General features: G+C 41.1%; 65 protein-coding genes and 5 pseudogenes (2 of these 70 cut by a window edge). 50 read left to right on the plus strand and 20 right to left on the minus strand.

Annotated elements, in window-relative coordinates; all coding sequences use genetic code 11:
- From hflX to MY7_RS19895, 5 genes and pseudogenes are all read left to right on the plus strand, one after another.
- Positions 1-526, plus strand: the final stretch of a protein-coding gene (gene hflX / locus MY7_RS07630; RefSeq protein ID WP_029325919.1) for a GTPase HflX. 737 nt of this gene lie to the left of the window's left edge; only the last 526 of its 1,263 coding nucleotides appear in the window; its start codon lies beyond the left edge, outside the window; the stop codon is at positions 524-526.
- A 16-nt stretch (positions 527-542) separates the two neighbouring features.
- On the plus strand, positions 543-1,808 hold the full coding sequence (locus MY7_RS07635; RefSeq protein ID WP_007410367.1) for a methionine gamma-lyase family protein: 1,266 nt from the start codon (positions 543-545) through the stop codon (positions 1,806-1,808).
- 109 nt (positions 1,809-1,917) lie between these two features.
- Positions 1,918-2,322 carry a transcriptional repressor GlnR gene (glnR, locus tag MY7_RS07640; RefSeq protein ID WP_007611631.1) on the plus strand — a complete coding sequence of 135 codons (405 nt, stop codon included), beginning with the start codon at positions 1,918-1,920 and terminating at the stop codon, positions 2,320-2,322.
- Between the two features lie 57 nt (positions 2,323-2,379).
- Complete coding sequence (glnA, locus tag MY7_RS07645; RefSeq protein ID WP_007410365.1) at positions 2,380-3,714, plus strand: type I glutamate--ammonia ligase; 1,335 nt, start codon at positions 2,380-2,382, stop codon at positions 3,712-3,714.
- A gap of 291 nt (positions 3,715-4,005) precedes the next feature.
- Positions 4,006-4,124 (plus strand): annotated as a pseudogene (locus MY7_RS19895) (DNA polymerase); the annotation flags it as partial.
- A 148-nt stretch (positions 4,125-4,272) separates the two neighbouring features.
- On the opposite strand, the gene MY7_RS07650 reads toward MY7_RS19895, so the two are convergent.
- Together MY7_RS07650 and MY7_RS20145 are read right to left on the minus strand one after the other, a co-directional pair.
- Positions 4,273-4,821 (minus strand): hypothetical protein, encoded by a 549-nt coding sequence (locus MY7_RS07650; RefSeq protein WP_007611645.1) that lies wholly within the window; start codon positions 4,819-4,821, stop codon positions 4,273-4,275.
- A 101-nt stretch (positions 4,822-4,922) separates the two neighbouring features.
- A pseudogene (locus MY7_RS20145) lies at positions 4,923-5,169 on the minus strand (transglycosylase); the annotation flags it as partial.
- Between the two features lie 200 nt (positions 5,170-5,369).
- Here MY7_RS20145 and MY7_RS07655 point away from each other — a divergent pair.
- Positions 5,370-6,044, plus strand: coding sequence for a hypothetical protein (locus tag MY7_RS07655; protein ID WP_007611647.1), 675 nt, complete (start codon positions 5,370-5,372; stop codon positions 6,042-6,044).
- A gap of 346 nt (positions 6,045-6,390) precedes the next feature.
- Here the strand turns inward: MY7_RS07655 and MY7_RS19140 are convergent.
- Positions 6,391-6,901, minus strand: a pseudogene (locus MY7_RS19140) (tyrosine-type recombinase/integrase); the annotation flags it as partial.
- Between the two features lie 464 nt (positions 6,902-7,365).
- Here MY7_RS19140 and MY7_RS07670 point away from each other — a divergent pair.
- The gene (locus MY7_RS07670; RefSeq protein WP_007611656.1) at positions 7,366-8,757 is read left to right on the plus strand and encodes an MFS transporter; all 1,392 of its coding nucleotides are present in this window, start codon (positions 7,366-7,368) and stop codon (positions 8,755-8,757) included.
- A gap of 42 nt (positions 8,758-8,799) precedes the next feature.
- Positions 8,800-10,401 carry a xylan 1,4-beta-xylosidase gene (xynB, locus tag MY7_RS07675; RefSeq protein WP_029325922.1) on the plus strand — a complete coding sequence of 534 codons (1,602 nt, stop codon included), beginning with the start codon at positions 8,800-8,802 and terminating at the stop codon, positions 10,399-10,401.
- 143 nt (positions 10,402-10,544) lie between these two features.
- Here xynB and xylR read toward each other — a convergent pair whose 3' ends face one another.
- A complete protein-coding gene (gene xylR, locus MY7_RS07680) occupies positions 10,545-11,699 on the minus strand; it encodes a transcriptional repressor XylR (protein ID WP_029325923.1) in 1,155 nt (384 codons plus the stop codon).
- 263 nt (positions 11,700-11,962) lie between these two features.
- Between xylR and xylA the strand changes: the two genes are divergently transcribed.
- The 3 genes from xylA (at position 11,963) to ppsA (ending at position 17,707) form a co-directional block, all read left to right on the plus strand.
- Positions 11,963-13,300 (plus strand): xylose isomerase, encoded by a 1,338-nt coding sequence (gene xylA, locus MY7_RS07685; RefSeq protein ID WP_007611662.1) that lies wholly within the window; start codon positions 11,963-11,965, stop codon positions 13,298-13,300.
- A 135-nt stretch (positions 13,301-13,435) separates the two neighbouring features.
- Positions 13,436-14,935, plus strand: a complete 1,500-nt coding sequence (gene xylB, locus MY7_RS07690) for a xylulokinase (protein WP_007611663.1) — start codon at positions 13,436-13,438, stop codon at positions 14,933-14,935.
- Between the two features lie 174 nt (positions 14,936-15,109).
- Positions 15,110-17,707 (plus strand): phosphoenolpyruvate synthase, encoded by a 2,598-nt coding sequence (gene ppsA / locus MY7_RS07695; protein WP_029325924.1) that lies wholly within the window; start codon positions 15,110-15,112, stop codon positions 17,705-17,707.
- 536 nt (positions 17,708-18,243) lie between these two features.
- On the opposite strand, the gene MY7_RS19145 is transcribed toward ppsA, so the two are convergent.
- Together MY7_RS19145 and MY7_RS07705 are read right to left on the minus strand one after the other, a co-directional pair.
- Positions 18,244-18,342: a YjcZ family sporulation protein gene (locus tag MY7_RS19145; RefSeq protein ID WP_003154037.1), complete on the minus strand. Its 99-nt coding sequence runs from the start codon at positions 18,340-18,342 to the stop codon at positions 18,244-18,246.
- Positions 18,343-18,855: 513 nt separating this feature from the next.
- Positions 18,856-19,278 carry a hypothetical protein gene (locus MY7_RS07705; protein WP_007611669.1) on the minus strand — a complete coding sequence of 141 codons (423 nt, stop codon included), beginning with the start codon at positions 19,276-19,278 and terminating at the stop codon, positions 18,856-18,858.
- Positions 19,279-19,630: 352 nt separating this feature from the next.
- On the opposite strand from MY7_RS07705, the gene MY7_RS07710 reads away from it, so the two are divergent.
- The 3 genes and pseudogenes from MY7_RS07710 (at position 19,631) to MY7_RS07720 (ending at position 21,901) form a co-directional block, all read left to right on the plus strand.
- Positions 19,631-19,816 carry a hypothetical protein gene (locus MY7_RS07710; protein WP_007611670.1) on the plus strand — a complete coding sequence of 62 codons (186 nt, stop codon included), beginning with the start codon at positions 19,631-19,633 and terminating at the stop codon, positions 19,814-19,816.
- Positions 19,817-20,422: 606 nt separating this feature from the next.
- Positions 20,423-21,336, plus strand: a pseudogene (locus tag MY7_RS07715) (helix-turn-helix transcriptional regulator).
- Between the two features lie 64 nt (positions 21,337-21,400).
- Positions 21,401-21,901, plus strand: coding sequence for a DinB family protein (locus tag MY7_RS07720; protein WP_007611671.1), 501 nt, complete (start codon positions 21,401-21,403; stop codon positions 21,899-21,901).
- A gap of 150 nt (positions 21,902-22,051) precedes the next feature.
- On the opposite strand, the gene adhP is transcribed toward MY7_RS07720, so the two are convergent.
- Positions 22,052-23,068, minus strand: a complete 1,017-nt coding sequence (adhP, locus tag MY7_RS07725) for an alcohol dehydrogenase AdhP (protein WP_029325925.1) — start codon at positions 23,066-23,068, stop codon at positions 22,052-22,054.
- Positions 23,069-23,290: 222 nt separating this feature from the next.
- Between adhP and MY7_RS19900 the strand changes: the two genes are divergently transcribed.
- The 14 genes and pseudogenes from MY7_RS19900 to MY7_RS07785 all read left to right on the plus strand — a co-directional run bounded on the left by MY7_RS19900 (position 23,291) and on the right by MY7_RS07785 (position 32,002).
- Complete coding sequence (locus MY7_RS19900; protein ID WP_228767512.1) at positions 23,291-23,575, plus strand: hypothetical protein; 285 nt, start codon at positions 23,291-23,293, stop codon at positions 23,573-23,575.
- Positions 23,569-23,934 (plus strand): hypothetical protein, encoded by a 366-nt coding sequence (locus tag MY7_RS19905; protein WP_228767513.1) that lies wholly within the window; start codon positions 23,569-23,571, stop codon positions 23,932-23,934. The genes MY7_RS19900 and MY7_RS19905 overlap by 7 nt, the downstream gene beginning before the upstream one ends.
- Before the next feature lie 403 nt (positions 23,935-24,337).
- Positions 24,338-24,460: a hypothetical protein gene (locus MY7_RS20020; RefSeq protein WP_007611676.1), complete on the plus strand. Its 123-nt coding sequence runs from the start codon at positions 24,338-24,340 to the stop codon at positions 24,458-24,460.
- Positions 24,461-24,475: 15 nt separating this feature from the next.
- Complete coding sequence (locus MY7_RS19910) at positions 24,476-24,679, plus strand: hypothetical protein (protein ID WP_029325926.1); 204 nt, start codon at positions 24,476-24,478, stop codon at positions 24,677-24,679.
- Between the two features lie 88 nt (positions 24,680-24,767).
- Positions 24,768-24,911, plus strand: a complete 144-nt coding sequence (locus MY7_RS19540) for a hypothetical protein (protein ID WP_007611678.1) — start codon at positions 24,768-24,770, stop codon at positions 24,909-24,911.
- Between the two features lie 182 nt (positions 24,912-25,093).
- Positions 25,094-25,510 carry a UPF0715 family protein gene (locus tag MY7_RS07740; protein ID WP_007611680.1) on the plus strand — a complete coding sequence of 139 codons (417 nt, stop codon included), beginning with the start codon at positions 25,094-25,096 and terminating at the stop codon, positions 25,508-25,510.
- 36 nt (positions 25,511-25,546) lie between these two features.
- Positions 25,547-26,308, plus strand: a complete 762-nt coding sequence (locus tag MY7_RS07745) for an N-acetyltransferase (RefSeq protein WP_007611682.1) — start codon at positions 25,547-25,549, stop codon at positions 26,306-26,308.
- Between the two features lie 216 nt (positions 26,309-26,524).
- A complete protein-coding gene (locus tag MY7_RS07750) occupies positions 26,525-27,067 on the plus strand; it encodes a GNAT family N-acetyltransferase (protein WP_007611684.1) in 543 nt (180 codons plus the stop codon).
- Positions 27,068-27,288: 221 nt separating this feature from the next.
- A pseudogene (locus MY7_RS19915) lies at positions 27,289-27,598 on the plus strand (hypothetical protein).
- 30 nt (positions 27,599-27,628) lie between these two features.
- Positions 27,629-27,874: a hypothetical protein gene (locus MY7_RS19920; RefSeq protein ID WP_228767514.1), complete on the plus strand. Its 246-nt coding sequence runs from the start codon at positions 27,629-27,631 to the stop codon at positions 27,872-27,874.
- Between the two features lie 330 nt (positions 27,875-28,204).
- A complete protein-coding gene (locus MY7_RS07765; protein ID WP_007611692.1) occupies positions 28,205-28,684 on the plus strand; it encodes a DUF4944 domain-containing protein in 480 nt (159 codons plus the stop codon).
- 571 nt (positions 28,685-29,255) lie between these two features.
- The gene (locus MY7_RS07775) at positions 29,256-29,876 is read left to right on the plus strand and encodes a DUF3885 domain-containing protein (protein WP_007611694.1); all 621 of its coding nucleotides are present in this window, start codon (positions 29,256-29,258) and stop codon (positions 29,874-29,876) included.
- Positions 29,877-30,101: 225 nt separating this feature from the next.
- Positions 30,102-31,175, plus strand: coding sequence for an LLM class flavin-dependent oxidoreductase (locus MY7_RS07780; protein ID WP_007611695.1), 1,074 nt, complete (start codon positions 30,102-30,104; stop codon positions 31,173-31,175).
- A 206-nt stretch (positions 31,176-31,381) separates the two neighbouring features.
- Complete coding sequence (locus MY7_RS07785; RefSeq protein ID WP_003154023.1) at positions 31,382-32,002, plus strand: lytic polysaccharide monooxygenase auxiliary activity family 9 protein; 621 nt, start codon at positions 31,382-31,384, stop codon at positions 32,000-32,002.
- Positions 32,003-32,166: 164 nt separating this feature from the next.
- Here MY7_RS07785 and MY7_RS19150 read toward each other — a convergent pair whose 3' ends face one another.
- The 4 genes from MY7_RS19150 to MY7_RS07805 all read right to left on the minus strand — a co-directional run bounded on the left by MY7_RS19150 (position 32,167) and on the right by MY7_RS07805 (position 36,598).
- The gene (locus tag MY7_RS19150; protein WP_003154022.1) at positions 32,167-32,265 is read right to left on the minus strand and encodes a YjcZ family sporulation protein; all 99 of its coding nucleotides are present in this window, start codon (positions 32,263-32,265) and stop codon (positions 32,167-32,169) included.
- Positions 32,266-33,010: 745 nt separating this feature from the next.
- Complete coding sequence (locus tag MY7_RS07795) at positions 33,011-33,547, minus strand: hypothetical protein (RefSeq protein ID WP_007611706.1); 537 nt, start codon at positions 33,545-33,547, stop codon at positions 33,011-33,013.
- Between the two features lie 285 nt (positions 33,548-33,832).
- A complete protein-coding gene (locus tag MY7_RS07800; RefSeq protein WP_050585490.1) occupies positions 33,833-34,018 on the minus strand; it encodes a hypothetical protein in 186 nt (61 codons plus the stop codon).
- A 162-nt stretch (positions 34,019-34,180) separates the two neighbouring features.
- Positions 34,181-36,598 carry a peptidase G2 autoproteolytic cleavage domain-containing protein gene (locus MY7_RS07805; protein WP_007611709.1) on the minus strand — a complete coding sequence of 806 codons (2,418 nt, stop codon included), beginning with the start codon at positions 36,596-36,598 and terminating at the stop codon, positions 34,181-34,183.
- 379 nt (positions 36,599-36,977) lie between these two features.
- Between MY7_RS07805 and MY7_RS07815 the strand changes: the two genes are divergently transcribed.
- The 4 genes from MY7_RS07815 to MY7_RS07825 all read left to right on the plus strand — a co-directional run bounded on the left by MY7_RS07815 (position 36,978) and on the right by MY7_RS07825 (position 39,712).
- A complete protein-coding gene (locus tag MY7_RS07815) occupies positions 36,978-37,412 on the plus strand; it encodes a dUTP diphosphatase (RefSeq protein ID WP_007611711.1) in 435 nt (144 codons plus the stop codon).
- 403 nt (positions 37,413-37,815) lie between these two features.
- Positions 37,816-38,637, plus strand: a complete 822-nt coding sequence (locus MY7_RS07820) for a poly-gamma-glutamate hydrolase family protein (protein ID WP_007611714.1) — start codon at positions 37,816-37,818, stop codon at positions 38,635-38,637.
- 108 nt (positions 38,638-38,745) lie between these two features.
- Positions 38,746-38,895 carry a hypothetical protein gene (locus MY7_RS19750; protein ID WP_007410334.1) on the plus strand — a complete coding sequence of 50 codons (150 nt, stop codon included), beginning with the start codon at positions 38,746-38,748 and terminating at the stop codon, positions 38,893-38,895.
- On the plus strand, positions 38,882-39,712 hold the full coding sequence (locus MY7_RS07825) for a prohibitin family protein (protein ID WP_007611716.1): 831 nt from the start codon (positions 38,882-38,884) through the stop codon (positions 39,710-39,712). The genes MY7_RS19750 and MY7_RS07825 overlap by 14 nt, the downstream gene beginning before the upstream one ends.
- A gap of 27 nt (positions 39,713-39,739) precedes the next feature.
- On the opposite strand, the gene MY7_RS07830 is transcribed toward MY7_RS07825, so the two are convergent.
- Positions 39,740-40,189, minus strand: a complete 450-nt coding sequence (locus MY7_RS07830; protein WP_003154009.1) for a YndM family protein — start codon at positions 40,187-40,189, stop codon at positions 39,740-39,742.
- Positions 40,190-40,342: 153 nt separating this feature from the next.
- Here MY7_RS07830 and MY7_RS07835 point away from each other — a divergent pair, with 153 nt between their 5' ends.
- On the plus strand, positions 40,343-40,771 hold the full coding sequence (locus tag MY7_RS07835; protein WP_007611718.1) for a hypothetical protein: 429 nt from the start codon (positions 40,343-40,345) through the stop codon (positions 40,769-40,771).
- 338 nt (positions 40,772-41,109) lie between these two features.
- Here MY7_RS07835 and lexA read toward each other — a convergent pair whose 3' ends face one another.
- The gene (gene lexA, locus MY7_RS07840; protein WP_007611720.1) at positions 41,110-41,730 is read right to left on the minus strand and encodes a transcriptional repressor LexA; all 621 of its coding nucleotides are present in this window, start codon (positions 41,728-41,730) and stop codon (positions 41,110-41,112) included.
- Positions 41,731-41,886: 156 nt separating this feature from the next.
- Here lexA and yneA point away from each other — a divergent pair, with 156 nt between their 5' ends.
- The 6 genes from yneA to MY7_RS07870 all read left to right on the plus strand — a co-directional run bounded on the left by yneA (position 41,887) and on the right by MY7_RS07870 (position 46,238).
- The gene (gene yneA, locus MY7_RS07845) at positions 41,887-42,198 is read left to right on the plus strand and encodes a cell division suppressor protein YneA (protein WP_007611722.1); all 312 of its coding nucleotides are present in this window, start codon (positions 41,887-41,889) and stop codon (positions 42,196-42,198) included.
- Between the two features lie 15 nt (positions 42,199-42,213).
- A complete protein-coding gene (locus tag MY7_RS07850) occupies positions 42,214-42,864 on the plus strand; it encodes a YneB family resolvase-like protein (protein WP_007611724.1) in 651 nt (216 codons plus the stop codon).
- A gap of 68 nt (positions 42,865-42,932) precedes the next feature.
- Positions 42,933-43,166: a DUF896 domain-containing protein gene (locus MY7_RS07855; RefSeq protein WP_003153997.1), complete on the plus strand. Its 234-nt coding sequence runs from the start codon at positions 42,933-42,935 to the stop codon at positions 43,164-43,166.
- Between the two features lie 166 nt (positions 43,167-43,332).
- The gene (gene tkt / locus MY7_RS07860; RefSeq protein WP_007611727.1) at positions 43,333-45,336 is read left to right on the plus strand and encodes a transketolase; all 2,004 of its coding nucleotides are present in this window, start codon (positions 43,333-43,335) and stop codon (positions 45,334-45,336) included.
- 151 nt (positions 45,337-45,487) lie between these two features.
- Positions 45,488-45,934, plus strand: a complete 447-nt coding sequence (sirA, locus tag MY7_RS07865) for a sporulation inhibitor of replication protein SirA (RefSeq protein WP_003153995.1) — start codon at positions 45,488-45,490, stop codon at positions 45,932-45,934.
- 85 nt (positions 45,935-46,019) lie between these two features.
- Complete coding sequence (locus MY7_RS07870) at positions 46,020-46,238, plus strand: YneF family protein (protein ID WP_003153994.1); 219 nt, start codon at positions 46,020-46,022, stop codon at positions 46,236-46,238.
- Positions 46,239-46,311: 73 nt separating this feature from the next.
- Here MY7_RS07870 and MY7_RS07875 read toward each other — a convergent pair whose 3' ends face one another.
- Positions 46,312-46,485 carry an aspartyl-phosphate phosphatase Spo0E family protein gene (locus MY7_RS07875; protein ID WP_012117647.1) on the minus strand — a complete coding sequence of 58 codons (174 nt, stop codon included), beginning with the start codon at positions 46,483-46,485 and terminating at the stop codon, positions 46,312-46,314.
- Between the two features lie 201 nt (positions 46,486-46,686).
- Between MY7_RS07875 and MY7_RS07880 the strand changes: the two genes are divergently transcribed.
- The 3 genes from MY7_RS07880 to MY7_RS07890 all read left to right on the plus strand — a co-directional run bounded on the left by MY7_RS07880 (position 46,687) and on the right by MY7_RS07890 (position 48,412).
- Positions 46,687-47,394: a cytochrome c biogenesis protein CcdA gene (locus MY7_RS07880; RefSeq protein WP_088056486.1), complete on the plus strand. Its 708-nt coding sequence runs from the start codon at positions 46,687-46,689 to the stop codon at positions 47,392-47,394.
- 84 nt (positions 47,395-47,478) lie between these two features.
- Entirely contained in the window at positions 47,479-47,841 is a 363-nt protein-coding gene (locus tag MY7_RS07885) for a response regulator (RefSeq protein ID WP_007410327.1), read from the plus strand.
- 79 nt (positions 47,842-47,920) lie between these two features.
- Positions 47,921-48,412 carry a CcdC family protein gene (locus MY7_RS07890; protein WP_007611735.1) on the plus strand — a complete coding sequence of 164 codons (492 nt, stop codon included), beginning with the start codon at positions 47,921-47,923 and terminating at the stop codon, positions 48,410-48,412.
- A 27-nt stretch (positions 48,413-48,439) separates the two neighbouring features.
- Here the strand turns inward: MY7_RS07890 and MY7_RS07895 are convergent, their stop codons facing one another.
- The 4 genes from MY7_RS07895 to sspO all read right to left on the minus strand — a co-directional run bounded on the left by MY7_RS07895 (position 48,440) and on the right by sspO (position 49,892).
- The gene (locus tag MY7_RS07895; protein ID WP_007611736.1) at positions 48,440-48,868 is read right to left on the minus strand and encodes a DUF2621 domain-containing protein; all 429 of its coding nucleotides are present in this window, start codon (positions 48,866-48,868) and stop codon (positions 48,440-48,442) included.
- A 234-nt stretch (positions 48,869-49,102) separates the two neighbouring features.
- Positions 49,103-49,474: an Hsp20/alpha crystallin family protein gene (locus MY7_RS07900; RefSeq protein WP_007611737.1), complete on the minus strand. Its 372-nt coding sequence runs from the start codon at positions 49,472-49,474 to the stop codon at positions 49,103-49,105.
- A gap of 95 nt (positions 49,475-49,569) precedes the next feature.
- Positions 49,570-49,716: a small acid-soluble spore protein P gene (locus MY7_RS07905; RefSeq protein WP_003153984.1), complete on the minus strand. Its 147-nt coding sequence runs from the start codon at positions 49,714-49,716 to the stop codon at positions 49,570-49,572.
- A 29-nt stretch (positions 49,717-49,745) separates the two neighbouring features.
- On the minus strand, positions 49,746-49,892 hold the full coding sequence (sspO, locus tag MY7_RS07910; RefSeq protein ID WP_003153982.1) for an acid-soluble spore protein SspO: 147 nt from the start codon (positions 49,890-49,892) through the stop codon (positions 49,746-49,748).
- Positions 49,893-50,123: 231 nt separating this feature from the next.
- On the opposite strand from sspO, the gene acnA reads away from it, so the two are divergent.
- From acnA to MY7_RS07945, 7 genes are all read left to right on the plus strand, one after another.
- Positions 50,124-52,850, plus strand: coding sequence for an aconitate hydratase AcnA (acnA, locus tag MY7_RS07915; protein WP_007611738.1), 2,727 nt, complete (start codon positions 50,124-50,126; stop codon positions 52,848-52,850).
- Between the two features lie 61 nt (positions 52,851-52,911).
- Positions 52,912-53,421: a TlpA family protein disulfide reductase gene (locus tag MY7_RS07920; protein ID WP_029325930.1), complete on the plus strand. Its 510-nt coding sequence runs from the start codon at positions 52,912-52,914 to the stop codon at positions 53,419-53,421.
- Between the two features lie 78 nt (positions 53,422-53,499).
- Positions 53,500-53,625 carry an FbpB family small basic protein gene (locus tag MY7_RS07925; RefSeq protein WP_012117651.1) on the plus strand — a complete coding sequence of 42 codons (126 nt, stop codon included), beginning with the start codon at positions 53,500-53,502 and terminating at the stop codon, positions 53,623-53,625.
- Positions 53,626-53,688: 63 nt separating this feature from the next.
- Complete coding sequence (locus tag MY7_RS07930) at positions 53,689-53,835, plus strand: acid-soluble spore protein N (RefSeq protein ID WP_003153977.1); 147 nt, start codon at positions 53,689-53,691, stop codon at positions 53,833-53,835.
- 24 nt (positions 53,836-53,859) lie between these two features.
- Positions 53,860-54,102, plus strand: coding sequence for a small acid-soluble spore protein Tlp (gene tlp / locus MY7_RS07935; protein ID WP_007410320.1), 243 nt, complete (start codon positions 53,860-53,862; stop codon positions 54,100-54,102).
- 86 nt (positions 54,103-54,188) lie between these two features.
- Positions 54,189-54,605, plus strand: coding sequence for a YbgC/FadM family acyl-CoA thioesterase (locus MY7_RS07940; protein ID WP_003153973.1), 417 nt, complete (start codon positions 54,189-54,191; stop codon positions 54,603-54,605).
- A 15-nt stretch (positions 54,606-54,620) separates the two neighbouring features.
- A complete protein-coding gene (locus MY7_RS07945; RefSeq protein ID WP_007611759.1) occupies positions 54,621-54,920 on the plus strand; it encodes a hypothetical protein in 300 nt (99 codons plus the stop codon).
- Positions 54,921-54,952: 32 nt separating this feature from the next.
- Here MY7_RS07945 and MY7_RS07950 read toward each other — a convergent pair whose 3' ends face one another.
- Positions 54,953-55,240 (minus strand): HesB/YadR/YfhF family protein, encoded by a 288-nt coding sequence (locus MY7_RS07950; protein ID WP_007611760.1) that lies wholly within the window; start codon positions 55,238-55,240, stop codon positions 54,953-54,955.
- An 88-nt stretch (positions 55,241-55,328) separates the two neighbouring features.
- Positions 55,329-55,910 (minus strand): glycerol-3-phosphate 1-O-acyltransferase PlsY, encoded by a 582-nt coding sequence (plsY, locus tag MY7_RS07955; protein ID WP_007611761.1) that lies wholly within the window; start codon positions 55,908-55,910, stop codon positions 55,329-55,331.
- A gap of 151 nt (positions 55,911-56,061) precedes the next feature.
- Between plsY and MY7_RS07960 the strand changes: the two genes are divergently transcribed.
- Positions 56,062-56,371: the 5' portion of a CoA-binding protein gene (locus MY7_RS07960; RefSeq protein WP_007410316.1), read on the plus strand. The gene runs 98 nt beyond the window's last position; the window shows 310 of its 408 coding nt (coding positions 1-310); it begins with the start codon at positions 56,062-56,064; its stop codon lies beyond the right edge, outside the window.

Consider the following 56,371-nt stretch of genomic DNA (forward strand, 5'->3'; position numbering starts at 1 on the left):
CGGCTACAGCGTCCTTTTGTCTGATACGGTCGGCTTCATTCAGGATCTGCCGACGACGCTGATTGCCGCTTTCCGCTCAACGCTTGAGGAAGTGAAGGAAGCAGACTTGATCATTCATGTCATTGATTCATCCAATGAAGATTATGCCGGACATGAACAGACGGTCCTCGGTCTGTTAAAAGAGCTTGAGGCAGATGATATTCCGGTGCTGACCGCTTATAACAAACGTGATGAGACACTTCCTGACTTCATCCCGACAGCGGGAGAAGGCCACATCATGATCAGCGCCAGAATCGCCGGGGATGAAGCAAAACTAAAAGCGGAAATCGAAGCTTATTTGCGCCGGGAGCTGATGACGCCGTATGAAGTTCATGTGCCTGCCGCCGAAGGCAAATTGATGTCACGCATCAAATCAGAGACCATGATCGACAGCCTTTATTTTAATGAAGAAAATGAACGCTACGAAGTCTCAGGTTATGTACAGGAAGAACAAAGCATACTCGGAGAACTGAAGAAATTCATGTAAGGAAGGTATACACAACATGTTTGACACACTGACCCACGGCGCTCTTTTACAAAAAACCGCCGAAGAAACAGAAGCGGAAATCTCCGCCGTTCATAAAAGAATAGAAGAAATCAGTGAACGGAATGAATGGAGAGTCCTGCAAAGCTACAGAAAACATAAAGTAAGCGATACGCATTTTACGCCTTCAACCGGATACGGTTATGATGATATCGGACGAGATACATTGGAGAAGATCTATGCTGATGTGTTCGGAGGAGAGGCGGGACTCGTGCGGCCGCAAATCATTTCCGGAACGCATGCGATTTCAATCGCGCTCTTCGGTGTGCTGAGACCCGGGGACGAATTGCTTTATATAACAGGCAAGCCTTACGATACACTCGAGGAAATCGTCGGAGTAAGAGGCGGGGAGTATTCAGGCTCGCTGAAGGAATTTCAAATCGGATATAATGCAGTCGATTTAACATCAGAAGGCAGAGTGGACTTTGAAGCGGTCCGGGCTGCAATCCGGCCGAATACAAAAGTGATCGGCATCCAGCGTTCAAAAGGATATGCGAATCGTCCATCTTTCAGAATAAATGAAATTGAAGAGATGATTCGTTTCGTAAAGGAAATCAAAGAAGATGTCATTGTTTTTGTGGACAATTGCTACGGAGAATTTGCAGAAGAGCGGGAACCCTGCCACGTCGGAGCGGATCTTATGGCCGGCTCCCTGATTAAAAACCCGGGCGGCGGCCTTGCTAAAACGGGCGGCTATCTTGTAGGGAAAGCCAAGTGGATTGAGGCCTGCTCTTACCGGATGACCTCCCCGGGAATCGGAAGTGAAGCCGGGGCTTCGCTTTATTCGCTGCAGGAAATGTATCAAGGTTTCTTTCTCGCTCCGCATGTAGTGGCGCAAAGCTTGAAGGGAGCGGTATTTACCGCCCGTTTTCTTGAAAAGCTCGGCTTTACGTCAAACCCTGCTTGGAATGCGCCGAGAACGGATCTGATTCAATCAGTTGAGTTTCAGGACCCTGATAAGATGATCGCTTTTTGCCAGGCGATACAATATGCTTCCCCGATTAATGCGCATGTGACGCCTTATCCGAGCTATATGCCGGGATATGAAGACGATGTCATTATGGCAGCGGGCACTTTCGTACAGGGGGCAAGCATTGAATTATCAGCAGATGGACCTATCAGACCGCCTTATGTCGCGTATGTCCAAGGAGGATTAACCTACGCGCACGTGAAAAATGCGATTTGCAGCGCCGTAAATGCTTTAATGGAAAAAGAGCTGATTTAGGCCGTTTGCAATTTTCAAAGAATTCGATGTTAAGATTCCTTACATTGTGTTGACACAAAATATAACATCACCTATAATGAGACTAAGATAAGAAAAGGAGGAAATTGAGATGAGTGATAACATTCGCCGCTCAATGCCTTTATTTCCAATTGGGATTGTCATGCAGTTAACAGAACTTTCTGCCCGGCAAATTCGATATTATGAGGAAAATGGATTGATATTTCCAGCGAGAAGCGAAGGAAATAGACGATTATTTTCATTCCATGATGTAGATAAACTGTTAGAAATCAAAAATCTGATTGAACAAGGCGTCAATATGGCGGGGATCAAACAAATTCTGGATAAGGCATCTGCCGAACCGGAAGAAAAATCCGAAAAAACCGCCAAACCGATGAAGCACGATCTGTCTGATGACGAACTCAGAAAGCTTCTGAAAAACGAACTGATGCAGGCAGGCCGTTTCCAGCGGGGAAATACTTTCCGCCAAGGTGACATGTCCCGATTCTTTCATTAATCCGTTAGCAACTGTTTTGCTATATACATTTACCTTTTAGAGGAGGAGTTTTACGAAATGGCAAAGTACACAAGAGAAGACATCGTAAAATTAGTAAATGAGGAAAACGTAAAGTATATCCGCCTTCAATTCACAGACATTCTCGGAACGATTAAAAACGTGGAAATTCCTGTGAGCCAGCTTGAAAAAGCACTTGATAATAAATGCATGTTCGACGGTTCTTCCATCGAAGGTTTCGTCCGTATCGAAGAGTCTGATATGTACTTATATCCTGATCTGAACACATTTGTAATCTTCCCATGGACGGCTGAAAAAGGTAAAGTAGCACGCTTCATCTGTGACATTTACAATCCGGACGGCACGCCGTTCGAAGGTGACCCGCGTAACAACCTCAAACGGATTCTGAAAGAAATGAAAGAACTCGGTTTCAGCGATTTCAATCTTGGACCTGAGCCTGAATTCTTCCTGTTTAAATTAGATGAAAAAGGCGAACCGACGCTTGAATTGAACGATAAAGGCGGATACTTCGACCTGGCTCCGACTGACTTGGGAGAAAACTGCCGCCGCGATATCGTGCTTGAGCTTGAAGAAATGGGCTTTGAAATCGAAGCATCTCACCATGAAGTTGCTCCGGGACAGCACGAAATCGATTTTAAATATGCCGGTGCCATCCGTTCTTGTGACGACATCCAAACTTTCAAATTGGTTGTCAAAACGATCGCCCGCAAACACGGTCTGCATGCGACATTCATGCCAAAACCGCTGTTCGGCGTAAACGGTTCCGGTATGCACTGCAACCTATCACTCTTTAAAGATAGCGTTAACGCATTCTTTGATAAAGACGCTGATCTTCAGCTGAGTGAAACAGCAAAACATTTCATTGCCGGTATCGTAAAACACGCGACAAGCTTTACGGCTGTCACAAACCCGACAGTGAACTCTTACAAACGCCTTGTTCCGGGCTATGAAGCACCTTGCTACGTGGCATGGAGCGCGCAAAACAGAAGCCCGCTGATCCGTATTCCGGCTTCCCGCGGCATCAGTACGCGTGTTGAAGTCCGCAGCGTAGACCCGGCGGCAAACCCGTACCTGGCGTTAAGCGTATTGCTTGCAGCAGGCCTTGACGGAATCAAAAATAAACTTGAAGCACCGGCTCCGATTGACCGCAACATCTACGTCATGAGCAAAGAAGAGCGCATGGAAAACGGCATCGTAGACCTTCCGGCGACACTGGCGGAAGCTCTCGACGAATTCAAATCAAACGAAGTCATGGTTGCAGCGCTCGGCGAGCACCTGTTCGAACACTTCATCGAAGCAAAAGAAATCGAATGGGATATGTTCCGCACACAGGTTCATCCGTGGGAGCGCGAACAATACATGTCTCAATATTAATCTCTCAATCCCTTGGCACTATTGGTGTCAGGGGATTTTTTGATTTTGGTCATAAGATTTAAAGAACAATATTTTTGGTCCTTGACCAAAATATGACCAAAAAAATTTGAAGTTATGAATCTAACTCTACAGCAGAATTCTAAATTGATCCTGCTTATAGTCATCATGTAACATTGGTTTATTCTCGAATTTGTTCTTGTAAAGCAGCAGAAAGAGAAGGCTGGTGGCGCACGATACCGGACACCGGCGGCGGGTAACGCACATCGTAAAGATGGGTATTTATCGATCTTGCTTGATCAGCAGTTAAGCTTGTTTGAAAAAGATAATGAAAAAAGGAGAAAACTTGAATTTGTGATGGACGGAACAAGAAATAATACAGATCAAAAGCGATCTTACAAGCTGTTTCTTAAACACCTGAGGCACTGCATTGCATTGGACCAGGTTTGATAGGTGAACATAAGAATTAAAAAATGAAAATCAAGTATTTAAAAAAGACCTCCAACATTCAGAGGTCTTTTTCTTATTCGACTTAAAGAGTTATTGATATACGGATATTGATTAAGATTTATGTTTTCTATACATTTTGTTACAGACATATATGATTAAAATAAACAGAGCATTATACAAAATAGTAGTGGTGAGATATTGAGTTCCTGTGACGCCCTTATAACTCCACTCAGGGTCTTTTTTTATATCAAATATATATCCTTTGTCATCTGCTGTTTGAAGTGTGATATATGTATCGCTGCCCTTGGATTTTGTGATATTCACCCCGTAATCAATGAAGTTTGTATCATTATAATGAATGGGTAGGGAAGAATAATCAGCAAATAATTGTTTTATTAGATTAGAAGGCACAGAAATATAAAGTTTTATCGAATCATCGCCTCCTAAACTCGTTAGATATTCTTCTGCTTTTATAAAGCGGGTTTTATCTGGAAAATGTATATTGAAATTTCTTTGAAATTTTGCAATATCAGAAGAAGAAATGTTGTTTTTTTGATAATATTCCGGAGCGCCAAAGGAATTAAAGAGATGCCAACCATTAAAAACTAAAAAAGCAGTACCTATAAAAATAAATAAAAAAACCTTGAAGAGCTTTTTCACTCTATTCACCTCTTAAGAATTGTAACATATTCTTGTTTTGATTTTTTGTAAACCAATAATAAGATAGGATCCCCTTCAAAACAAAAGAAAGGGGATAGGTGTTTAATTTGTTGCTTATTAACAGTACCACCAGCATTTCTGGTAACCGTTGTCGTTTCTTTAACTGTTTGATTGAAGGATTTAAGATGTTTTTGATAAGTGTCAATAAAGCAGAGGCATCAATATTGGTCTTTTAATTAAGGGAATTTAGCTTTTTCTCTAAAAATTCAATTTGCTGATTTAACTGTTCAACAGTCTTTGAGGAGGTATCAGCTTGGGGGTGAGAATGATCTTTAAATCTTGACTCAAATATAGGTCATATCCTTTTAATTTGGTTAATTGGCACATACAAAAAATCTTAAATTATTATGCGAGCGCACTTTTACTTTCATATCATAGTGTTTTTGTATCCTACGAAGAGATAATTCATATAAAAGCTCAACCGAAATCATGTTTTTTAATCATGTTTAATACGTTATACTGTGTATAGGAAAAGTTTGGAGGCTACAATGAAAAAATTATTACTAAGTGCACTTTTAATTTGCTTACTATTCGGATGCTCTAATCAAGAAGCCGAGTCTAAAAAAACAGATAAGAATTTAGCTGAAAATAATAACATTAAAAAACATAATTTGAATGATAAAGATTGGCGTTTTATAAATTTAATTAAAGGTAACAAATTTGACCAAGTTATAAAAGAAACTAGAGATTCCAATGATGATTTCACAAAAGATTATTATTTTATTGCTTCTGCATATAAGAAAATAAAATTCTTAGAAAGCAAAGAAGTATCTGTTGACAATTATTATACTTATTCTTATATTGACGCTATGTTAGACAAAGTGATCTATGTTAAAAGTCATGACAGTTTGAATTTTAAGAAAGTCAAAGAAAGCAATAGAAAAAAATTAAAATCGCTAGAGGAATCAAAGAAAATCGCTGATGAAAAAAGGGAAAATGAAATTGAGAAAGAAGAGAAAATTAAAGAAATCAATGAGCGAACAGAAGATCCTCAAAATGTGAAAATTGGAATGACACCTGAAGAGGTTTTGACTAATGGCTGGGGAAGACCTTTGAGAGTTAAGACGATCATAAATCAAAAAAGGACATTGGAGCAATGGGTTTACAAAGGAAACAAGTATCTTTACTTTGAAGACGGTGTTTTAGACTCGATATCATATTAAGCAATCTTAAACGATTTTTAATTTTGACAGTAATCAGAGTTGTTGAATTTTAAAAATAATCAAAATCCCTCTTGTTTTAGGAATCTTGATTCTGCATAAAAGAGGGATTTCATAAAGAGTGCTACCTAAAGCAAATCAATTGATATGTCTCCCAACAGGCTTTTCTTAATCTTTCCGTATTCAAGTTTACCGGTACTTGCGTTGTAAACAAGAACTTTACCATCACTGATTTTGGATTCATCAATCTGTTTAGACCCGAATTGATTCTTATCTGCTTTAGTATCAAGCAACCTAGTTAATTCAGCAACAGCTTCAGGACAATTCATTAATTTGCTGTTGTATATTCTCAATTGAACTTTGGTGAGGATTGAAGAGACGAGAAAATTTGATTCTTTTCTTCTTTAAAATCACGAAGGTCGTAATGCTTAATTGTTGTAGAAACGTCATTATGCTGTGCAACATATTTACTCACGAGCTCGATCTTAATTTTCTTGACGTCAAGAAGGTAAGTAATACAGGAGGCCTTAAAAAGGTGGGGGTTAATGAGGCGGCCGAGGATATCAGAAAGAACATCAGAACAAAAATAGTCAGCTTAACCCTCTGACATTTGTCTTGGTTGGCCAATGTACTGTGTAGTAAATAGATACTCGTGGTCATATCCACATTGTTCATGTCAAATCTTTAAGTATTCCAGAGCTTCGGTTTTAATCGTAGTCAAGAGGTTTTCCTTTGCATTTTCCTTTTTCAAGAACTTTGTGAGCCATGACAATCCTCAGTTATCTCATAATTTAGGATTTCAGTTTTAAACTGAATGATTTCAGCTCTTCTGGCCCTATATTATAAACCGTTGTTGGCCATAGGGGAGATTGTGTATGACAAGTGGAATAGCTCAACGGCTTGAATCCAAAGGGAATACAGTGTGAAATTGCTGAAGAGAATCAATCAATTTATTTCAGACCGATTTAAATTCTCTGAAAAAAGAGTTGAAAAAGCAGAAAAGATTTTATAATATGAAATCAAGTTAGTTTGTTCGATCAACAAACTAATGAAACCACTTTAATTGTTCATCATGTAAAGGTTTTAAATGGGAGGGGGATAAGAGGCTCGATTTAATTGGAGGTATATAAAAAGCGAAAGCCAAGCTTTTATCCTGTTCACTGCTATCTGATCACCATTGGGATGTTGAAAATGCTCTGTGAAAGTAAACCGCTGTCATTTTTTGAAAGCGCTTTTATATGCCGCTCACTGGCCGATAATTTTAAAGAAAATGTTATACCATTCATCATGTTCCTTATGTAAAGGATCGAAAAGGGGAGAAATCATGCTCAGTGAAAATGTAAAGAAGATCAGCATGGTTGAAAAAGTTGGATATGCGTCTGGAGATTTTGCTTGTAATTTAATTTATGCAACAGTGTCTACGTATCTTTTGTTCTTCTATACAGATGTTTTTGGTTTATCGGCAGCAACAGCCGGTACGATGTTTTTAGTGGTTAGAATCATCGACGCTCTCGCTGATCCTTTTATCGGAACAATAGTTGACAGAACAAATAGCAGGTTTGGCCGCTTTAGACCGTATCTTTTATTCGGAGCTTTTCCCTTTGTCATATTGGCAATACTCTGTTTTACAACCCCGGATTTTTCGGATACGGGGAAATTAATATATGCCTATATCACCTATGTCGGCTTATCGCTTACATACACCATGATAAACGTGCCATATGGCGCGTTAACATCTGCTATGACCAGAAATAATCAAGAAGTTGTTAGTATAACGTCTGTCCGTATGTTATTTGCGAATCTTGGGGGACTTGTCGTTGCATTTTTTGTTCCCTTAGTGGCTGCTTATTTAAGCGATACTTCCGGCAGCGAATCTCTTGGCTGGCAGCTAACCATGGGTATTATGGGGGTTATAGGCGGGTGTCTTTTAATCTTTTGTTTTAAAAGCACAAAAGAGCGTGTCACGCTTCAAAAATCCGAAGAAAAAATTAAATTTTCGGATATATTTGAGCAGTTTCGTGTTAATCGGCCTCTAGTTGTATTAAGTATTTTCTTTATTATTATTTTTGGAGTGAATTCAATCAGTAATTCGGTTGGCATCTATTACGTAACGTATAATTTAGAAAGAGCGGATTTAGTGAAGTGGTACGGTTTGTTGGGAAGTTTGCCTGCTTTGGTCATTTTACCGTTTATTCCAAAGCTTCATCAATTATTAGGGAAGAAGAAATTACTAAATTATGCATTATTACTGAATATGATCGGCCTCTTAGCTTTACTGTTTGTTCCGCCAAGTAATGTATACCTCATACTTGTCTGTCGATTAATCGCCGCTGCCGGAAGTCTCACTGCCGGGGGATATATGTGGGCGCTTATTCCTGAAACAATAGAATATGGAGAGTATAAGACCGGGAAAAGAATGGGCGGTCTCATATACGCTATTATCGGATTTTTCTTTAAATTCGGCATGGCCTTGGGAGGGGTTGTACCGGGTTTGGTTCTAGATCAGTTTGGATATGTGGCAAATCAGGTGCAAACGCCGGAGGCATTGACGGGAATTTTAATTACAACAACCATTATTCCCGTGTTCTTACTGGTTCTGGCTATGATTGATATTAATTTCTATAACTTAGATGAGAAAAAATATAAAAGCATGGTTCGAGAATTAGAGAATAGAGACAAAGTTTATTTGGATCATATTGACGATTTCAAAGCTTAAAACATGATGAGTCAACAGAAAATAGCTGAGGAGGAGTTCAAAATGAAGATTATCAATCCAGTACTTAAAGGATTCAACCCCGATCCGAGTATTTGCAGGGTTGGAGAGGATTATTATATCGCTGTATCTACATTTGAGTGGTTTCCGGGAGTCCAGATACACCACTCAAAAGATTTAGTCAATTGGCAGTTGGTTGCACATCCATTACAGAGAGTATCGCAATTAGACATGAAAGGAAACCCTAACTCAGGCGGGGTCTGGGCGCCATGTTTAAGTTACAGTGACGGAAAGTTTTGGCTGATCTATACGGATGTTAAGGTCGTAGATGGCGCCTGGAAAGATTGCCACAATTATTTAGTGACTTGTGACACGATTAATGGTGAGTGGGGGGAGCCGATTACATTAAACAGCTCGGGATTTGATGCTTCTTTGTTCCATGATACGGATGGGAAAAAATATTTATTAAATATGTTATGGGATCAGCGTATTGATCGGCACTCCTTTGGAGGCATTGTCATGCAGGAATATTCTGATAAGGAGCAAAAACTAATCGGCAAACCGAAAGTGATTTTTAAAGGAACTGAAAGAAAGCTGACAGAAGCGCCGCACCTTTACCGTATCGGGAACTATTATTATTTATTAACCGCAGAAGGAGGAACGCGGTTCGAACACGCTGCTACAATTGCCCGTTCTGCAAATATTGAAGGCCCATATGAAGTTCATCCTGATAATCCTATCTTAACGTCATGGCATGCGCCGGAAAATCCGCTGCAAAAATGCGGACATGCATCCATTGTACAAACACATACAGATGAGTGGTATTTAGCCCATTTAACGGGACGTCCCATTCATCCGGACGATGATTCAATTTTTCAACAGAGAGGATATTGTCCTCTAGGCAGAGAAACAGCTATTCAAAAGCTCTATTGGAAAGATGAATGGCCTTATGTAGCAGGCGGAAAAGAAGGGAGCTTGGAAGTGGATGCGCCTTCTATACCAGAAACAATGTTTGAAGACACGTATCCGGAAGTTGATGAATTTGAGGATACAACATTAAATATTAATTTTCAAACGTTAAGAATTCCGTTTGCGGAGAAATTAGGATCATTAACTCAAGTGCCAAATCATTTACGATTATACGGCCATGAATCCTTAACTTCGACATTTACTCAGGCATTTGTAGCCAGACGCTGGCAAAGTCTCCATTTTGAAGCGGAAACGGCTGTTGCGTTTTATCCGGAAAATTTTCAGCAAGCCGCTGGTTTGGTGAACTATTACAATACAGAGAATTGGACGGCTCTTCAAGTCACGTATGATGAAGAACTTGGCCGTATTCTTGAATTAACGATATGTGATAACTTTTCTTTTTCACAGCCATTAAAAAATAAAATTGTGATTCCTCGTGAAGTCAAGTATGTCTATTTAAAAGTGAATATTGAAAACGAAAAATATTATTATTTGTATTCATTTAACAAAGAAGATTGGCACAAAATCGACATTGCATTGGAATCGAAAAAATTATCAGATGATTACATCCGCGGAGGAGGATTCTTTACAGGAGCTTTTGTTGGGATGCAGTGCCAAGATACGAGCGGTCATCATATTCCGGCCGACTTCAGATATTTTCGTTATAAAGAAAAATAATTAGCACATGAAAAAGGAGATTTCTATTTTAGAACTCCTTTTTCATATTAGAAGGTGCCTATGTCAGTATTGATTCAGAAATACTTCTAGAATAAAAAAACCCATCTTTAAAGATGAGCGTAAAACATAGAAGTATGTACATTTCAGTTATGAACCATGTCGAGAAAATGATCAATAACAATGGAGGACATTCCTAGAGCAGGGGCATTTTTTCCTAAGATAGATGGTAATAATTCATAGCTATTGTCTAGTTGGGAATAAACCCTGGATGACACTTCACTTTTAATTGAATGTAAAACCATAGGATGCGATTCAATGATGCTGTTTCTTAAAATGATGGCTTGCGGATTAAATGTATTTAAAATATTGGTCAGGCCTATTCCTAAATAGAAACCAAAATTCTGTAATGCCTGTAAAGTTCCAACATCATTTAGATGGGCGAGGTCTATGATATCTTGGCTGGACACTTTTTTCTCTTTCGTCTGAAGAGATGTTACTAAAGCCTTCTCTGAAGCATACAATTCCCAGCAGCCTCGGTTTCCGCAGCTGCATTTAGGACCCTTAAAGTCTATTGTCATATGTCCCATTTCTCCAGAGAATCCGCCAACCCCTCTATATAAATGATTGTTGATCATAACGCCGATCCCTATCCCTGTACCGATACTTGCATAAATAATGTTATCGTGATTTTTTGCAGCACCAAATACTTTTTCTCCATATGCGCCGGCATTTGCCTCATTTTCAATAAAAACGGGCACATTGAACTTCTTTTGGATGAAAGATTTTAAGTCAATATCTCTCCAGTTGGAGTTCGGAGCGAAAACAATTTTTTGATTTTTGTCAATCAGCCCGGGCGCGCATATCCCTATACCAATAAGACCGTATGGAGATTGCGGCATATTTGCAATAAAGTGATGAATCATCTCAATTAAAATATCTTTAGTGATTTCTGGAGAATTGCATTCCAAATGATGGTGTTGATCAAGGACGATCGTCCCTTCAAGATCTGTTAAAATGCCATTAACATAATCCACGCCAACATCTATTCCTACGGAGTATCCTGCTTTTTTATTAAAAACAAGCATGACGGGTCTTCTGCCGCCGCTTGATTGTCCCTGACCTATTTCAAATACGAGGTTTTCTTTCATTAATGTGTTTACCTGTGACGAAACAGTTGATTTATTTAATCCGGTCATCTCAGATAATTTTGCTCTTGAAATAGGAGAATTCTTAAGTATTTCGTTTAGTAATAACTTTTGGTTAACTTTTTTGACAAAGGCTTGATCAGCGATATCCACTTCATCCACTCCATTTGTATAATCTTTAAATTAAGTTGAACGTTCTGTGTTATCGTGCGAAACGCAGTACATAGCGAATCCAACCTTTATTATATCTAATGTGTTCGTAAAAAACTAAAAAAAATATTGAAAATACTGATGAGGTTATATAAGATGAAAATAAGTTAGTTTGTTTGGGCAACAAACTAATGTGCAACATGACATAAAAGCATTTGTATTTGAATGATCATGTTTAGAATTTATTTTTAAGGGGGAAATCACACATGGCTCACTCTCATTCCGGTTCAGTCAACTATTTTGAAAGCGCAAACAAAGTGATTTACGAAGGGAAAGAATCCACGAATCCTTTAGCATTTAAATACTATAATTCTCAAGAAGTAATTGGCGGAAAAACGATGAAAGAGCATTTGCGATTTTCTATTGCCTATTGGCATACATTTACCGCTGACGGCACAGATATTTTTGGCGCAGCTACGATGCAGAGACCGTGGGATCACTATAAAGGCATGGATCTGGCGAGAGCGAGGGTAGATGCAGCATTTGAGCTGTTTGAAAAACTGGATGCGCCATTTTTTGCTTTTCATGACCGGGATATCGCACCGGAAGGAAGTACGTTAAAAGAGACAAATCAAAATCTGGATATAATCGTGGACATGATAAAAGACTACATGAGAACCAGCGGCGTTAAGTTATTATGGAATACTGCAAACATGTTTACGAATCCCCGTTTCGTCCATGGTGCGGCGACTTCTTGTAACGCAGATGTATTTGCGTATGCCGCAGCCCAAGTAAAAAAAGGATTAGAAACAGCAAAAGAGCTTGGCGCCGAGAACTATGTATTTTGGGGCGGACGTGAAGGGTACGAAACTTTGTTAAATACCGATTTAAAATTTGAGCTTGATAATATGGCCAGATTTATGCATATGGCAGTGGATTATGCGAAGGAAATCGGGTATACAGGGCAGTTTTTGATTGAACCAAAACCAAAAGAGCCGACCACCCATCAATATGATACGGACGCAGCAACAACAATTGCCTTTTTAAAGCAATATGGCTTAGACAATCATTTTAAATTAAATCTCGAAGCCAATCATGCCACATTAGCCGGGCATACATTCGAACATGAATTACGCCTGGCGAGAGTGCATGGCCTTCTTGGCTCTGTTGACGCGAATCAGGGTGATCCGCTTTTAGGCTGGGACACAGATGAATTTCCGACAGATTTATATTCTGCGACATTAGCAATGTACGAAATTCTGCAAAATGGCGGTCTTGGAAGCGGAGGATTAAACTTTGACGCAAAGGTCAGGAGATCTTCTTTTGAGCCTGATGATTTACTATATGCCCATGTTGCAGGGATGGATACATTTGCAAGAGGGTTGAAAGCCGCCCACAAATTAATCGAAGATCGTGTGTTTGAAGATGTGATTCAACACCGTTACCGCAGCTTTACTGAAGGGATTGGTCTTGAAATTGCAGAAGGAAGAGCTGATTTTAAGACACTTGAGCAATATGCGCTGAACAATCAGCCAATTAAAAATGAATCAGGGAGACAGGAGCGGTTAAAAGCGATATTAAATCAATACATTTTAGAGGTATAACAAATGAAAAAAGAAGCTCCAGATCCCGCTGTGAAAAGATGCAGGCAGCCAAGTTCCCGGAATTGCCCGTCATGAAGTTACTGTTATGGCGGGCAATTCCAATGGGGATCTAATTAGAGAGGAAGGAGTGAAAAAATGAAGTATGTCATTGGAATAGACCTTGGAACGAGTGCCGTTAAAACCATTTTAGTCAATCAAAACGGCAAGATTTGTGCAGAAACGTCCAAAAGTTACCCGCTCATCCAAGAGAAGGCGGGATATAGTGAGCAAAATCCTGAAGACTGGGTGCAGCAAACAATTGAAGCATTGGCTGAATTGGTTTCGATATCCAACGTTCAAGCCGGGGATATTGAGGGGATTAGCTATTCGGGACAAATGCATGGGTTAGTACTGCTTGACCAAGATCGGCGGGTGCTGCGTCATGCGATTCTTTGGAATGATACCAGAACGACGCCTCAATGTAGCAGGATTACCGAGACATTTGGCGATCATCTGCTTGATATCACAAAAAACCGTGTCCTTGAAGGGTTTACATTACCTAAAAGTTTATGGGTGAAGGAACATGAGCCTGAACTTTTTAACAAAACCGCTGTTTTTTTGCTTCCGAAAGACTACGTGAGATTCCGCATGACTGGCGCCATTCACACCGAATACTCCGATGCGGCGGGAACGTTACTTTTACATATGACCCGCAAAGAGTGGAGCGATGAGATTTGCAATCAATTTGGTATTTCAGCGGAAATTTGTCCTCCGCTTGTTGAATCCCATGATTGTGTAGGATCGCTGCTTCCGAGCGTTGCGGCGGAGACTGGGCTGTTGGAAAAAACAAAAGTGTACGCCGGGGGAGCAGACAATGCTTGCGGTGCTGTCGGAGCCGGTATTCTTTCTTCCGGAAAAACATTATGCAGTATCGGGACGTCAGGAGTCATACTTTCCTGTGAAGAAGACAAAGAAAGGGACTTTAAAGGGAAAGTGCACTTTTTTAATCATGGAAAGAAGGATTCTTTTTATACGATGGGAGTCACGCTCGCTGCAGGGTACAGCTTGGACTGGTTTAAAAGAACGTTTGCGCCGAACGAATCGTTTGAACAATTATTGCAGGGAGTAGAATCTGTTCCGATAGGAGCAAATGGACTGCTGTACACTCCTTATTTGGTCGGTGAAAGAACGCCGCATGCTGATTCATCTATTCGGGGAAGCTTGATCGGAATGGACGGAGCCCATAAAAGAGAGCACTTTTTGAGGGCGATAATGGAAGGCATCACATTCTCTTTATATGAATCAATTGAGCTATTCCGCGAAGCGGGAAAATCAGTTGATACGGTTGTCTCTATTGGCGGGGGAGCTAAAAATGAAACGTGGCTTCAAATGCAGGCTGATATTTTCAATACGAGGGTGGTTAAGTTAGAGAATGAACAAGGTCCCGCCATGGGGGCTGCGATGTTAGCTGCCTTCGGAAGCGGGTGGTTTGACTCTCTTGAAGAATGCGCAGAGCAGTTCATTCATGAAGCAGCTGCATTTTATCCAAAAGAACAAAATGTTCAAAAATATAAAACACTATTCGAGTTGTATAAGAACATTTACGTTCACACAAAAGATCTCAACACAGCTTTAAAGAGCTTTAGACAAAAATAAAGAAAGAACCTCGCCAAATTGGCCAGGTTCTTTTTATATTGCACAAAAACAGACACGGTGATATAATCAGAACACGCGCGCTTTCTGTGTGAAAAGTCATAGTTATCCATCTTACATTATGATTATATCATGCTGAAAAGCTCTTGTCAAATTTTTTTGAAGGGGAGATATAGAATGAGTTCTTTGGTTCTCGGCATTCACGAAATTGAAAAAACACAGCCTTTGCTCGTTGGAGGAAAAGGGTTACATTTAGGGGAATTATCAAAAATTCAAGGAATACAAGTACCGGAAGGATTTTGTGTCACAACCGCAGGATATCAAAAAGCCATTGAACAAAACGAAACGTTACAAGCGCTGTTGGATCAACTGACCATGCTGAAAGTGGAGAATCGCGATCAAATTGGTGTAGTCAGCAAAAAAATCCGGCAAACCATTATGGAAGCAGAAATTCCTTCAGATGTAGTCAAAGCAGTTGCTTGCCATCTCTCCCAGTTCGGCGAAGAACATGCCTATGCCGTACGTTCCAGTGCGACAGCTGAGGATTTACCGCATGCTTCTTTTGCCGGTCAACAAGACACCTATTTAAATATTACCGGGGTCGATGCGATCTTGCAGCATATCAGTAAATGTTGGGCGTCCCTATTTACGGATCGCGCGGTCATTTACCGTATGCAAAATGGGTTTGATCACAGCCAAGTTTATTTATCCGTTATCATTCAAAGGATGGTGTTCCCTCAGGCTTCGGGGATTTTATTTACCGCTGATCCGATGACCGGAAACCGAAAGCTGCTGTCCATCGATGCCGGTTTTGGACTTGGTGAAGCACTTGTCTCCGGCTTAGTCTCTGCCGATTGTTATAAAGTACAGGACCGGCAAATCGTCGATAAGAGAATAGAAACTAAAAAATTGGCTATCTATGGACGAAAAGAAGGCGGAACGGAAACACAGGAGATCGCTCTTGATCAGCAAAAGATTCAAACACTGACTGATGAACAAATTTTACAGCTGGCACGTATCGGGAGACAGATCGAAGCTCATTTCGGCCAGCCGCAAGATATCGAATGGTGTTTGGACCGCAATACTTTTTATATTGTCCAAAGCCGGCCGATCACAACGTTATACCCCGTTCCTGAAGCGAACGATCAAGAAAATCACGTCTATATCTCTGTTGGTCATCAGCAAATGATGACGGATCCCATAAAACCCCTTGGATTGTCATTTTTTCTGTTGACGACTGCTGCACCCATGCGTAAAGCCGGCGGAAGGCTATTCGTTGATGTCACACATCAACTGGCATCTCCTAATGTCAGAGAAGTTTTCTTAAAAGGCATGGGGCAGCACGATCCGCTCTTAAAAGACGCACTTATGACCATAATAGAGCGAGATGATTTCATTAAGCCGATACCTGATAAAACGGCACCGATTACCGGCAAAGGCAATGCAGATATGCCGGAACAAGCTGAAAACGATCCGGCAATTGTTTCTGATTTGATTAAGAGCAGTCAAGCATCGATAGAAGAGTTAAAACAAAATATCCAGACGAAATCAGGATCTGATTTATTTCGTTTTATTTTGGAAGATATCCAGGAATTAAAGAAGATTTTATTTAACCCAAAAAGTTCGGTGTTGATTCGAACTGCAATGGATGCTTCATCATGGATTAACGAAAAAATGAACGAGTGGTTAGGTGAAAAAAACGCAGCAGATACGCTTTCTCAATCTGTATCCCATAATATTACTTCAGAAATGGGGCTTGCGCTATTGGACGTCGCCGATGTGATCCGCCCTTATCCAGAAGTAATTGCCTATTTAGAGAATGTAAAAGATGATCACTTTTTGGATGGGCTGGTGACGTTTGAAGGCGGGCGGGAAACCCGTGACGCTATCTATACTTATCTCAACAAGTACGGAATGCGATGTGCCGGAGAAATTGATATGACAAGAACTCGATGGAGCGAAAAACCAACTGCACTTGTCCCTATGATTCTTAATAATCTCAAAAACTTTGAGCCAAATGCCAGCCAGCGGAAATTTGAGCAAGGGCGGCAGGAGGCATTGAAGAAAGAACAAGAGTTATTAGACCGATTGAAGCAATTACCGGATGGTGAACAAAAAGCCAAAGAAACCAAACGAATGATCCGCATCATCCGGAACTTCAGCGGGTTCAGAGAATATCCAAAATACGGCATGATCAGCCGCTACTTCGTTTATAAGCAGGCTTTACTGAAAGAAGCCGAACAACTCGCAGAAGCGGGCGTTATTCATGAAAAAGAGGACATATACTATCTCACTTTTGAAGAACTTCAGGAAGTCGTACGCACACATAAATTGGATTACCAAATCATCAGCACACGAAAAGGCGAGTACCAAGTATATGAAAAACTATCTCCGCCGCGTGTTATCACATCTGACGGTGAAATCGTTACAGGCGAGTACAAACGAGAAAATCTCCCGGACGGAGCGATTGCAGGGCTGCCCGTTTCCTCGGGAGTCATAGAGGGGAGGGCACGGGTTATTTTAAACATGGAAGATGCTGATTTGGAAGATGGGGATATATTAGTTACCCCTTATACTGATCCCAGCTGGACACCATTGTTTGTATCCATAAAAGGCCTGGTCACTGAAGTTGGCGGACTGATGACCCATGGAGCGGTTATCGCGCGTGAATACGGCTTACCTGCAGTTGTCGGAGTTGAAAATGCAACCCAATTGATAAAAGATGGGCAGCGAATACGCGTTCATGGAACAGAAGGCTCTATTGAAATATTATAATAGCGGGGGTGTGCAGCACGTCACCAGATATTTCCCGCATTTTAACTAAAAAAGACCGGAACCTCTTAAAGGAGGAATCCGGTTTTTTTATGTGAAAATGACTTAATGTGTGAACACCGTATTTTGTGGGCGGACCCTTTTTAAATGAGTGTGGAAGGCCGCTAAGATACCAAACAAATAAGATTCAGTGACTAAATCTAACGAATGACAATTTTATAAGGGTGAGTAATATCCTTTTTAAGTTCACAACATCTGTAATCCTGATGAATTAAAAACGCCTTAGTTTTTTAACAACTATTTAGGGGTTTTGTTCATGAACAAGTTTTTATTCCGAATTGGATTGTTCGCCTCATTCTTCATAGCGGCAATATTGGCGCAGGCAGGGGAGGAAACGCTCCCGCTTACCAGAGCAAAAATAAAAAATGGTTATCTTAGATGGATTTTTTTAAAAAGTAAAAACGCCATAAAACTTCTTATGGCGTCTGTCCGAACTAAGGGATGCAATGTTTGGGAGACGAATATAAATCGTCAATGTGCTAGAAAAGGAATGCAGCACCTACAATGATTAACAAAATGAACAGCACAACGATCAATACGAAAGAACTTCCACCGTAATTTCCACCGTAGTTCCCCATATTATTGCCACCTCCTGTTGTTAGGATAGTACATAATATGCCGGAAGATAAATTTCGACATAGATTTAAGTCTAAATAAGAAAAAATGGATGTTATGTCTAAAATGAAGAGCTTCTAAAACAATAAAATAATGGGAGGTTAACTGAAAGAGAGAAATGGATTGGACGGTTTGCTGTTTAAAGAGGAGGGATATGGCTAAACATGCAATAAAACTGTGTATGAAAGTGGTGAGCCATGAAGTTACTTCATCATGCAGAGCCACATACGAAGAGGTACAGGGAAATTATAGTTAACGAAAATATTCATCATTTCCCGGGCAAGCGCAGTATACGACAAATCAAAACAAATCACAAAGGGACGGAAGGTACGATACAAGGAGGCTGCTTGCGGGTTTGTGATGCCGATAAAGTTTCCGTTTCAAAAAGGTCATATGTTTATTCGAAACTTTACGTTTATTCCTGCAGAAGGCTTGTAAAAGAAAGTCGGCAAAACTGCCGACTTTCCTAACGGAATTTAAATCTCAACAGATCTAAAGAAACCATCGACACTATCACCGGTGCCGCTATCATATTTCAGGATGTATTCTCCTTTTTGGTTAACGCTGAATTCTTGAATGAACGTTTTCCCTGCATTTAATGTCGTAGAGGATAAGAGTGTATTTCCATTAGGATAATTAATGGTGAATTTGAAAGATTTGCTGCCGTCATTCGCAACAAAAACTCTGATTTTTCCTGGAGAGCTGCCTTGATAGTTGAATGAAACCTTACCGGTACCGCCAGAAAAAGGCTGACAGGCAATATACGGAGCGTCACATGACCAACCAGCAGGTTTCATAACTTTATCTGGATTTGGCAAGGATTTTGCAGAAACATCTGCAGTCCCCATTAATGGAATTAACCCAAAAGCAAGAGCGCCGGCAATAACTTTCTTTTTCATTCGTATTCCTCCTCTTAATAGTGAATGTGATACAGCTGTAAATTTACAATATTTATAAAATAATTCCTTCTTTTTCAAATTTAGAGAAGAAGAAAAAATTTTAAGAGGACAAATAAATGTCACAAATTTACAATTCGTACACTGCAGTAAACTGGTCAAAGCATGAAGATGATTTCACTTAAAATGAAAAAGCGGCCTATTGGGTGGGGTATATTTGTAGGCAACGATGACCGGGGCGGCTGCGGATCAACTGAAACGAAGTATATTCCCAGGCAAGGAGTATTTCTTTAACGTGAAACTTTTATAAAGCATTAACGTATTACTTTATAAAGGTAAATAAGGAGGCTTCTGAATGGGATTGAAAAATTTCTTTAATATTGAGTTAAAATGCTCTATCTGCGGAAAAACATTAAAATCAGGGGATGAGATAACAGCTTATCTTACACTTCCGAGTGAGAATAAGATGCCTGTGGGGAGAATGGATAAAGTGTTAAGCAAACACTCTGATAAGGTCTGCTGTAAAAAGTGCAGTGAGTAGGTTTTTAGTGTTATGAGGAACCTCTGGCGGGTTTCCTCATAACAAATATCAACCAATTAAATTAGAAAAAAGCGAAATTGTGATGATTAAAGTAGATAAAGAACTGAGGGATACCAAAGGGATCATTTTTCGTTTACTTTGTTTTTTTGAAGGTTTGTTTAGCTCGTGGATCACTGCACCCCATAAAAGCATGGATGCTAAAATGATAAGACTCATATGTAACAACACTCCCTTGTTTTTATGAATTTTACCATATTTATCACAAGGATGTCGATAGAACGAACATCTCTATAAAAAGAAGATTTTTATCTAAAGTTGTTGAGAGATTCAGTGAACTATTATGTAGATTAAATTGGGCCTCAAATTACTCAGTGAAGATGAAGCTGTATACATAAGCAAAGGTTCAACATGCGTTTTATTGAATATCAGATGAAGCGATAGAAGGGTTTATCGGGGTCGCAAAGTATATGGTAATTCGCGTATTATGCGGTTGGGTGGAAAAATTAAGCTTTCTGCGTGGTATCTTGAAGTGACAGGAGGTGAGCGGCATAAATGTGTCAGAGCAAAAAGAGCACTTCCAACCCTAATAAGGAAAGGAATTGAGAATTGAAATTAGAACGTTTGTTATCAATCATATTCAAGCTCTTACATAATGAAATTTTATCTGCTTCCAGTTTAGCTGATGAATTTCAAGTATCAACGCGGACAATTTATAGAGACATCGAAGCGATTTGTGCAGCTGGAATACCAGTCGTTTCATACCAAGGGGCTAACGGCGGTTTTGGGATAATGAGAGGATACAAATTTGATAAAAGTTTAATCGGTTCTCATGATGTATTGAATTTAATTACAGTATTAAGCAGTTTGTCGAGTGTTTTTGAAGATAAGGAAGTTGAACACACGATAGATAGATTAAAATCTCTGGATACAAGCGAAAACAGCAGGACGTTGTATGTTAACTTGGAAAGCCTTAGAACAGAACCGAATTCATTAATCCGGCTGCGAAAAGCTATACAGGAAAAAAAGGCAGTACGCTTTGATTATGTCAGTAATAAAAATGAATTTACATCACGTGAAGTAGAACCTATCCACCTTCATTATAAGTTTCGTAATTGGTATGTATATGGCTTCTGCAGAGAACGTCAAGATGATAGAGAATTTAGAGTATCACGTATGATGAATATAACGCTTACTCAAGAAGAGTTTTTGCGCAGTCACAAAGTGAAAGATGATTCATCTTATTCAGACTCCAATGCGGAAGGGTTTGAGGATGTTGTTATTTGGGTTGATCCCAATTCTCTGGCAAAGCTTTAGATCAATTTCAGAACGCGTCTAAAGTCATGAACAGTGATAGAAGTATGACGTTTACCATTTCTGTTTATCAGCCTCTGCATGCCGGATGGCTTATATCAATTCTCTTAAGCTTTGGCAGCGGAGCTAAAATGATAAAACCGGTGCAGCTGCAATCAAAATTGATCGCTGAAGCCAAAAAAATAATGAAAGTTTATCAAGATGTATGACGATGTGCTGTCATATATCTTTTTTTATAATCATAAGTATCAACTTTAAAGGAGAAGATGTTATATGAACCATGCAAAAAATATGTATCAGTACCATGTTTGGGCGAATAAAGCATTATTAGAAAGAATAAAGGAATTACCAAGTAATGTTCTTTATGAAGAGGTTCGCAGTTCATATCCTACAATTGCTCAAACGTTCAGTCACATCTGCGCGGTGGATGCTGTGTGGCTGCAAGTACTTAAAGGAATAGACATGCAGGAAGCAGTGGAAGGTTCTGCGGCTTATGCGGAAAGGACTCATTTATATTCTGCAGATGAATTTGCGGCGTCTTATGAAGAACTGGCTTCACAGTTTGAAGAATGGATGAATAGCCAAACAGATTTAGAACAAAAAATGAACTTAAATAATCCTTGGTTAGGTTACAGAGAAACTGCTTACTCAGAAATTTTATTCCATGTTGCCAATCACGGAACTTATCATCGGGGCAGCATAACAACTATGTTAAGACAGCAGGGCTACGCTTCAGCAATGAATGACCTTGCATTATATTGGTATCAGGGTTAGTTCAGAGAGTACTTGCAAAATGAATAACCGCTGAATGGTCTGTAGAGCTTCTTTTCTGAACTAAATGACAAAGTCTCATTCAGTCTGGGTGGGGCGCTGAGCAAGAATAGAGATCAAAGGCTGCCGTATCATTCCCGGCAGCCTTAATGATTAGGAAGTAAAATCGATAACCATGCGGCCGGTCACTTTGCCTTGCTCCATTTCTTCAAAAATATCATTCACATCTTCAATCGGGCGTTTTGTCACTTTAGGTACAACTTTACCGTCTGCAGCAAATTGAAAAGCTTCCTTCAGGTCTTCTCTGGTACCCACTAATGAACCTACTACCTGAATTCCATCTAACACGAGACGGGGAATATCTAAATCCATTTTGTCCACCGGTAAACCGACAGCGACTACACGGGCTCCTGCTTTTACAACATCAATCGCTTGGTTGAAAGGGGTTTTGGAGACAGCCGTGATGACCACAGCATCAAGCCCTAAATCGTTAGTCACTTCTTTTGCCTTAGCGACGGGGTCTTCGTTTAAACTGTTTACAACCGCATCAGCGCCTAAGCTCTTAGCAAAATTCAGTTTTTCATCGCTAATGTCGAAAGCAATTACTTTAGCGTTAAAGACATTTTTTGCATATTGAACAGCTAAGTTGCCTAAACCTCCGACTCCAAATACACCGATCCATTGACCTGGCTTAATTTCACTGACTTTAACGGCTTTATAAGTTGTTACACCTGCACAAGTAATGCTGCTTGCTGCTGCAGGGTCTAAATTTTCCGGCACCTTTATTGCATAATCAACCGCTACGATTGCTTCTTCAGCCATTGCGCCGTCAACTGTATAGCCGGAATTTTTTACATCGCGGCACAAGGTTTCACGGCCAGTTAAGCAATATTCACAGCAGCCGCAGCTTTCAAACATCCAGGCAATAGAGACGCGGTCGCCCTTTTTCAAACTTGTTACACCTTCACCAATCTCAGTTACAATGCCTATTCCCTCATGACCTAAAGTGACGCCTGTAACATCACCGAAATCAGCATTTTTAACATGTAAGTCAGTATGACATACACCACAGTATTCCATCTTAACTTTGGCTTCACCATGTCGCAAAGGACGTAATTCTTTTTGTACGATCGCTATACTTTTGTCTTTTGTTGCTACTACTGCTTTCACGTCATACACCCCTTTTTATTATTGGCAGAAAATTGTTACTTATCTTACAATTTAGCACATCGCTCTTGTTTTGAAAACCCTTACATTATTTTACGGACAAGTGTTTCTGCAAAAATTTGTGGGAGCTATGCAGGAAAGATCCTTTGGATGATTTGTCGTCTCCAAATGCACAGAATTTACATAGTATACATCAATAGACACGTTTTCAAAGGAGGTCTTTTTTTGAGCGATAGAAAGCTGACGGAAGATAAATTCGATAATCGGCTCACTGAGTTTGCGCCCTTTATCAGCCCTAACCCTGTTACATCATTTAAACCGGTTCAAAGATATCCTAAAATCGATAAAACGTCGTTCATAAGTCCGTTTTCCAGCGTGATAGGAGACGTGAGAATAAAGGACAATGTTTATGTAGCGCCAAATTCTGCTATTCGTGAGATGAAGGAACACCCTTTTATATTGGTTCAAATACAAATCTTCAAGACGGAGTCATTTTACATGGTTTGTTAAAGCAATTTGTCACAGTCAAAGATAAGGCATATTCCATTTATATCGGAAACAATGTAAGTGTCGGGCATGACGCTCTCATTCATGGCCCTTGTTATCTTGGAAATCACACGTTCATCGGTTTTAAGGCAATCGTGTACAATGCAATTATAGGAAAAGGATCATTTGTTTCATACAATGCTGTTATCACAAATGGTGTACAAATTGCACCGAATCGGTTCGTTCCTCCCGGTGCCGACATAGACACACAAGAAAAAGCTGACAGACTCAGAAGAGTGACAGAAGAGGAACGTGAATTTGCACGGGAAGTGCAGCGCGTAAATCAAGAATTTCCCCCTTCTTATAAAGCGTTATTCAGCTAATGAAAAGTTTTGGGAAGAGTCAGATTTCACTCAGGGATTCACAATAGGAAGAGATGAAAGCTATGAGATTTGTGGGGAAGCTGCAAGAAGATTCGAGGGTGAGCTTGCGGCGGATTTGGTCGAGCTAAAAAATTGACCATCCCACAAATCTCTTCCAGCAAGACTGACAGGAGGATACAAATCATAACAATTAAAGCTTCGCGAATGAGCCTAAAAGCGGCTCTTTTATAATCCGTCTTTAACGCTTTAACGTAGAAGTTCAGCACTCATGGTTCTGCTGGATAAGACAACTTTTCTTATACAATTAGCATAGTGCAGTTACTTATTTTTACATAACTGTTGGAAACGGTCTTTCCATCTGAGATAATAAAATTCATATTGATTGATACATGGGGGAGTAAGGATGGGCCGTTTTTATCAAGCGGCACGCAAACCATTTTACAAACAAATTCCTCAAGCGGTTTTTATAACCGAAGAAATTAGTGCTTTGGATAAACGCTGTAAGAAAGACTCTCTGTTTAAATAAACGAGGTGAAAATCAATGAATGGTATAGAATTCTTAGAATCTGTGTCGCGACTCGGACAACTCATTTTGGTGTTTTCCTGCTACGCCATTTATTGGAAATTGGGTAAAACGAAAAGGGAGCGAAGACTTACAAAATTCGAAGCTTTGCTTAGGTTCTTTGTAATGTTTGGCCTATCTGCATGGGGGCTGTCGTTTCTTGCTTTGAATTTGTGGTCGTAATCTTTCTGTCGATATTTGACTTGCACTGCAGAGAATTACACTGGGATATGATTTTACCCTTAGTGAAAAGAATTTCAGGGGTAATCATTTGAACTTGAGCGCGGCTGATAAGGTGAATGGTGATGCAAACAGAAATCATTACTTATTGATCACAAAAGGAGCCGGCTGCGGAGATGTGTGGATTAAAGGCTTTTACGGATTCGAACACGATGAGCCGGATGCAGATTGGTGAGCGATACACAGTCAAGGTATTTCCTTGACCTTTTTTAATGGCAATTAAAATTTCTGGATATTAAGATAGTGAATTGATGATCTGCCAAAAAAACATAGATCTTTTAAAGTGATGGATATATACTGATTTTAAACAATAGTAAAAAATGGTAAATATATTTTTATATAAAGCAGGTGAAATATATGGGAGCGGCGACTTGGAGCAAAAGGCAAAGCTATACTTACACATTGGCTTTTTCAAGTTTGTCGTATGGTTTGATCTTCGGGCTATATATGTTTGTGTACTCGGGTTTTGTGCCATTTGCATTGGTTACTGTGGTTATCATTGCTTTTTATGCATTTATTACTTACTTTTTGTTTGCTGTTCCTGTGCAACTATGGCTAAGAAAGAAGCCTAAAAAGTTTAGTTTGGTTCATCTTTTCATTTATACAGCAGTCGCTTTTTTAGCCGTGTTCTTGTTCTGGCACATAGGCAATCCGTCAATTGATTTCACAGTTTTCAGAAGTTTCATTTATTACATAATGAGCTTTGCTGCTGCGTTCATATATTGGTTCTGGGCCTCTATATTTCTGAGAAATTACAATGTTCACTGCAAGTAAAGCTGATGTTTCCAAAAGAAAGCGGGTGAGGGAAAAATGGAATACATTGAGTTGACTAGGGACAATATTGATGACAATCATATTTGCTGTGCATTAGGTACGAAACAATATGAGGATGCGGTAAATGAAAAGAAGAGCTGGCTCAAAGATCGAATGATTGATGGCTTGGTGTTCTATCGCCTAAACGAACGGGCAAAAGTTTTTATTGAATATTTACCTGCAGAAGAAGCATGGGTTCCGGTAAGCGCACCTCATTTTATGTTTATTAATTGTCTGTGGGTCTCAGGTAAATATAAGAATAACGGACATGCGAAACACTTGTTAGAAAAATGTGTGTCAGATGCAAAATCCCGCGGTATGGATGGGATAGTTCATATAGTGGGGAAGAAAAAACTCCCTTATTTAAGTGATAAGCATTTCTTTGAACATATGGGATTTGCTGTGCAAGATGAAGCAGAACCCTATTTTCAGTTGATGTCACTGACGTGGAATGAACATGCACATCCTCCTGTATTTAAAAAACAGGTGAAAAGTAATTCCGTTAATGATGAGGGAATCACAATATTTTATACAGCTCAATGCCCATTTGCAGTCGGATTGTTAAAGGACTTAAAGGAACTGACTGAAAAGAAAGGACTTCATTTTCAGGCCCGGCGAATAACGTCAAAGGATATGGCGCAAAAATCCCCGGCAGTTTGGACGACTTTCAGCGTGTTTTATAACGGGACATTTCTCACTCATGAGATGATGAGTGTGAATAAGTTTGAAAAAATACTCAATAAGCTTTTAATGGCTTAACTTTGTTTTAATTACTATTGCTCGTTTCTATATTCGATACTGAGGGTTTTTCACGAAAATTGTTCAGTACTTTACATCGCGGCGGCAAATGAAAATTATTGTTTTTGACAAAGATGATAGCATCCATCATTATAGTAAAAATAGATTGAGACAAGTTCTTCAACAAACGAAGAAGTTCTTTTCAATGATCGATAACAATGAAACAGGAGACTGCAAATGCAAAAAATTGAAACCCACCGCTTAATTTTAAGAAACTTTACCGAGAGAGATTCGCAAGGTCTGTTGGAATATTCGGCACATCCGAGAGTGAATTGCTTTCTTGATGACAGAATGTCTACGTTAGAAGAAGCTGCCGTAAACGTTCAAAAAAGAAGCCGAGATGACTCTTATATTGCAGTTTGTTTAAAAGACAGTAATGATCTAGTCGGAGAACTATTTTATTTAAAAGAAGAGCCAGATACCTATTCCGTTTGTTGGAATTTCAATGCCCGTTTTGAAGGGAAGGGATACGCAAGTGAAAGTGCGAACGCTTTCTTTGAGTATCTCTTTATGCAAAAAGAAGTAAGAAGGCTTTATGCATATGTTGAAGATGATAACTACAGGTCACAAAAACTATGTGAAAGATTAGGAATGCGTAAAGAAGGTTATTTTCTTGAATTTATTTCATTTACTGCACACGAGGATGGAACACCTAAATATGAAAACACTTACCAATACGCATTGCTAAAGAAAGAATGGTTAAAACAAAAACATAGTTAATAGAATTTGTGGGGAAATAACCTCCCCTTTGTCGAAAAAACCTTGCTGAAAGCAGGTTTTTTTGTATTTAAGTTAAATACTTCATTAGGTTACCAATCATACCAATGTATTATGTAATTGAAAAAAGTACTTAGATTAGTAATGATCAAAAAGATTAAGCTTGAAGGTTGGGAAAAACATGAAATTCATTATAGCAACGTTGTAAAATTGGAGAGAGGATAATGTTATGGACATTTTGCAGTTTAGCGACAGAAGGCGCAGGAAGTAATTCGAATCAGCAATGTTCAATTCATTTTGATGAATTTAAAGATGCGCTCGAGAACGGAAAAGTGGTTGATAATCAAAACCTTAAAAGCATTAAATCACCAGTTCGATTACTGGAAATCCAGAATAACGGGTGGACGAGCCGTAACTGAAACCGATAATCAAGTGCTGGATATCATCAAACAAGCATACAATCTTGGAATGGTTGCGAAAGATAATATGCTTTTGAGAAATCAAGCAATTAACGCTTATAAAACATCTATTTAATTTTAAATCGGCGTTTCAGGTGAACTTTATATGATTTCTGTTTTAGTAAACATATTTAAAAACGAAATAGGAATTAAAATATGCAGACAAAGCGGCGAAGCATATCGCATAAAAGGTGTTATCAGATGTATGGCCGTTCCTAAAAATAAAACTTATGAAGAAAGGAACTCTAACTTGAAATCAAATTTAGTTTCGTTTCTATTAGCATTGTCAGGATTTATATTCAGTATTTATATGCAGTATTTATATGCAGTCAATGGCTTACTGGAGCAATGACTCTATGCTGTGGTATTGGGTCGGTGCGATTTTGTCGTATCTATTTGCTGCAGGATCAATGGTTACTCTGATTCTTAACAAAAACAAAGACTCAATTCTAACAATAAGTTGTCTCATTTTAATGATTGTAACCGTTATGCTTATTTTAGTCACAACTTTTTGGACGACTTTTATCATTATTGCATGGCAATCTGGGATGTGAGACTAAGGGGAATATGATCTTCTTAGTATTTTTTTATTCCTGGGATTAGAATCCCTTTTTATTATTCTTTCAAATTAAATGTAACAATTCTAATATTCATATGTTCTAAATGATAAAGGCGGGATGTCATGAAAAAACGTAAAGTCATTAAAACATTGCTGGTTATTATCACTGTTCTCATAATAGCAGCCGGATTTGCACTGTTTTCTTTAATTTCAGGAGAAAAAGTTAAATATATCGGCTATAGCCAAAGCAAGACGTGGGAAGCGTCAATTGAAAAATCAGACAAGACCTCTATCGGCCCTAACTATTTCTTGAATTTGTATTACAGAGGTAATAAAGTGAATGAAAAGAACACGGTGATTAAGAGATTAACATTATTTGTTGACGGCCGGAAATATGGTGAAGATAAAGACTATCATCTTTCAGAATACACCGGAGAGAAATTAGAAGGCGGCGGAACGGGAGAAGACCATATTGAGACGTTTGAATATATGCCGGAAAATGAAGTGATCGGTCATGAAATCACTGTTGAAGCAGCATGGAAAACCGATCATGAGTCCTATTCAGAAAAATTCAACCTGAAAAGAACGCATTGGTATGACTGACAGAATAAAAAGAGGGCGGTATAACCCTCTTTTTGACGCAGAGCCTTTATTTTTGTCTGTTTTTCCTCGATGTGCTGAAGTCGATAAAAGAGGCATTGGAGCCGATAAAATTACTTACTAAGACATACATAAAGAAACCATTAAAAGCTCCCTGCCGGCATTCGTAAAAAAGAATGGATAATGAGATAAGCAATACAGCCGTAAGCAAGTCTGCAGTCAGACCTATTTTACGGCGAGACTGAAAATATGCTCTTAATCTTCTGATCTTGTTCAAAGCTGACACCTCTTGATGCTTATGTAAAAGAAAATAATACCATTGAAATATATGTAATATCAATGAATAGGGTTGGAAACGGAGGGGTTCAAAGTTGAGGCGATCTTGTGTAAAAGAAAGGATCAGGATGAATGTGACCAGCATCCACCCTGATCAATGGGGTTCACAGTGTTCTATTTCATTGTATTCCAATCGGAATAATATTACAAGGGTGAAAAAGAAGAAATAAGCGGAATGTTTTCGGCTTCTTCTGCTTCTTCTGCTTCTGGAGCGGGAAAAGGAAAGTGAGATGTTTGAATGAAAATAAATGATTATCTGAAGGAAAGGTTTCCGACTTTAAAATTAGTGCCCGGCATTTATCATCAATGGGACGTGGGAATTCATTTTTCTCTCGGCGGCAATATGTATCAATTTAATGAAAGCGGTGCTTTGAATCTTGAGTATTTTCAGCTTGTTCATCATCAAACCGCTGCACTTTTCAATGAGCTGTTTGAAAATAGCGATGACTTGTTTCTTGTTGCCAACATGTATAAGCACAAATCTCAAGGTCATCACGCGAGAAAATTAAAGGTTTATCAGCCGTTTCTGAAGTGTAAGGATGATTTATATCGGATTCAAGTGAAGACCTGTCCATGCCCGTTCGAAGAAGAATATGAAATGCAGCAGTTTTCTTTATTATGTAAACGGAAAGATCTGCGTATCCCCCAATTACTTAAGGCAGCCGTCCACGAAGATTTTCCGCTGAAGCCAAGGTTCGGTGGCTGTTCCGTTGGGTATCCTGATGTTTTTTTTGTGAATATGACAAAAGATATTATTTTCTTTCTGTATGATGACAGAGGGGGTGAAGTCATTGCTCTTGATGCCGGAAGAATACGAAAGCTTTATGATCAATATCACGATTGGATTGAATTGGACTGAAAATGAACACATGAATTCGAATCCGCTTGTGCCGGCTTTTTTCTTGCTTAGTCGGGCTGCATGAGTGTAATGGGCAGAATTGAAGGGCGCCAGAAACTTTTTTTCCTCTCATACCGACCTTCTGCATGTTAAGCTTCTGTATTTATTTTGAACGAATTCCTATTTGTAAAATGGCTGAATAGAATAACATAAAAGCTTTTTTACACAGTGCAGGAGGAGAGAAATGTGAGGGCTGAACACCGTGATTGTATGGAAATTGGAATTTATTCATTTGCAGAATTATATCCCGATCCTCTGACAGGGAAAACAGTCAGCGCAAAGCAGCGGATAGATGAATTGATGAAGCTGGCGAAACTGGCTGACGACGCAGGACTTGATGTATTCGGTGTAGGCGAGCATCATCGTCTTGATTATGCGGTATCTTCGCCGCCAGCCATCTTATCAGCGATTTCACAGATCACTGAAAATATTAAGCTGACCAGTGCCACGACTGTATTATCCACCGCAGATCCCGTCCGTTTATTTGAGGATTTTGCAACGCTTGATCTGATTTCAGACGGCCGGGCGGAAATTATTGCGGGACGGGGCGCGTTTTTAGACTCGTTTCCTCTTTTCGGTTATAACGTAGGCCATTATAAAGAACTGTTTGAAGAACACATTGACCTTTTTTTAAAATTAAATTCCGGAGAAGAATCGGTTACCTGGAAAGGACGTTACCGGCCGCCGCTGCGCGAGGCAGAAATTTCTCCTCGGCCTTTTCGCGGAAGCATTCCGCTATGGTTAGGTGTTTCGGGGACTCCGGAAAGCGCAGAACGGGCCGGGCGTGCAGGCGCGGGTTTGGCATTAGCTGTACTGAGCGGTGATCCGATGTCATCTAAGCCGCTTGTTGACAAATACCGGGAAGCGGCTTCTAAAGCCGGTCATCCTCCGGAACATGTGAAGGTTGCGGTAACCGGACATATGTTCATTTCAAAAACGAATGAACAGGCAATACAAGAATTTTATCCGTATCATTCAAATTACTGGTCTCACGTTCATTCTTATCACGGGATCGATGAGCCTTTAACGAAGGAAGATTTTGAGCGGGCGTCCGGAAAAGAAACAGCTTTATTTGTGGGAAGCTCACAGCAGATCATTGAAAAAATCATGCATCAATACGAGTTATTCGGACATCAGCGATTTCTCGCGCAAATCGATATAGGAGGTATGCCGTTTAAAAAAGCCGCGGAAAACATCGAACGATTAGCAGAGGAAGTAGCACCGGTTATCCGAAAAGAAACCGGCAAATCCAGCGAATGAAGTTCTGAGCAAAAGGGGCGGGCCGGTCAATCGCGGATTCGACAAAAAATCGGCCCGGCTTTTTCTTTATGATTATAAAAAACAAAGGGGAAAGCGCCAACCTCATTGCTTTTTCCTATCAAGAAAAGGAAGGTCATTTCATCCTCTATCGTGAAGTGTATATACCGAAAGGTTTTTATTAATAAAAGAGGGAGGATGATGCAGTAATGAAGGGTTTAGTCAAAGCTGCAGTTTTAACTGTTACTCTTGGTATTGGAGGCGCTTTCTATTCAAGTGATGCATCTGCGCACGGGTATATAAAAGAGCCCGTCAGCAGAGCGTACATGGGAGCATTAGAGAAACAAACATTGGGCTGGACGGCCGCTGCGCAGAAATATGGCTCCGTCATTGATAATCCTCAGTCTGTAGAAGGGCCGAAAGGATTTCCGGCTGCAGGTCCGCCGGATGGAAGAATTGCGTCTGCAAATGGAGGATCGGGACAAATTGACTTCGGTTTAGACAAGCAGACTGCAGATTATTGGGTAAAACAAAACATCCGCGGCGGTTTTAACACCTTTACTTGGTACTACACGGCCCCTCATGCGACATCAAAGTGGCACTATTATATCACCAAGAAAAACTGGAATCCGAATAAACCTTTGTCAAGAGATGAATTCGAATTAATCGGAACGGTAAACCACGACGGTTCCAAGGCAGATACGAATCTGACTCATAAGATTTTTGTGCCGACTGATCGAAGCGGGTATCATGTCATTTTAGGGGTATGGGACGTTGCGGATACTTCCAATGCCTTCTATAACGTCATCGATGTAAACCTTACACAATAATCTATGAATTACTGATCGGCTGCATGTTGATACATCGGCCGATCTTTTTAGTTTTAATGTGTGAATGAAAAGGGGAAAAACAGCAGAGCGCCATAAACATTTCATTTATGGCGCCGTACGATCATGGAGGTGCTGCTGACATGGATGCGGAGGTAAGAGGATTCTTAATAACCGCCGAGGAAAGAAGCCCCAACGATGATTAATAAAATGAATAGCACCACGATTAACGCAAAGGAGCTACCATAACCACCTGAGAATCCCATATAATCTCACCTCCTAAAGAGGATTAATACATATTATGCTGAAATGAAAAGTTTGATAGGGATGCTAGTTTACTTTTTGAAAAAAGGTTTTTTAGTCTATATTTTCTTTACATGACCATCCGTTAAAATGAGTAAAAGGAGGCATCGTACTGCTTCCTGTAATAGAGCCGGGTAGGCTCATACATTGAGAAGTTGCGAAGAGAATGCGCAGGTGGCTTGTTTTTAAAAAAATGAAAAGTAACAAGCTATTAGGATTGGAACCTTTTGGTTGGTTTCAAGAGCAGTAGCATGAAAAAAGGGAATGTGATGAGGAATAGAGAAAAAAGATGCGAAGGGCATAATCGGAACCATGTATCAAAACGGACTGCCTGATGATATACGCGTATACTCCATTCTGAATGGGAACGTTAACGATCTAAATAGAAGAACTTCAAGTGTGCGGTAAATAAAAAAAGCCGATGAAGGCTTAACATTGATTAGAAGCCATAAAGCATTTTTTTGCTGCGCTTTCTGCAGACGGAGTTTGATTGTAAGAAACGATTCCGATAATCACTAACAAGATGATGAACACCAATATGCTCCACAACATTATTTTTAAAGACTTTGACATGGCTTACCCTCACTTTGAAAGACTTTACCGGGGCTGCGTTCGGAGCCCGCACTTCAAGTATAGTCGTTATAACGGTGAAAAATGTGCAGTCCAGTTTAAAAAAACTTGCGGGCGCTGCCGCAAGTTTTCTCCGTATTAAGGTCTGTGGAATTCAATATGCTGATTATCACGATCGAACCACCCTCTGAAAGCCCAATTGATCCAGCCCCCGTCTCCTTTGTTATCGAAGGACCCGTCTTCGAAGACCCAGATTCCGTAAGTAATACCGTCATAAACGGCTGATCCGTAAAATTGAACGCCGTTAAAGCGGTCTTCATATTCTTGATTTAAATTGAACACCATGACGTTGTACTTCTGTCCTGATGCGTAAAATGTTGTTTCCATAACATTTTTTACCCAGCCGGTTCGGTTTTGATCTGACTTAACCGCTTCAGCAATGCGATCTGATATTCCGAGAACATCTACGTTTACGTTCAGCCCGGCATCAACACCTGCTGCTTTTACGTTTTGGTCTGCTGTTTGGGATAATTTACTTTCTAACGGATTTGCAACGGGTGAAACGTGAGGCGCGTTTGCGTGTTCAGACTGACTGGCTGCTGAGGCACTGGCTGTGAAAGGAATTGTTAGAGATAAAGCTAAGCATGATCCGACTACCGTTCTGGCGATTTTCATGGCTATGACCTCCTGAGGAAATTTTTAAAAATTGTTGCAAATTCATGGTATCGCAGAAAAATTGACCAAGCAAAGAGTAGATTTTCTCAAAAGTCATGTCATCCTATTTGTGTTGTTTTCTGTAAATGAAATACTTTTAATTAGGCGAAAAGGGAAGAAAATAATAGAGTCTTTTTATGTATTGTGATAGGATGACCGGATTTTGGGTGAAAATAGCCCGGAGAAACGCCATAATAAGAAAAACACCCGGAGTTTACCGGGTGTAAAAAGTGTTGATATGTCAAGTCAGCAGCATTTTTTACATTTTTTGCATTTTCTTTTATAAACAACGATGTAATCATAATCAAGATGCTTTTTATCTTGTTTCTTCTTTTTTTGTTTAGGCTGCTTTGGGTGGTGATCATAATGTCCGTTCATATCCATGTCCATATCCATATCCATTTCCATTTCCATACCCATATCCATACTCATATTCCTCCTTTTTTCATCTGACGGTAGTATTCTATGACAGAAAGCATGGATGGCTTGGACAAATGAAACGGTATGCTGAAAAAGAGGCATCTCATTCGGTATAAAAAACAGGATCATACCCGCCCGATAGAAAAGAGAGGAGATGATCCTGATATTGAGACCCTATTTGATAACCGCAATTGCAATGCCGTACCCTTTTTCAGAACTGTATAAGGCCGTCAGTTTCAATACCTTCCAGCCTTCCGCGGCTTTAGTCCCGATTCCGTTATGGGCCGTGATATAATCTCCCGGGCTGACCGTACCGTCGACCCGTACGTAATGCCGGCCGTTGAGTCCGACAATGTGCCATTCGTCTCTGGCCGCGCGTGCTTCATAGTCAGCTTCAAGAGCCGGACTGCAGTCCGGGTTTTGTTTCGGCACGCGTACCGTTTCTCCTGTTTCTTCGTCAGTCACATTTTCGTATATGAAACCGCCGAACTCATTTGTCAAAAAGCGGCTTTGCCATCCGAAGCTTGCGGCTCCTGAGATAAAAGCGGCTGTTTCTGAAATGACGCCGAGCATGTAATCTCCGACGTGAGCCGATTCAATTTTTTCGCCTTTCACTGTGACAATCGTCCCGGCGGGAATTGTCTGGCCGGTTACACTTTCAAAATATTCTCCGTACCCTGACAAGGAAGAGGTGACAGCTCCGGCGAACGTACCGTGGCCGCCCGCTGAATCCAGTTTCCATTTGATGGACTGATGCCCTCCGGCAACCGTGTATGGTTCTTCCAATGTAATGCTTTCTGATGACAGAATCGTTCTGGAGACTTTGCTGCCCGTAATATGGACATTGTTTGAAGCGGCGATAAATGCCCTTGAACCTTCAGAACTTGAACCTCCGGAAGAGCTGATGATCGCATTTCTGTCACCTCTGGCCGTAATATCGCCTGTTCCCGCAATAACGGCGCTTGTCGGGTTGAATGCAAAACCAGAGCTGGTCGCGAGCTGTGCGCCTCCCTTTAAATTGACGGGGATCTGCTCATAAGTCTGTCCTTTTATAGATGCGGCTGCGCTGTAACCTTCCGCTTGCACCCCGAGAATGACGGCCTGACTGTTAGGGGACGTAATTCCGACGGAACCGCCGTCTCCGATCATCGTACCGTTCATAATATTTACGTTATATTGGCCTCCGCCGATTGAGATGCCTTTAGGAGAAGACTTGTATATATCAAAATTTAAAATTTTAACATAATCGGTTTTATTTGATCCGCCGGATATATTGATGTCAACACCTGCTTGTGTAAAGCCGCGTATTTTAATGCCGTTGATCGTAATATTTTGACTGCGGTATTGAAGAGCCACGACTGGATTCCCGCCATAGTCGTATGAGGGATCACCAATAGCTGTGAATCCGTTTACATTAACGTTTTTATAGGCAGAGATGACCAGCGCCCTCGGGGTCACACCGTCATAGAGAGCATTAAACACCGGTTCAATCGCGGTGCAATCGGTTAAAGTAACATCATAAGCCGTCGTGCTTTCGGGGTCTGAGGCCTGATGATGGCCGATATGACGAATATCAAATGAACGTACATCACGATACGAAACATGACCGATAATATGAACATTTTGAGAAGCCGGCCACAGGCTGTGCGCCTTTACCTCAATCCCGCGGATATTTCCGCTCGTATAGTTATTTAAAAGCCATACATGTTTAGAGCCGTCGTCAATTTCAATGCCGTTCGAGTTTGCGCTGCCCTCAGCATGCTCTGTGCCGCGGGGGTTTCCGGAATGGCAGTTGGAGATGAAAATATACTCGCTGTAATGGGTGGTAATGCCGTCGTCTCCGGCGCCGTATGCCACACAGTTATCAATCCATATATATCGGCACCCGTCTTTCGTCCATTCTGTTTCAGGCAAATGATCGTAAGTCGGAGATGTAATATCAATACCATGGAGACCCGCGTTAACCGTTTCAACATTCTTAATCCAGCCGTATTGCACATTAGCAAACGTTAAACAGCTGGAAAACTGTCCTCCTGGGTTCCTGACCCCGCATTGACGATCAGGATTCCAGTCTAAAGTCATGTTCTGGACAAAAATATTACGGTTTCCATTTTCGTAATCATCGTTAGTAATGACCCATTCGTATGCGGGAGTGTCCTCATGAAGCTTTAGCACGGTAATCCCTTGTCCCTCACCGGAAATGGTAGTCCATGAGGGGAGTTTTATCCCTTGAACCAAAAATTCTCCTGCGGGAACATTTACTTTGACCCGGCCGTTCCCGATCGCTCTCCGAAAGGCTTCCGTATTGTCCCGGCCGTCAGGGATCGCTCCGTAGTCCTCCACATTCACTTCCCGGGTGATTTTATTCTTAAGCATTTCGTATTCTGTATCAAGCCGTTCTTTTAAAAGTGAGGTGACCATTCCTTCCGCCGTCACCCGGGCATCTGCGATCTCAAGATTATCATCCGTTGCGGAATGCTTAATAAAATTCTGCATCCTTGCTTTGAGATGCTCCAATTCAGAGGGCTGTGCAGGGCGAGACTGCAATGGGGCGTTTAAAGACGGATCAGGAAAGTTTTTAAATTGAACCATTCTAAAGACACCTCTTTCTTTTGATATAAGCGCCTGAGGCAGGGGACAGAAAAGAGTCGCGCGCCCTTTAAGCGCTTATTCTTCAAATTCTTTATTCAGAACGAAATTCCTTTTGAAACCAAGGTGAAATTTAAAAAAAGCTCTGTTGAAACAACGGATATAAAACTTTGCATTATTGTAATTGAAGCTGTCATGTGAAAATGGAGGAAAAAACTGATAGGAGGGGCCCTCATTTTAGGTTTATTCTCATTGACTTTGCAGTGCTTCTCCTTCGGCTGCATATACACCAAAATCAACATTCTTATCAGTTAAATGGTATAATGGGGCACGGATTGGTCATCAATACGACTGAAATAGGGAACCAAAAGGAGCAGCGAAAATGACTTTACAAATCAAAATTAAATATTCAGATGATACGCAAACGAGAATCAGTAAAATTGAACAGGGCGATTGGATTGATCTGCGGGCAGCTGAAGATATAACAATCAAACAAGGTGAATTCAAACTTATCCCGCTTGGAGTTGCGATGGAACTGCCGGAAGGATATGAGGCCCATGTCGTTCCGCGTTCAAGTACATATAAGCATTTCGGTATCATTCAGACAAATTCAATGGGAGTCATTGATGAATCTTATAAAGGCGACAATGACTTCTGGTTTTTTCCTGCATTCGCGCTTCGGGATACCGACATTTCCAAGGGGGAGCGGATCTGCCAATTCAGAATCATGAAGAAAATGCCTGAAGTAGAGCTGATCGAAGTAGACAAGCTCGGGAACAATGACCGCGGCGGACTGGGATCAACAGGCACGAAATAAAACGAAAAAAGACTGCTTAACAGCAGTCTTTTTTTATGGAAACAGCAGTTACATTCAATTTGTTTCGGTGATTCTTGAATTGGGAAATCATACGTCATGTTCAAATTTGACTTCGAAATTCGGCCACTCTGTAACCGTTTATGCCGGGAGCAAATATTTGAGCCGGACGCCAGCCCAGCTCAAATATTGATAAAATGATTTCTTGCAGTCTTCACTCTCCTCCAAAACTAAGGAGAAGGGTTTCATTTTTATCATTTAAGCTTTCCGTCTCTTTGACAGAAAGACTTTTTTAGGTTAAAGGATAGAGGTTGTTTTGATGTTTTTATTCTCCAAGATGAACGGAGGTTTTGTCCAACGTATATAATATTGTGACAAAAGTGTAAACAAAAGAAAGGATGATGTTATGGCAAAAAGGGTTAGAAGAATAGAGCGTAAAGCAGCTGGCAAAGAGGCAGAGCAGAAGAAACCGTCCAAAGTCACCCTGTTCTGCCGTTCGCTTCAAAGGCTGAAGCATTTGTATTGTAACATAAACATACAAATGCCATCAATAACCAAAAAAGGAATTTTAGTTTTAATTTTACCGTTTTTGCTCCTGCCGTTCTTTCAGGCTAATGCCGCTTCAGATATTTACGGCGGTTTCGAGGAATTAAAGCTGAATGAAGATCCTTCCGATTTTTCCATTTCAACGCGAGAGCATGACCCTTCTGTCCTCATATTAGCTATACACGGCGGAGGCATAGAGCCGGGGACCAGTGAGTTATCTAGAGAAATTGCCGAAAACCGGAGTTTATATTTATTTGAAGGGTTAAAACCAGCCGGTAATGCGGCTCTGCATTTGACAAGTTCGCATTTCGATGAACCTAAGGCCGTGCAAATGGTGAAAGAGCACTCTAATGTCATTTCATTGCACGGTTACGGCAGTGACGATAAAAAGATAAAAATCGGCGGTACAGACAGAGAACGGGCCGAACTTTTGACCGATGTGCTGAAACGGCACGGGTATCCTGCCGTTCTTCTTGGCATAAATGATAAATATGCAGGCGTCAGTCCGAACAACCTTGCCAATCAATCTTCATCCGGATTGAGTATTCAAATCGAAATGAGCACCGGCTTCAGAAAATCACTATTTGACACTTTTACGCTGAAAAGCAGAGCATCCACACAAAATGGGACCTTTTATCAATTTACAAAAACGATTTCTGATTTTATCAGTGACAATTATTAATAAGCACGCCTATTTTGCCGGCGGAGCTTTTTCTTTTGAAATTTATGAAACTTTAAGTTCTTAAGATCGTATACATAATTGACAGGATGAAAGAAAAGAGGTGGGCAAATGAAAGTGATGATCGGGTCTATCATTCTTCTTGTCATCATCGGATTCGGTTTATGGCTGATGCTTAGTCCAATCTTTAAACAAGTGGGAAGCGGAGCCAAAAAATTCAAAAAGTCATGGGAGGAAGAAGATCAGCATGAGCGAAAATAAGCGCGGAAACACAAAAAAAATTCTCGGCGGTGTGATTATAGGTGCAGCCCTTTTAATTGCGGGCGTTACAGCGTCACTATTCATTGAAAAAATACCGAACGGTTATGTCGGGGTTGTATACTCACCGAATGGCGGGGTAAAATCCGACACATTGGACCAAGGCTGGCACTTAGTCGGATTATTTAATAAAGTAACGGAATATCCGGTGCGTATGCAGACAGTGAATAATGAAAATATAAAAGTGGCAACCTCAGACGGTAAAAATATTGAAATGGATATCGCTTACAACTATGTCGTGCAGCCTGATAAAGTAGTCGATCTGTTTAACAAATTCGGGGCGGTAGACGTTGAAACGATCGAAAATACATATTTAAAAACAAGGCTGTGGGATGCGGCGCGAAAATCAATCAGCAAATACTCGGTTATTGACACATACGGGCAAAAATCTGCAGAAGCCGCTGCCGATGTTCAAAAGAGATTTGCTGATGATATGAAGAGTCTTGGATTTTTAATTGATGATCTGACGCTTGGCGTACCGAAGCCGGATAAAGCCACACAGGAAGCTATCGATGCAAGGGTGAAGTCTTCACAGGAACTTGAACGGACACAAACTGAAATTAAAATAGCCGAAGCCGAAGCGAAAAAGAAAAAAATTGAAGCGGAAGGGATCGCTGATTACAACCAAATCATAAAGAAATCAATGTCCGATGAAATGATCAAATATAAATGGATTGAAAAATGGGACGGAAAAACGCCGAAAGCGACAGGCACAGACTCACTGCTGCAGCTGCCGCTGGACGATCAGAAGCAAAAATAAAAAGAGAAGGAGGCGATTGCCTCCTTTTTATGTTTTTTCCTGTGGGTCTTTTTCCGGCACTAATTCTTCAGACGCCTCGGTTTGATAGCTCCATAGCGTGCTATCCGTCTCTGTTGTGTCCTGATAATCTTCGGGAAGTACATATTGCTGCAAATACCGGTGAAAAAATGCCTCAAAAACAGAAATGCAAAGTGCAGAGATAACCGATGCCGCGGCAGGCGAGACATTAAATCCGCCAATGTTCATAAGGAATATCCATAATATAATGAATGAAATTCCGAAATCAGCTGCAACGGCTGTGAAATTGCTTGTTCTCGGCAGAATCATGCAATCACCCGCAAAATAAGTGATTAAACTTAAGATCACTGTAATAAACAGAACGTTTAAAAAGGTTACTTGGTACATAAGATCCAGAACAATGTACAGTAAAGCAAGTGTGAGCGCCGTTTTAGAAGCGAAAGCAATTACGTGTTTCATTTGAACCACCTTCGTTATTTCGTTTAGTCTTCATTGTAAGCAATCCGCAAATTTTTAAACTGGTATATAGTGGTTATAAAGTATACGTTTTAATAAAATGTGAATAGACATCACAGGATTCACAAGTTAAAATATGTAAAAAGGGGGATGTAAATGAAAAAATACTGGATATGTATTGCTGTTTTTTTATTATGTTTTAGCGGAATACACTCAGTTAAAGCGGCTACCACTGAATTCGGATCAAAAACAAGCTTCACTTTGGAGGGAAATGCAAAAGAGTTTCATATTGAAAATCCGGGGGCTGTAGCTGCCGACGATTACTTTTTAGGATATAAGTTCACCATAATGAACAACTCTTCGTGCGGTTTAAGCATGAAACTCCAGCGGATGGCGCTGAACGGAAATTTTTATACATTAAGTTCTAAAAACTACAGCGGCAGCTGGTTAAACCTCAGTGCCCAGGATAAAAAATCAATTGATCCGTATCACAAATACAGGATTCTGGTTGAAAGTTCTTCAAACGTCTGTGGCCCCGTCTATATTAAAGGGTTATACGGTGTAGAATATTATCATTTTGATTGAAAATAGATACTCGCTAAAGGCAGCGGGTTTTTTTATATTCAGATATAACTTATCGTACTATGTACTAAATATTCATATATAAATTTTGATGCACCCGCTCAAAGAAAAGATAAACAAAAGCAATTTCATCACGCACAAATATACAAAGTTGAAAAATGGATGAAAAGTTTCTTGAGGGAAACATTATTAGTTGACTTCAAAAGTGTGATGTCGGATAATAAGAATGTAAGTTTTTCCTCCTTAGCAGATTCGTTTCTTAAGCCAGGGCGAATCTGCTTTTTTTATGCAAAAAAACCCCTTGCAGAGGGGTTTTTTACGATAAATGAAGTTTAATAGAATTAATGTACAGCTCTGAATACGCCGATAACTTTCCCCAAAATGCTTACGTTTTGCAGGATAATCGGCTCCATCGTCGGATTTTCCGGCTGCAGCCGCACATAATTGTCTTCTTTATAGAAGCGCTTGACCGTCGCTTCATCATCTTCGGTCATAGCTACGACGATTTCTCCGTTATTGGCCGTGTTCTGCTGTTTGACAATGACGTAATCTTTGTCAAAAATGCCGGCGTCGATCATACTTTCTCCCATGATTTCTAACATAAAGACATGTTCGCCCGGAGGAACCATCCGGTCAGGAAGCGGAAAATACTCGTCGATATTTTCAACAGCCGTAATCGGAATACCCGCCGTCACTTTCCCGATGACCGGAACGTTTACGACCTGGCTTTTCGGAATTTGGACTTCTTCTTCATCCAATACCTCAATCGCCCTCGGTTTAGTAGGGTCCCGTCTGATCAGGCCTTTTGTCTCCAGCCGCGCCAAATGGCCGTGCACGGTTGAACTGGAAGCCAGTCCTACTGCTTCTCCTATCTCTCTTACAGAAGGCGGATATCCTTTCGTTTTTACCTCTTCTTTAATAAAACGCAGGATATCAAGCTGCCTTTTTGATAGCTTCGTCATATTTCGCACCTCAAAACGTCGATTTTAAGTAGATTATAGCATGATTTTCCTGACAGTACAAACATAGGTTCGAAAAAAACGATTGACAGAAACGTTTGTTCGTATATACTGAAAGGTATAAAAAGCGAACAAACATTCTTATCGGAGGTTGTTTACATGGCGAAAGAATCTATTATATTTGTCGGGCTGTTTACTGCAATTTTAAGTGCCGCTATTTTACTTGTCTCATGTGCGGGGAATGATCATTCCCTCAGCCAATATGTTAAAATAAAGGTTCAGGACGGCGATACACTCTGGTCACTTGCGGATCATGTAGCAGAAAAGAAACATATTAATAAAGAAGATTTCATTGAGTGGGTGACGGAGAATAATCATCTCCAAACTGCTGATATAAAGCCCGGAGACGAACTTATTCTTCCGGTTAAGAAGAAGCATCCGGCCGTATATCAGCTGGCCATTGTCAATTAGAGAGGAAAGAGAGAAATGAAGGCGCTCATTTATGCCCGCGTAAGCACAAACAAAGAACAGCAGCAAACGTCATTAAAAAGACAGGAAGAGGAGCTCAGTGAGATCGCTGCTGCAAACGGCATGGAAGTCGTGAAAGTCATTTCTGAGAAAGCCAGCGGTTACGAAATGGACCGCGACGGAGTATTTGAAATGCTTGATGAAATTAAAAAATCACATATTGACGCGATATTGGTGCAGGACGAAACGAGATTGGGAAGAGGAAACGCCAAGATTGCGCTTTTGCATTGTATTTACAGGGAGAATGTAAAAATATATACGACGGCTCATAAAGGTGAACTTGAGCTTTCCGAAGCTGATTCGATGGTACTCGAAATCGTCAGTATTGTTGAGGAATATCAAAGGAAAATTCACAATATGAAAATCCGGCGGGGAATGAAAAGAGCCGTGAAAAACGGCTACAAACCTGAACGGAATCTGAAAAACAGGCATGAAAACAGCGGAAAAGAAAAAAAAGAGGTTCCGGTTTCGGAAATTATCAGGCTGAGAGCCAACAAGCTTACCTTTGCAGAAATCGCAGCGACCTTAAGGGGATTCGGCTACGATGTGTCCAAAGCCACGGTTCATCGGCGGTTTCAGGAATATATCGCAGACACAGAAGGCAGCTGACGCGCATCAGTTGTAAAAAAGACTGCGTTTTAGTAGTATATAATCAACACGCACCAAAGGAGCTTATTATGATTTCTAAAGAAAAAATCGCAAGAATTAACGAATTGGCTCAAAAAGCTAAATCAAACACGATAACGGATGAGGAAAAAGCTGAACAGCAAAAGCTTCGCCAGGAGTATTTGAAAGGATTCCGCTCCTCAATGAAAAATACGTTAAAGAGCGTAAAAGTGATTGATCCGGAAGGCAACGATGTCACCCCTGAAAAATTAAAAAGAGAACAACAGAAAAATAATCTTCATTAAACAGAAAGAATACGGCAATACGTATTCTTTTTTCGTATATACTAATATCAGGATGTGCTTTACGACAATTTTCAACAAGTTTATCTCAAATTTAAGCTGAAAGAGTTGAGAAAAAGTCAGCATCGCTTTATGATGAAAAGGTACAACAATATGGAAGGGGATTATAATGGATACAATTGAAAAGAAATCAGTTGCCACCATTCGTACACTATCTATAGACGCAATTGAAAAAGCGAATTCCGGACATCCGGGCATGCCGATGGGAGCTGCTCCGATGGCATACACGCTGTGGACGAAATTTATGAATGTAAATCCGCAGAATCCGGGCTGGTTTAACCGCGACCGCTTTGTTTTATCAGCAGGCCACGGTTCAATGCTTTTATACAGCATGCTGCATTTAAGCGGATATGACCTCAGCATTGAAGACTTGAAACAGTTCCGTCAATGGGGAAGCAAAACACCGGGACATCCGGAGTTCGGGCATACAGCCGGAGTAGACGCAACGACCGGGCCGCTTGGACAGGGTATTGCAATGGCAGTGGGAATGGCAATTGCAGAACGCCATCTGGCTGAGACATATAACCGTGATTCTTTCAACGTAGTTGATCATTATACATACAGTATTTGCGGAGACGGCGATTTAATGGAAGGCATTTCTTCCGAAGCCGCTTCTCTTGCAGGCCATCTTGAATTAGGCCGCCTGATCGTATTATACGATTCTAATGACATTTCCTTAGACGGCGATTTAGACCGTTCTTTCTCTGAAAATGTAAAGCAGCGTTTTGAAGCAATGAACTGGGAAGTTCTTTATGTTGAGGACGGAAACAACATCGCTGAATTGACGGCTGCAATTGAAAAAGCGCGCCAGAATGATAAAAAACCGACTTTGATTGAAGTGAAAACCACGATCGGTTTCGGTTCTCCAAACCGCGCGGGCACATCCGGCGTTCACGGCGCTCCGTTAGGACTAGAAGAGAGCAAGCTGACAAAAGAAGCGTATGCTTGGACGTTTGAAGAAGATTTTTATGTTCCGGAAGAAGTATACGGGCATTTCAATCAAGCTGTAAAAGAAGCCGGCTCGAAAAAAGAACAGGAATGGAATGAACTGTTCGCGGCTTATAAAGAAAAATATCCTGAGCTTGCTGAACAGCTGTCACTCGGCATGAAAGGCGAGCTTCCTAAAGACTGGGATCAGGAAGTTCCCGTTTATGAAAAAGGCAGCAGCCTTGCTTCCCGCGCATCTTCAGGTGAGGTGCTGAACGGGATCGCCAAGAAAATTCCTTTCTTTGTCGGGGGATCTGCTGACCTTGCGGGTTCAAATAAAACGACAATCAAAAATGGAGGAGACTTCACGGCCAAAGACTACGCCGGGAAAAACTTCTGGTTCGGTGTCCGTGAATTTGCGATGGGCGCTGCATTAAACGGAATGGCGCTTCACGGCGGCCTCCGCGTATTCGGCGGCACATTCTTTGTGTTCTCTGATTATTTAAGACCTGCCATTCGTCTGGCGTCATTGATGGGTCTTCCCGTCACTTATGTATTCACACATGACAGTATTGCCGTAGGAGAGGACGGGCCGACTCACGAACCGATTGAGCAGCTTGCTTCTTTACGCGCACTTCCTAACCTTTCTGTGATCAGACCTGCTGACGGAAATGAAACCGCAGCTGCATGGAAGGTTGCCGTTCAAAGCCAAGATCATCCGACAGCTCTTGTATTGACACGGCAAAACCTGCCGACGATTGATCAGCAGGCTGAAGAAGCGTATGCGGGCGTGGAAAAAGGGGCTTATATCGTTTCCAAAGCCCAAACGGAATCACCAGCCGCTCTTCTTTTAGCGACAGGTTCTGAAGTCGGACTTGCGATCGAAGCTCAAGCGAAACTGGCTGAAGAAAACATTCACGTATCTGTAGTCAGCATGCCGAGCTGGGACCGCTTTGAAAAACAATCGGCCGAGTACAAAAACAGCGTGCTTCCTCCGAATGTGACGAAACGTCTTGCGATCGAAATGGGTTCAAGCTTCGGATGGGGCAAATTTACCGGTCTTGAAGGAGACGTTCTCGCAATTGACCGTTTCGGTGCTTCAGCTCCGGGAGAAACAATTATGAAAGAATACGGTTTTACTGCAGAAAACGTGGTTGACCGCGTGAAAAAACTTTTAAACAAATAACGAGACAAAAGAGGATGAGTCAAATCATCCTCTTTTTCCTGTTTATGCGACAAAAATAGAAGGGGCGGCGTAACAGTAATAGACAATTCTTTCTTTTCTCCTTTTGTATAATAGAAAGCAATAACGAAGCGCTGTAAAAGGGGATGAGGAAATGGAACGTCATTACTATACACACCTGATAAAGGATGAGTTTGCGAACCACTACTTCGGGCGGGAAACGGCTATGTTTGAGTTGTTTCGAGACTATCATTGGACAGACCTGACACCCCAGGAATATCAAATGACAGAAAAGCAAGTTCAATATATAACGGAACCGATTCCGGTGATACATATGCATCAGCGTCTCCAGCTGCATTTAAACCGAATGAGTTACAGCCGTTTGGATTCCATTTACCGGCTTACACTGCCCGGAGAAAAGGGCCGCGCCACCTTCATGATGAAAGACAGTTTAATTGAGATTGCGGCTTCGGGAGATTATGAGGCGGAAACGATTTTCTTTGAGATTCTGCGTAAAATCAGCCCCTGTTTTCTTGCAATGGATTTCAAGACACGGCGCTACGGGTGGTTAAATCCGGTCAGAGAAAGAAATTTTGTCTAAAAACGAGGAAAAAGAGATGTAAATGTTGTATAATAGCCTTTGGTTTAGTACACTTTAAACTAGACAACATGAAGGAGGAAATAAAATGACTTTATGGGTTGGCATCCTAGTGGGCGTTGTCGCATTGCTCATAGGTGTTGCACTCGGGTTTTTTATTGCTCGTAAATATATGATGAGCTATTTGAAAAAGAATCCGCCTATTAATGAACAAATGTTACGCATGATGATGATGCAAATGGGAATGAAACCTTCTCAAAAGAAAATTAATCAAATGATGAAAGCCATGAATAATCAAGCGAAATAATACGTACAGATTATGATATAGAGATACATGGTTATAAAAATAAAAAACCCGGAGAGGGTTTTTTATTTTGGCGTCATGTTTCACCCCAACTGCCGGTGTGCAGTTCTTTTTGGTATTGTATGAGAAGGTGGTCAAGCTCCTGGCTGAGTTCTATCGTAATGTTTGATGTCATTCCGTTTGTCATGACGATTTTAAGCAGCTCTGCCCGTTTTTTTTCAATTTCATTTAATAGATGCTCTCTAATCACAGGGATATATCCTTTCATACATAAATCTTTCACCTGAGTCGCTATTATTATATCCACATTTATACTGTTTTTCAAATAAGAAGGAGTATAATATCTCGATGTCAAATTAAATTATATAAGCTTTTTCTATAAAAAGTAATCCTTCTCGGGAAAGTGTTAAAAAAATGAAATGATTTTGTCATAACTCGAAGGGAGTGTGTCATCGTGAGTTTTAATTACTTTCTGACGTTTGGGGCCGGATTTCTGTCTTTCATTTCTCCATGCTGTCTGCCGTTGTATCCCGCTTTTTTGTCTTACATAACTGGTGTCAGTATGGACGAGGTGAAAACAGAAAAGGTGATGCTGCAAAAGCGCGGCCTCGTGCATACACTTTGTTTTTTGCTTGGTTTTTCCGTGATTTTTATCGCATTGGGATATGGAACTTCGTTTATCGGCAGTTTTTTTACCCAATATCATGAAGCGATCCGCCAGTTTGGCGCTATCATGCTGATCCTTTTCGGGCTGATTACTGCCGGTGTGTTTCAGCCGAAATTCATGATGAAAGAGCGGCGCATTCACTTTAAGCGCCGTCCGGAGGGGTTTATCGGTTCGGTTCTGATCGGTCTTGCGTTTGCAGCCGGCTGGTCGCCGTGCAGCGGGCCCATTTTAGGAGCCGTGTTTTCGCTGGCCAATACAAATCCTTCTTCAGCAGTGCCGTATATGTTTTTATATGTTCTCGGATTTGCGATTCCTTTTCTTGTTCTTTCATTTTTTATTACCAGAATGAATTGGATTCGCAAGCATCAGCTGCTTATCATGAAAATCGGCGGCATTCTTATGATTCTGATCGGAGTTATGCTGTTTTTTAACTGGATGAGCTACATTCTGATCGTTCTGTCAAATCTTTTCGGAGGATTTACGGGTCTGTAACGGATTAATAACTTTTGAACTATTATATACCCTTTTGTTTTTGGTACAATAAGACTAGTTAATGTTAAATATGTGGAGGGGAATATGACACGAGTTTTAGTTGTAGATGACGCCAAGTTCATGAGGGTGAAAATCAGAGAGATTCTGGAATCGGCGAATTACACAGTGGCCGGGGAAGCGGCTGACGGTGAGGAAGCTCTGGCAGTATATCAAAAAATCCGTCCCGACCTGGTGACTATGGATATTACCATGCCGGTCAAAAACGGTATACAGGCGCTGCAGGATATTTTAGCTTTTGACCCGAAAGCCCGGATCATCATGTGCACCGCCATGCGGCAGCAGCGGATCGTTCTGGAAGCGATTGAATTAGGCGCTAAAGACTTTATCGTTAAACCGTTTGAAGCATCTAAAGTGCTGGAGGCCGTAGGCCGGGTAACGGGAACGTAAACGTGTTCTCTTTTCAAATTGGTTTTTTTTATGTTTTTGGAGTATAGTATATAGTATCAAACTCCGTGCAAGCAAAGGAATGATAAAGATGATGATTATAATTTCATCCGTTATTGCAGCGGCCATGGCAATTTCCGTGATGATCGTCAGGATTAAATCCTCCGACAAGCCCGCTTCACCTAAAAAAATAATTCTCCCGCCGATTTTCATGAGTACGGGAGCGCTTATGTTCCTTTTTCCGATTTTCAGAGTGACGGGCGAAGAATTTTTGGAGGCCATTACGCTGGGCGTGATCTTCTCTATTTTTCTGATTAAAACATCTAAATTTGAGATTAAAAATAATGAAATCTATTTAAAACGGTCAAAAGCGTTTGTGTTTATCCTGATTGGTTTGCTGGTTATCCGAATCGCTATGAAATCCATTTTGAGCACGACGATTGATTACGGAGCTTTAAGCGGAATGTTTTGGATTCTTGCTTTCGGAATGATTGTCCCGTGGCGCATCGCGATGTTTTTGTCTTACCGCAAACTTTCGAATGAACTGAAGACCGCTGATATTCAGATGAATTAAAACCTTTCCGTCCGCCGGAAAGGTTTTTTATTTGAGCAGGGCTTGATAAGGAGTAAGATCAATCTGTTTTTCACGGAGATGCTTTTTTAAAAATTGATGATCACGCTTAGGAGTGGCCAGTATGTAACCCCTGATGATTAAATCACGGTTTATTTGTTCAGCTTCCTCCGCTAAGGAAAGTTCACCGATTTTTCCGGCGATTTTCGCTTTGGCTGCATCCCGAAAGAGCTCCGGCACGGGGGCGACCAATTCATCCAAAAACGCCTTGTCACCCGCATTCCATAAGTGCCTGCTTTTTTCAATATAATAGTCCTGCCAATCCAGTTCTGACCGGCCGTCTTCTTTCGGTAAGCGTTTTAAAAATTTTCGAAACATAAAAAACCCGCCGATAGACAGCAATCCGATCATCACGATGACCCAAAATAAAATAAACCACATAAACCAGCCTTCCAGCATTGTTCTATCTCCTCCTTACTTTAACCATATTGTAAACGAAGACAGAATAGAAGAACACATGAAAAAAAAGAATAGAAAAAATGATAGATGTCCAGTCATTCCGGTTGCTAGAACATATTCTATCGTATAGTGATTCTGCTATTTGGCCATGGGAGATTCACTTTGAGGGTATATGACTGATATGACCGGACAAAAAAGCCGCTTCCATTGAGGGATGAAAGCGGCTTTTTTATGTTATAGAGGAAATTGAAAGGAAAAAGAGGCAGGAGTCTCATTTGGCTCCTTGTTCATGGAGACGGTCAGAATATGGTTGGTGAAATCAGTGAAAATATGTTTGTCATACAGATAAAAAGGAAGCACCATTTGTTTGTTTAACGTCCGTTCAAGCGTTTTAACAGAGAGCATAAATTCATTCCCCGAAAGAGTGACGGTTATCGCTTGCACCTGCTTCAGCGCCGTCAGGTCGGCTTCAATGATATATTGACGGCTTGTTTCATATAGATCGATCGGCAGCGTCTCGTCATACCAAGCATACGGGTCCTCGTAAAATTGCCGCAGCCATTCTTCCGTATCATCAAATTCTTCAGCGTTTTTTGAGTGATTCATGGAAGCATCCCTCCATATTAAAAAGCCTTGCTATAACGTATGCAGAAGCTTTGAATGGGTGAATGGCACAAAAAAAACAGACACCGGGGTCTGTTTTACATATCGTGGCTTGTATTATGTTTTTGTCTTGTATGGTTGCGGTTTTTCACTTTTTTGCTTCCGCTCAGCGGTTCCGGCTGGCCGGGGTTATGGCCCTTCGGAGCATTTTTATGCATATCTTTACTCGTATTTTTATTTGTCATGTTAAAGCCTCCTTTTTAAGGTGTTCCGGCTATTGGTTTGTTTTTCTTTTTTTATTGTTCTGCCGTTCTTCTTCCGTCAGGACGAGCTGGTCATTTTCTATATAGCCCGCGCCTTTGCCTTGGCTTTTCGCATCATTCATGCCGTTAATGACATGATTGGCTTTCCGTTTTACCATGATCATCACCTCAACATTAATATGGCTCTTTACAGCCCGTTGTATGAGGCGGAAAATCGGACAAAATTTACCGACAATCATGCTGATAAGACGATCTTATTGTATTTAATAAAAACATTGATATTTACTTATGTATGATTTTATACTAAGATGAAATTGTGAGAAAATTGTGATGGAATGTGAACATTCATCTAAAGAACGATCTTGATCATTGAAGGGGGATTTTGGAGAATGACAAATCAGCAAAAAGTCGCAACACAAGACGTTTTCCAAGCAAGAAAAACATTTTCTTCAAATGGGAAAACATACAACTACTATTCATTAAAAGCATTGGAAGACGCAGGGGTCGGCAATGTTTCAAAACTTCCTTATTCTATTAAGGTTCTTTTGGAATCCGTTTTGCGTCAGGTAGACGGACGTGTCATTACAAAAGAACATGTTGAAAATTTAGCAAGATGGGGTACTGCTGAATTAAAAGATATCGATGTGCCGTTTAAACCGTCACGGGTTATTCTACAGGACTTTACCGGCGTTCCGGCCGTAGTTGACCTGGCATCTTTAAGAAAAGCCATGGCCTCTGTCGGCGGAGACCCTGATAAAATCAATCCTGAAATTCCGGTTGACCTGGTCATTGACCACTCCGTACAAGTCGACAAAGCCGGTACGGAAGACGCGTTAGCCATTAATATGGACTTAGAATTCGAAAGAAATGCAGAACGTTATAAATTTTTAAGCTGGGCAAAGAAAGCGTTTAACAATTATCAGGCTGTTCCGCCTGCAACAGGTATCGTTCACCAGGTAAACCTTGAGTTTTTGGCAAGTGTCGTTCATACGAAAGAGGAAGACGGAGAACTTGTGACATATCCTGATACTCTGGTGGGAACAGATTCCCATACAACAATGATTAACGGAATCGGCGTCCTCGGCTGGGGTGTCGGCGGTATTGAGGCGGAAGCGGGAATGCTCGGCCAGCCTTCATATTTCCCTGTTCCTGAGGTCATCGGCGCGAAACTTGTCGGAAAATTGCCTAACGGAACGACGGCGACTGACTTGGCGCTGAAAGTCACTCAAGTGCTGCGTGAAAAAGGCGTAGTCAATAAATTTGTTGAATTCTTCGGTCCTGGTGTTGCTGAGCTTCCGCTTGCGGATCGTGCGACTATTGCCAATATGGCGCCGGAATACGGAGCGACTTGCGGATTCTTCCCGGTTGACGAGGAAGCACTTTCTTACCTGCGTCTGACCGGCCGTGAAGAAGAGCAGATCGATATTGTGGAAGCATACTGCCGCAACAACGGTTTATTCTATACGCCTGACGCGGAAGAGCCGATTTTTACAGACGTTGTGGAAATTGATCTGTCAAAAATCGAAGCGAACCTTTCAGGACCGAAACGTCCGCAGGATTTAATCCCGCTTTCCGTTATGCAGGAAACGTTTAAAAAACATCTTGTCAGCCCGGCCGGCAACCAAGGATTTGGAGCGGATGCTGCTGAAGAGAACAAAGAAATTTCATTTAAACTTAACAGCGGTGAAGATGCGGTTATGAAAACAGGGGCGATTGCAATCGCCGCTATTACAAGCTGTACGAATACATCAAACCCTTATGTATTAATCGGTGCCGGATTGGTAGCCAAGAAAGCGGTAGAATTAGGCTTGACAGTGCCGAATTATGTTAAAACATCACTTGCACCGGGGTCTAAGGTTGTTACTGGATACTTAGTCAACTCAGGCCTTCTTCCTTACATGAAGGAGCTCGGCTTTAACCTCGTAGGGTATGGCTGTACGACATGTATCGGGAACTCCGGCCCGCTTTCTCCAGAGATTGAAGAAGCGGTTGCTAAAAATGATCTCTTGATCACTTCTGTCTTGTCGGGTAACAGAAACTTTGAAGGACGGATCCATCCGCTTGTCAAAGGAAACTACCTTGCGTCACCTCCGCTTGTTGTCGCATACGCATTAGCAGGCACTGTGAATATCAACCTGAAAACGGATCCGATCGGTGTCGGAAATGACGGACAAAATGTTTATTTCGATGACATCTGGCCGTCCATGGATGAAATCAATTCTCTCGTCAAACAGACTGTTACGCCGGAATTATTCCGCAAAGAGTATGAAACGGTATTTGACGACAACCAGCGCTGGAACGAAATCGAAACGACGGATGAAGCGCTGTACAAGTGGGATCAGGATTCCACTTACATTCAAAACCCGCCGTTCTTTGAGGAAATGTCTGTAGAGCCGGGAAAAGTTGAGCCTTTAAGAGGACTTCGCGTTGTCGGCAAATTCGGCGATTCTGTGACGACTGACCACATTTCTCCGGCCGGAGCGATCGGAAAAGACACACCGGCGGGCAAATACCTGCAGGAAAAAGGCGTTTCTCCTCGTGACTTTAACTCTTACGGTTCACGCCGCGGAAACCATGAAGTCATGATGAGAGGAACATTCGCCAATATCCGCATTAAAAACCAAATCGCACCGGGTACAGAAGGCGGATACACAACACATTGGCCTACCGGGAAAGTGACATCTATTTATGATGCCTGCATGCGGTATAAAGAAGATAAAACGGGCCTTGTCGTCCTGGCCGGAAAAGATTACGGAATGGGCTCTTCACGTGACTGGGCTGCAAAAGGAACAAACCTGCTCGGCATCAGAACAGTCATTGCCGAAAGCTTTGAAAGAATTCACAGAAGCAACCTCGTCTTCATGGGTGTGCTGCCGCTCCAGTTCAAACAGGGTGAAAACGCGGATACACTCGGCTTAACCGGTAAGGAAGTCATCGAGGTGGATGTTGATGAATCTGTACGTCCGCGCGACTTGCTGACTGTCAGAGCAATCAGTGAAGACGGTACGGTAAAAACATTTGAAGTTGTTGTCCGTTTTGACAGTGAAGTGGAAATTGATTACTATCGCCATGGCGGCATTTTACAAATGGTGCTTCGCGATAAAATGAAACAGTAGCAGAATGAACAAAAGAGAGAAAGCAGTCTGCTTTCTCTCTTTTTATGCGGGAGGCCTTGAGATGCTTGCGAAATGGCTGGGCGGAATGTTACTTATCGGGTTGTTAGTGTATGCGGGCTGGAACATTTATTCTGTACAAAAAAGTCCGAAAGAAGGGACAGAAGAAGGGATGAAAGCCCCTGACTTTACACTTGATACATTGTCAGGAAAAAGTATCTCCCTTTCTGATTATAAAGGAAAAAAAGTGCTCCTCAATTTCTGGGCGACGTGGTGCAAGCCGTGCCGAATGGAAATGCCCGATATGCAGGAGCTGCAGAAAGAATATCCTGATATTGCGGTAGTAGCCGTTAATTTTACGTCCTCTGAAAAAAATATACAGGCTGTTAAATCATTTGCTGATCATTATCAGCTGACATTTCCTATTCTGATTGACAAAAGCGGAATTAACGGAGATTTCAACGTGCTTTCTTATCCGACAACATACATATTAGACGAAAAAGGAACCATTCAGCACATTCGCGTAGGCACGATGACAAAAAAAGAAATGAAAGAAAAACTGGATCTCAAATAGAGGTTCAGTTTTTTTATTGTGAAGGGCTTAGGTTTTGAAAAATTGGAAAAAATGAATGAAAACACGGAGGTGAGAAGATTGAAAAAAATGCGAAAACGTTCTTTTCATGAATTGGTTATGGAAAATAAACGTGAGCTGATGACCAATACGGAATATTTGAATCAGCTTGAAGAAAAGCTGGAGCAGCGGTTCAAACAAAAATAACCTTTAATTTGCAGTCATGTTTGCACCTCCTTTTGCAAAATATACTCTTAAGGAGGGATGAACATGGGCATAAACAAGAAAGACGGCCAGCCGCAATACGCTCCGAGCCACTTAGGGACAAAACCCGTTAAATATAAACGCAACAAAGGGGAAAAGTTTCATGACAAGTCAAACGGACATCCGATTGTCATGCAGACGAAAGGCGAATAACATCATCAAAGGAGAGCAGACATTATGACAAACAATTATCAAAAACCGAATCCGGATGACCGTTCCGATAACGTTGAAAAGCTGCAGGATATGGTCCAGAATACAATTGAAAATATAGAAGAAGCCAAAGAATCAATGGAATTTGCGACAGATGAGGAAAAACAGCGCATTCAAGAGAAGAATGCCAGACGCAATGAAAGCATTGAATCGTTCCGCAGTGAAATCCAGGATGAATCGGCTGCAAGAGAAAACGGCTATCAATCATAATAAAAACCAGGGAAACCTGGTTTTTTTCTCTTTCCGGCTCGTTGTGATAAAATGGGGCTAATCTGATAATAAGGGAGCAGAGAACGTTGCATGTGTCAAAAAAAGAAATAGAAGTGCGTTATGCGGAAACAGATCAAATGGGCATCGTCTATCATGCCAATTACTTAGTCTGGATGGAGGTCGGCAGAACGGCGCTGATTAAGGAACTCGGATTCCTTTACAAGGATATGGAAGATAGAGGAGTGCTGTCCCCTGTATTGGATATCAGCATTTCTTATAAAAAGCCGCTCCGCTACGGAGAAACGGCTGTCGTACATACTTGGATTGAAGAATACAACGGATTTAAAACCGTTTACGGCTACCACATCTATAATCCGGATCAAGAACTTGCCATCAAAGCGACATCCTCTCATATATGCGTTGATAAAGAGAGCTTCAAACCGATTCAGTTTCGCAAGGCTTTTCCTGATTGGCATGCCGCTTACGAAAAGGCAAAAAAATAAGGAGCGGCTGCAGTTATGGCATTTGGAATTACGCGTAAGGAACTGGAAAGGTGGAAGCGGGATGTATCGGAAGGGAAAATCGCTTTTTTAACGCATTACTGGCTGGACGACCGCTTTCCGGAGGCTAAGACCGTGACGAAGGCCGGTTCAAGCGATCTCAATAAACTGATCAGATGGGGAGCGGAGTACGGGCTGAAGCCGGAGTGGATTCACCATAAAAATGAATTTCCCCACTTTGACCTGCTCGGTGATACGCAAAGAAGCATATTAGAAAAAGAACGTCTGACTGATCATCTCAAAAGGTTCAGGCTGTAAAAAAAAGAACGCATCCGCTGCGTTCTTTTTTTTTACACATAATCAAATATCGGCTCTTCTGCCTGATCTGAATATGTGACTGACAAATCGTGATTATCAAAGTACCATAAGTCGCTTTCTTCAATAAAAAAGGTAATGCCTTCAACTTCCGTGCTGGTGCCGATGTTCATCGGCCGGTCTTTTAAAATGCCGAGAGAAAAGCCTTTCTGAACGTTGCTGCATCCCCCGTAACGGACAAAGAAACGGACATGGTCGCCTGTTTCCAGATCGAGCTCTTCTTTGTACCAATCCAGCGCGCCTTTCGTTACTTTCATGTTCATCCGGAACACTCCCTTTTTGTTTCTCATATAAAGAAATTATCTCTATTATAAACGCATATGGCATTTTGATGTCAAAATTGAAGTTTCATCAAAACCATTTGATCTTCGGTTCTGTTTTGTTTATAATCCGTTTGATGTTTGCCCTGTGTCTGTAGATAACAAACGCGGTCAAGAGCGTCACTACGATTAATAAATAAGGGTCTTTTACAAACAGACAGTAAATAATCGTATAAATCCCTGTTAACATTGAAGACAGAGAAACAAATTTCGTAAGGAATAAAAATACGAAAAATACTGCAACCATCGTAACGAATAACAGCGGAGCATAAAACAGCAGGACGCCCCCTGATGTGGCTACGGCTTTGCCTCCTTTAAACTTTGCGAACACGGGGAATACATGGCCGATCACTGCTGCCACCCCTGCGAGAAGAGGATGAATGGGGACGTGCAGTAAATATGGGAGCGCCGCGGCCAGGGTGCCTTTTAAAATATCGGCTGCGACGACGACAGATCCCGCTTTAACGCCAAGCGTGCGAAAAGCATTTGTAGCGCCCAAATTGCCGCTTCCGTGTTCTCTAATATCGATCCCTTTCGCAAGTTTGCCTACGATTAAACCTGACGGGATGCTGCCTATTACATAGGCCAAAATAATCAATAAAGCAATCAACATCTACATTTCTCCTTTTCAATGTCCCTTCACTTTATTTTAACACGAGTTGTTACCGTCTGATGACAAGTTTTTTGAGAATTAAGCTGACAAAGCGCTTTTTTTGATTCCGGCGTCGCGCTCATGTACAATATATCAAAAGGAGATGGTAAAGATGCAAAATCCTTCAAAATCAGAGATTAAAGAAATTCTGGACCGGAGCAAACGGATCGCAGTCGTCGGGCTGTCAGACCGTCCCGACCGGACTTCTTACATGGTTTCCAAAGCGATGCAGGATGAAGGGTATGAAATTATTCCCGTCAATCCAACGATTGATGAGGCGCTTGGCGTTAAAGCCGTCGCTTCATTAAAAGACGTGGAAGGACCGATTGATATCGTGAATGTGTTCAGACGCTCTGAGCAGCTTCCCGGCGTCGCTGAAGAATTTTTACAGACGGACGCTCCCGTTTTTTGGGCGCAGCAGG

This window comes from Bacillus sp. 5B6, from assembly GCF_000259405.1.
Classification (GTDB): Bacteria; Bacillota; Bacilli; order Bacillales; family Bacillaceae; genus Bacillus; species Bacillus velezensis.

Bases quoted from the DNA above. Each gene is read 5' to 3' on its own strand.
- MY7_RS19750 (WP_007410334.1), top strand. From the start codon at position 38,746: ATGAAAGTGATGATCGGGTCTATCATTCTTCTTGTCATCATCGGATTC.
- MY7_RS07930 (WP_003153977.1), top strand. From the start codon at position 53,689: ATGGGCATAAACAAGAAAGACGGCCAGCCGCAATACGCTCCGAGCCAC.
- ppsA (WP_029325924.1), top strand. From the start codon at position 15,110: ATGAGTTCTTTGGTTCTCGGCATTCACGAAATTGAAAAAACACAGCCT.
- MY7_RS07635 (WP_007410367.1), top strand. From the start codon at position 543: ATGTTTGACACACTGACCCACGGCGCTCTTTTACAAAAAACCGCCGAA.
- MY7_RS07850 (WP_007611724.1), top strand. From the start codon at position 42,214: ATGAAGGCGCTCATTTATGCCCGCGTAAGCACAAACAAAGAACAGCAG.
- tlp (WP_007410320.1), top strand. From the start codon at position 53,860: ATGACAAACAATTATCAAAAACCGAATCCGGATGACCGTTCCGATAAC.
- acnA (WP_007611738.1), top strand. From the start codon at position 50,124: ATGACAAATCAGCAAAAAGTCGCAACACAAGACGTTTTCCAAGCAAGA.
- MY7_RS07945 (WP_007611759.1), top strand. From the start codon at position 54,621: ATGGCATTTGGAATTACGCGTAAGGAACTGGAAAGGTGGAAGCGGGAT.
- MY7_RS07720 (WP_007611671.1), top strand. From the start codon at position 21,401: ATGAACCATGCAAAAAATATGTATCAGTACCATGTTTGGGCGAATAAA.
- glnR (WP_007611631.1), top strand. From the start codon at position 1,918: ATGAGTGATAACATTCGCCGCTCAATGCCTTTATTTCCAATTGGGATT.
- yneA (WP_007611722.1), top strand. From the start codon at position 41,887: ATGGCGAAAGAATCTATTATATTTGTCGGGCTGTTTACTGCAATTTTA.
- MY7_RS07805 (WP_007611709.1), bottom strand. From the start codon at position 36,598: ATGGTTCAATTTAAAAACTTTCCTGATCCGTCTTTAAACGCCCCATTG.
- MY7_RS07855 (WP_003153997.1), top strand. From the start codon at position 42,933: ATGATTTCTAAAGAAAAAATCGCAAGAATTAACGAATTGGCTCAAAAA.
- MY7_RS07830 (WP_003154009.1), bottom strand. From the start codon at position 40,189: ATGAAACACGTAATTGCTTTCGCTTCTAAAACGGCGCTCACACTTGCT.
- MY7_RS19910 (WP_029325926.1), top strand. From the start codon at position 24,476: ATGAATGGTATAGAATTCTTAGAATCTGTGTCGCGACTCGGACAACTC.
- sirA (WP_003153995.1), top strand. From the start codon at position 45,488: ATGGAACGTCATTACTATACACACCTGATAAAGGATGAGTTTGCGAAC.
- MY7_RS19150 (WP_003154022.1), bottom strand. From the start codon at position 32,265: ATGGGATTCTCAGGTGGTTATGGTAGCTCCTTTGCGTTAATCGTGGTG.
- MY7_RS20020 (WP_007611676.1), top strand. From the start codon at position 24,338: ATGGGCCGTTTTTATCAAGCGGCACGCAAACCATTTTACAAACAAATT.
- MY7_RS07765 (WP_007611692.1), top strand. From the start codon at position 28,205: ATGAAAAAACGTAAAGTCATTAAAACATTGCTGGTTATTATCACTGTT.
- MY7_RS07820 (WP_007611714.1), top strand. From the start codon at position 37,816: ATGGCAAAAAGGGTTAGAAGAATAGAGCGTAAAGCAGCTGGCAAAGAG.
- MY7_RS07895 (WP_007611736.1), bottom strand. From the start codon at position 48,868: ATGCTGGAAGGCTGGTTTATGTGGTTTATTTTATTTTGGGTCATCGTG.
- sspO (WP_003153982.1), bottom strand. From the start codon at position 49,892: ATGGTAAAACGGAAAGCCAATCATGTCATTAACGGCATGAATGATGCG.
- MY7_RS07890 (WP_007611735.1), top strand. From the start codon at position 47,921: ATGATAAAGATGATGATTATAATTTCATCCGTTATTGCAGCGGCCATG.
- lexA (WP_007611720.1), bottom strand. From the start codon at position 41,730: ATGACGAAGCTATCAAAAAGGCAGCTTGATATCCTGCGTTTTATTAAA.
- MY7_RS07750 (WP_007611684.1), top strand. From the start codon at position 26,525: ATGCAAAAAATTGAAACCCACCGCTTAATTTTAAGAAACTTTACCGAG.
- xylB (WP_007611663.1), top strand. From the start codon at position 13,436: ATGAAGTATGTCATTGGAATAGACCTTGGAACGAGTGCCGTTAAAACC.
- MY7_RS07705 (WP_007611669.1), bottom strand. From the start codon at position 19,278: ATGAAAAAGAAAGTTATTGCCGGCGCTCTTGCTTTTGGGTTAATTCCA.
- MY7_RS07920 (WP_029325930.1), top strand. From the start codon at position 52,912: ATGCTTGCGAAATGGCTGGGCGGAATGTTACTTATCGGGTTGTTAGTG.
- MY7_RS07885 (WP_007410327.1), top strand. From the start codon at position 47,479: ATGACACGAGTTTTAGTTGTAGATGACGCCAAGTTCATGAGGGTGAAA.
- MY7_RS07835 (WP_007611718.1), top strand. From the start codon at position 40,343: ATGAAAAAATACTGGATATGTATTGCTGTTTTTTTATTATGTTTTAGC.
- glnA (WP_007410365.1), top strand. From the start codon at position 2,380: ATGGCAAAGTACACAAGAGAAGACATCGTAAAATTAGTAAATGAGGAA.
- plsY (WP_007611761.1), bottom strand. From the start codon at position 55,910: ATGTTGATTGCTTTATTGATTATTTTGGCCTATGTAATAGGCAGCATC.
- MY7_RS07785 (WP_003154023.1), top strand. From the start codon at position 31,382: ATGAAGGGTTTAGTCAAAGCTGCAGTTTTAACTGTTACTCTTGGTATT.
- MY7_RS07950 (WP_007611760.1), bottom strand. From the start codon at position 55,240: ATGAACATGAAAGTAACGAAAGGCGCGCTGGATTGGTACAAAGAAGAG.
- MY7_RS19920 (WP_228767514.1), top strand. From the start codon at position 27,629: ATGATTTCTGTTTTAGTAAACATATTTAAAAACGAAATAGGAATTAAA.
- MY7_RS07870 (WP_003153994.1), top strand. From the start codon at position 46,020: ATGACTTTATGGGTTGGCATCCTAGTGGGCGTTGTCGCATTGCTCATA.
- MY7_RS07795 (WP_007611706.1), bottom strand. From the start codon at position 33,547: ATGAAAATCGCCAGAACGGTAGTCGGATCATGCTTAGCTTTATCTCTA.
- MY7_RS07775 (WP_007611694.1), top strand. From the start codon at position 29,256: ATGAAAATAAATGATTATCTGAAGGAAAGGTTTCCGACTTTAAAATTA.
- MY7_RS07655 (WP_007611647.1), top strand. From the start codon at position 5,370: ATGAAAAAATTATTACTAAGTGCACTTTTAATTTGCTTACTATTCGGA.
- tkt (WP_007611727.1), top strand. From the start codon at position 43,333: ATGGATACAATTGAAAAGAAATCAGTTGCCACCATTCGTACACTATCT.
- MY7_RS07905 (WP_003153984.1), bottom strand. From the start codon at position 49,716: ATGACAAATAAAAATACGAGTAAAGATATGCATAAAAATGCTCCGAAG.
- MY7_RS07710 (WP_007611670.1), top strand. From the start codon at position 19,631: ATGGGATTGAAAAATTTCTTTAATATTGAGTTAAAATGCTCTATCTGC.
- MY7_RS07825 (WP_007611716.1), top strand. From the start codon at position 38,882: ATGAGCGAAAATAAGCGCGGAAACACAAAAAAAATTCTCGGCGGTGTG.
- xylA (WP_007611662.1), top strand. From the start codon at position 11,963: ATGGCTCACTCTCATTCCGGTTCAGTCAACTATTTTGAAAGCGCAAAC.
- MY7_RS07900 (WP_007611737.1), bottom strand. From the start codon at position 49,474: ATGAATCACTCAAAAAACGCTGAAGAATTTGATGATACGGAAGAATGG.
- MY7_RS19145 (WP_003154037.1), bottom strand. From the start codon at position 18,342: ATGGGGAACTACGGTGGAAATTACGGTGGAAGTTCTTTCGTATTGATC.
- MY7_RS07740 (WP_007611680.1), top strand. From the start codon at position 25,094: ATGGGAGCGGCGACTTGGAGCAAAAGGCAAAGCTATACTTACACATTG.
- MY7_RS07745 (WP_007611682.1), top strand. From the start codon at position 25,547: ATGGAATACATTGAGTTGACTAGGGACAATATTGATGACAATCATATT.
- MY7_RS07815 (WP_007611711.1), top strand. From the start codon at position 36,978: ATGACTTTACAAATCAAAATTAAATATTCAGATGATACGCAAACGAGA.
- MY7_RS07800 (WP_050585490.1), bottom strand. From the start codon at position 34,018: ATGAGTATGGATATGGGTATGGAAATGGAAATGGATATGGATATGGAC.
- xynB (WP_029325922.1), top strand. From the start codon at position 8,800: ATGAAGATTATCAATCCAGTACTTAAAGGATTCAACCCCGATCCGAGT.
- MY7_RS07670 (WP_007611656.1), top strand. From the start codon at position 7,366: ATGCTCAGTGAAAATGTAAAGAAGATCAGCATGGTTGAAAAAGTTGGA.